At 63.2% G+C, this 51,727-nt stretch carries 48 protein-coding genes and 7 tRNA genes; 10 read left to right on the top strand and 45 right to left on the bottom strand.

Going from position 1 to position 51,727, the window contains the following annotated elements; genetic code table 11:
• Positions 1–241 precede the first annotated feature (241 nt).
• The 5 genes from asd to leuC form a co-directional block, all read right to left on the bottom strand.
• Positions 242–1,354 carry an aspartate-semialdehyde dehydrogenase gene (asd, locus tag ABE456_RS17640; RefSeq protein WP_023660790.1) on the bottom strand — a complete coding sequence of 371 codons (1,113 nt, stop codon included), beginning with the start codon at positions 1,352–1,354 and terminating at the stop codon, positions 242–244.
• 63 nt (positions 1,355–1,417) lie between these two features.
• Positions 1,418–2,500: a 3-isopropylmalate dehydrogenase gene (gene leuB, locus ABE456_RS17635; RefSeq protein WP_019473015.1), complete on the bottom strand. Its 1,083-nt coding sequence runs from the start codon at positions 2,498–2,500 to the stop codon at positions 1,418–1,420.
• A 54-nt stretch (positions 2,501–2,554) separates the two neighbouring features.
• A complete protein-coding gene (locus tag ABE456_RS17630; protein WP_346645048.1) occupies positions 2,555–3,319 on the bottom strand; it encodes a methyltransferase domain-containing protein in 765 nt (254 codons plus the stop codon).
• A gap of 159 nt (positions 3,320–3,478) precedes the next feature.
• Positions 3,479–4,123 carry a 3-isopropylmalate dehydratase small subunit gene (gene leuD, locus ABE456_RS17625; protein WP_346645047.1) on the bottom strand — a complete coding sequence of 215 codons (645 nt, stop codon included), beginning with the start codon at positions 4,121–4,123 and terminating at the stop codon, positions 3,479–3,481.
• Positions 4,120–5,553, bottom strand: coding sequence for a 3-isopropylmalate dehydratase large subunit (gene leuC, locus ABE456_RS17620; protein ID WP_003247191.1), 1,434 nt, complete (start codon positions 5,551–5,553; stop codon positions 4,120–4,122). Before leuC ends, leuD begins: the two co-directional genes overlap by 4 nt.
• Positions 5,554–5,684: 131 nt before the next feature.
• Here leuC and ABE456_RS17615 point away from each other — a divergent pair, with 131 nt between their 5' ends.
• On the top strand, positions 5,685–6,563 hold the full coding sequence (locus ABE456_RS17615; RefSeq protein WP_346645046.1) for a LysR family transcriptional regulator: 879 nt from the start codon (positions 5,685–5,687) through the stop codon (positions 6,561–6,563).
• Positions 6,564–6,625: 62 nt separating this feature from the next.
• The gene (locus ABE456_RS17610) at positions 6,626–9,922 is read left to right on the top strand and encodes a PAS domain S-box protein (protein WP_346645045.1); all 3,297 of its coding nucleotides are present in this window, start codon (positions 6,626–6,628) and stop codon (positions 9,920–9,922) included.
• 97 nt (positions 9,923–10,019) lie between these two features.
• On the opposite strand, the gene ABE456_RS17605 is transcribed toward ABE456_RS17610, so the two are convergent.
• The 12 genes from ABE456_RS17605 to gltX form a co-directional block, all read right to left on the bottom strand.
• The gene (locus tag ABE456_RS17605; RefSeq protein WP_051099848.1) at positions 10,020–10,463 is read right to left on the bottom strand and encodes an Hsp20 family protein; all 444 of its coding nucleotides are present in this window, start codon (positions 10,461–10,463) and stop codon (positions 10,020–10,022) included.
• A 171-nt stretch (positions 10,464–10,634) separates the two neighbouring features.
• A complete protein-coding gene (locus ABE456_RS17600) occupies positions 10,635–11,606 on the bottom strand; it encodes a tRNA-dihydrouridine synthase (protein WP_346645044.1) in 972 nt (323 codons plus the stop codon).
• Between the two features lie 51 nt (positions 11,607–11,657).
• Positions 11,658–12,092 (bottom strand): thioesterase family protein, encoded by a 435-nt coding sequence (locus ABE456_RS17595; RefSeq protein WP_346645043.1) that lies wholly within the window; start codon positions 12,090–12,092, stop codon positions 11,658–11,660.
• Positions 12,093–12,237: 145 nt separating this feature from the next.
• Positions 12,238–13,071 carry an alpha/beta fold hydrolase gene (locus ABE456_RS17590; protein WP_346645042.1) on the bottom strand — a complete coding sequence of 278 codons (834 nt, stop codon included), beginning with the start codon at positions 13,069–13,071 and terminating at the stop codon, positions 12,238–12,240.
• Between the two features lie 15 nt (positions 13,072–13,086).
• Positions 13,087–13,626 carry a TetR/AcrR family transcriptional regulator gene (locus ABE456_RS17585; protein WP_346645041.1) on the bottom strand — a complete coding sequence of 180 codons (540 nt, stop codon included), beginning with the start codon at positions 13,624–13,626 and terminating at the stop codon, positions 13,087–13,089.
• Positions 13,627–13,794: 168 nt separating this feature from the next.
• Positions 13,795–13,870 (bottom strand) — tRNA-Glu (locus ABE456_RS17580).
• A gap of 42 nt (positions 13,871–13,912) precedes the next feature.
• Positions 13,913–13,988, bottom strand: a tRNA-Ala gene (locus tag ABE456_RS17575).
• 62 nt (positions 13,989–14,050) lie between these two features.
• Positions 14,051–14,126 (bottom strand) — tRNA-Glu (locus ABE456_RS17570).
• 42 nt (positions 14,127–14,168) lie between these two features.
• A tRNA-Ala gene (locus tag ABE456_RS17565) sits at positions 14,169–14,244 on the bottom strand.
• A 53-nt stretch (positions 14,245–14,297) separates the two neighbouring features.
• A tRNA-Glu gene (locus ABE456_RS17560) sits at positions 14,298–14,373 on the bottom strand.
• A 72-nt stretch (positions 14,374–14,445) separates the two neighbouring features.
• Positions 14,446–14,521: transfer RNA gene (locus tag ABE456_RS17555), tRNA-Ala, on the bottom strand.
• Positions 14,522–14,869: 348 nt separating this feature from the next.
• Positions 14,870–16,351, bottom strand: a complete 1,482-nt coding sequence (gene gltX / locus ABE456_RS17550) for a glutamate--tRNA ligase (protein WP_346645040.1) — start codon at positions 16,349–16,351, stop codon at positions 14,870–14,872.
• A gap of 143 nt (positions 16,352–16,494) precedes the next feature.
• Here gltX and ABE456_RS17545 point away from each other — a divergent pair, with 143 nt between their 5' ends.
• Positions 16,495–17,550 (top strand): HlyD family secretion protein, encoded by a 1,056-nt coding sequence (locus tag ABE456_RS17545; protein ID WP_346645039.1) that lies wholly within the window; start codon positions 16,495–16,497, stop codon positions 17,548–17,550.
• Positions 17,540–19,090, top strand: a complete 1,551-nt coding sequence (locus ABE456_RS17540) for an MDR family MFS transporter (RefSeq protein ID WP_346645038.1) — start codon at positions 17,540–17,542, stop codon at positions 19,088–19,090. The genes ABE456_RS17545 and ABE456_RS17540 overlap by 11 nt, the downstream gene beginning before the upstream one ends.
• Before the next feature lie 45 nt (positions 19,091–19,135).
• Here ABE456_RS17540 and uvrB read toward each other — a convergent pair whose 3' ends face one another.
• A complete protein-coding gene (uvrB, locus tag ABE456_RS17535) occupies positions 19,136–21,151 on the bottom strand; it encodes an excinuclease ABC subunit UvrB (protein WP_346645037.1) in 2,016 nt (671 codons plus the stop codon).
• 287 nt (positions 21,152–21,438) lie between these two features.
• Between uvrB and ABE456_RS17530 the strand changes: the two genes are divergently transcribed.
• The 3 genes from ABE456_RS17530 (at position 21,439) to ABE456_RS17520 (ending at position 24,153) form a co-directional block, all read left to right on the top strand.
• The gene (locus ABE456_RS17530; RefSeq protein WP_346645036.1) at positions 21,439–22,635 is read left to right on the top strand and encodes an amino acid aminotransferase; all 1,197 of its coding nucleotides are present in this window, start codon (positions 21,439–21,441) and stop codon (positions 22,633–22,635) included.
• A 62-nt stretch (positions 22,636–22,697) separates the two neighbouring features.
• Positions 22,698–22,773: transfer RNA gene (locus tag ABE456_RS17525), tRNA-Asn, on the top strand.
• Between the two features lie 117 nt (positions 22,774–22,890).
• Positions 22,891–24,153: a nucleoside deaminase gene (locus ABE456_RS17520; protein ID WP_346645035.1), complete on the top strand. Its 1,263-nt coding sequence runs from the start codon at positions 22,891–22,893 to the stop codon at positions 24,151–24,153.
• Here ABE456_RS17520 and ABE456_RS17515 read toward each other — a convergent pair.
• The 17 genes from ABE456_RS17515 to ABE456_RS17435 all read right to left on the bottom strand — a co-directional run bounded on the left by ABE456_RS17515 (position 24,143) and on the right by ABE456_RS17435 (position 38,313).
• Positions 24,143–24,559, bottom strand: a complete 417-nt coding sequence (locus ABE456_RS17515; protein WP_346645034.1) for a cupin domain-containing protein — start codon at positions 24,557–24,559, stop codon at positions 24,143–24,145. The genes ABE456_RS17520 and ABE456_RS17515 overlap by 11 nt on opposite strands.
• A gap of 216 nt (positions 24,560–24,775) precedes the next feature.
• A complete protein-coding gene (locus tag ABE456_RS17510) occupies positions 24,776–25,336 on the bottom strand; it encodes a DUF1285 domain-containing protein (protein ID WP_346645033.1) in 561 nt (186 codons plus the stop codon).
• 10 nt (positions 25,337–25,346) lie between these two features.
• Positions 25,347–25,952: a DUF4823 domain-containing protein gene (locus tag ABE456_RS17505; protein ID WP_346645032.1), complete on the bottom strand. Its 606-nt coding sequence runs from the start codon at positions 25,950–25,952 to the stop codon at positions 25,347–25,349.
• A 66-nt stretch (positions 25,953–26,018) separates the two neighbouring features.
• Positions 26,019–26,987 carry a radical SAM protein gene (locus tag ABE456_RS17500; RefSeq protein WP_346645031.1) on the bottom strand — a complete coding sequence of 323 codons (969 nt, stop codon included), beginning with the start codon at positions 26,985–26,987 and terminating at the stop codon, positions 26,019–26,021.
• A gap of 262 nt (positions 26,988–27,249) precedes the next feature.
• Positions 27,250–27,885: a TetR/AcrR family transcriptional regulator gene (locus ABE456_RS17495; RefSeq protein ID WP_346645030.1), complete on the bottom strand. Its 636-nt coding sequence runs from the start codon at positions 27,883–27,885 to the stop codon at positions 27,250–27,252.
• 490 nt (positions 27,886–28,375) lie between these two features.
• Positions 28,376–29,158: a TatD family hydrolase gene (locus ABE456_RS17490; protein ID WP_346645029.1), complete on the bottom strand. Its 783-nt coding sequence runs from the start codon at positions 29,156–29,158 to the stop codon at positions 28,376–28,378.
• 30 nt (positions 29,159–29,188) lie between these two features.
• Positions 29,189–30,175 carry a DNA polymerase III subunit delta' gene (locus ABE456_RS17485; RefSeq protein ID WP_346645028.1) on the bottom strand — a complete coding sequence of 329 codons (987 nt, stop codon included), beginning with the start codon at positions 30,173–30,175 and terminating at the stop codon, positions 29,189–29,191.
• A complete protein-coding gene (gene tmk / locus ABE456_RS17480; protein ID WP_346645027.1) occupies positions 30,168–30,800 on the bottom strand; it encodes a dTMP kinase in 633 nt (210 codons plus the stop codon). Before tmk ends, ABE456_RS17485 begins: the two co-directional genes overlap by 8 nt.
• Before the next feature lie 9 nt (positions 30,801–30,809).
• Complete coding sequence (gene mltG, locus ABE456_RS17475; RefSeq protein ID WP_346645026.1) at positions 30,810–32,018, bottom strand: endolytic transglycosylase MltG; 1,209 nt, start codon at positions 32,016–32,018, stop codon at positions 30,810–30,812.
• Between the two features lie 4 nt (positions 32,019–32,022).
• Positions 32,023–32,838 carry an aminodeoxychorismate lyase gene (gene pabC, locus ABE456_RS17470; RefSeq protein WP_346645025.1) on the bottom strand — a complete coding sequence of 272 codons (816 nt, stop codon included), beginning with the start codon at positions 32,836–32,838 and terminating at the stop codon, positions 32,023–32,025.
• Positions 32,838–34,082, bottom strand: a complete 1,245-nt coding sequence (gene fabF / locus ABE456_RS17465) for a beta-ketoacyl-ACP synthase II (RefSeq protein WP_012271164.1) — start codon at positions 34,080–34,082, stop codon at positions 32,838–32,840. Before fabF ends, pabC begins: the two co-directional genes overlap by 1 nt.
• A gap of 187 nt (positions 34,083–34,269) precedes the next feature.
• Positions 34,270–34,506 (bottom strand): acyl carrier protein, encoded by a 237-nt coding sequence (acpP, locus tag ABE456_RS17460; protein ID WP_063911722.1) that lies wholly within the window; start codon positions 34,504–34,506, stop codon positions 34,270–34,272.
• Positions 34,507–34,709: 203 nt separating this feature from the next.
• Complete coding sequence (gene fabG / locus ABE456_RS17455; protein WP_123083915.1) at positions 34,710–35,450, bottom strand: 3-oxoacyl-ACP reductase FabG; 741 nt, start codon at positions 35,448–35,450, stop codon at positions 34,710–34,712.
• 15 nt (positions 35,451–35,465) lie between these two features.
• Positions 35,466–36,404, bottom strand: a complete 939-nt coding sequence (gene fabD / locus ABE456_RS17450) for an ACP S-malonyltransferase (protein ID WP_346645024.1) — start codon at positions 36,402–36,404, stop codon at positions 35,466–35,468.
• Between the two features lie 171 nt (positions 36,405–36,575).
• Entirely contained in the window at positions 36,576–37,556 is a 981-nt protein-coding gene (gene plsX / locus ABE456_RS17445; RefSeq protein ID WP_346645049.1) for a phosphate acyltransferase PlsX, read from the bottom strand.
• 33 nt (positions 37,557–37,589) lie between these two features.
• Entirely contained in the window at positions 37,590–37,772 is a 183-nt protein-coding gene (rpmF, locus tag ABE456_RS17440; protein WP_003247154.1) for a 50S ribosomal protein L32, read from the bottom strand.
• A 13-nt stretch (positions 37,773–37,785) separates the two neighbouring features.
• Positions 37,786–38,313, bottom strand: coding sequence for a YceD family protein (locus ABE456_RS17435; protein WP_346645023.1), 528 nt, complete (start codon positions 38,311–38,313; stop codon positions 37,786–37,788).
• Between the two features lie 96 nt (positions 38,314–38,409).
• Here ABE456_RS17435 and ABE456_RS17430 point away from each other — a divergent pair, with 96 nt between their 5' ends.
• Positions 38,410–38,988, top strand: a complete 579-nt coding sequence (locus ABE456_RS17430) for a nucleoside triphosphate pyrophosphatase (protein ID WP_346645022.1) — start codon at positions 38,410–38,412, stop codon at positions 38,986–38,988.
• Positions 38,989–39,076: 88 nt separating this feature from the next.
• Here the strand turns inward: ABE456_RS17430 and sppA are convergent, their stop codons facing one another.
• The 3 genes from sppA to rluC are packed head-to-tail and all read right to left on the bottom strand — an operon-like array spanning position 39,077 to position 41,707.
• Positions 39,077–40,066, bottom strand: a complete 990-nt coding sequence (sppA, locus tag ABE456_RS17425) for a signal peptide peptidase SppA (protein ID WP_346645021.1) — start codon at positions 40,064–40,066, stop codon at positions 39,077–39,079.
• 6 nt (positions 40,067–40,072) lie between these two features.
• On the bottom strand, positions 40,073–40,747 hold the full coding sequence (locus tag ABE456_RS17420) for an HAD family hydrolase (RefSeq protein ID WP_346645020.1): 675 nt from the start codon (positions 40,745–40,747) through the stop codon (positions 40,073–40,075).
• 3 nt (positions 40,748–40,750) lie between these two features.
• Positions 40,751–41,707: a 23S rRNA pseudouridine(955/2504/2580) synthase RluC gene (gene rluC / locus ABE456_RS17415; RefSeq protein WP_103449704.1), complete on the bottom strand. Its 957-nt coding sequence runs from the start codon at positions 41,705–41,707 to the stop codon at positions 40,751–40,753.
• An 801-nt stretch (positions 41,708–42,508) separates the two neighbouring features.
• Between rluC and rne the strand changes: the two genes are divergently transcribed.
• Together rne and ABE456_RS17405 are read left to right on the top strand one after the other, a co-directional pair.
• Positions 42,509–45,790 carry a ribonuclease E gene (gene rne / locus ABE456_RS17410; protein WP_346645019.1) on the top strand — a complete coding sequence of 1,094 codons (3,282 nt, stop codon included), beginning with the start codon at positions 42,509–42,511 and terminating at the stop codon, positions 45,788–45,790.
• Between the two features lie 305 nt (positions 45,791–46,095).
• Positions 46,096–46,884, top strand: a complete 789-nt coding sequence (locus ABE456_RS17405) for a hypothetical protein (RefSeq protein WP_346645018.1) — start codon at positions 46,096–46,098, stop codon at positions 46,882–46,884.
• A 135-nt stretch (positions 46,885–47,019) separates the two neighbouring features.
• On the opposite strand, the gene murB is transcribed toward ABE456_RS17405, so the two are convergent.
• The 7 genes from murB to ABE456_RS17370 are packed head-to-tail and all read right to left on the bottom strand — an operon-like array spanning position 47,020 to position 51,558.
• Complete coding sequence (murB, locus tag ABE456_RS17400; protein ID WP_346645017.1) at positions 47,020–48,039, bottom strand: UDP-N-acetylmuramate dehydrogenase; 1,020 nt, start codon at positions 48,037–48,039, stop codon at positions 47,020–47,022.
• Positions 48,036–48,500 carry a low molecular weight protein-tyrosine-phosphatase gene (locus tag ABE456_RS17395; RefSeq protein ID WP_346645016.1) on the bottom strand — a complete coding sequence of 155 codons (465 nt, stop codon included), beginning with the start codon at positions 48,498–48,500 and terminating at the stop codon, positions 48,036–48,038. Before ABE456_RS17395 ends, murB begins: the two co-directional genes overlap by 4 nt.
• Positions 48,500–49,264, bottom strand: a complete 765-nt coding sequence (gene kdsB / locus ABE456_RS17390; RefSeq protein WP_346645015.1) for a 3-deoxy-manno-octulosonate cytidylyltransferase — start codon at positions 49,262–49,264, stop codon at positions 48,500–48,502. Before kdsB ends, ABE456_RS17395 begins: the two co-directional genes overlap by 1 nt.
• Positions 49,261–49,446 (bottom strand): Trm112 family protein, encoded by a 186-nt coding sequence (locus ABE456_RS17385; protein WP_045187141.1) that lies wholly within the window; start codon positions 49,444–49,446, stop codon positions 49,261–49,263. The genes kdsB and ABE456_RS17385 overlap by 4 nt, the downstream gene beginning before the upstream one ends.
• 44 nt (positions 49,447–49,490) lie before the next feature.
• On the bottom strand, positions 49,491–50,492 hold the full coding sequence (gene lpxK / locus ABE456_RS17380; RefSeq protein WP_346645014.1) for a tetraacyldisaccharide 4'-kinase: 1,002 nt from the start codon (positions 50,490–50,492) through the stop codon (positions 49,491–49,493).
• Positions 50,492–50,926 (bottom strand): biopolymer transporter ExbD, encoded by a 435-nt coding sequence (locus ABE456_RS17375; protein ID WP_346645013.1) that lies wholly within the window; start codon positions 50,924–50,926, stop codon positions 50,492–50,494. Before ABE456_RS17375 ends, lpxK begins: the two co-directional genes overlap by 1 nt.
• On the bottom strand, positions 50,923–51,558 hold the full coding sequence (locus ABE456_RS17370; protein ID WP_346645012.1) for a MotA/TolQ/ExbB proton channel family protein: 636 nt from the start codon (positions 51,556–51,558) through the stop codon (positions 50,923–50,925). Before ABE456_RS17370 ends, ABE456_RS17375 begins: the two co-directional genes overlap by 4 nt.
• Positions 51,559–51,727: the final 169 nt, after the last annotated feature.

Here is a 51,727-nt window from a genome sequence, read left to right as displayed (position 1 = left end):
GGGAGTACGCGCTGCAGGCCCCATCCATGGGGCCTCAGCGCTTGACGGGCATCCATGCCCGTCACCTCCCTCCGCAAGCCCTTCGCTCGGCCTCCTGAAGTCGCAATCTGCGGCGCCTGAACTACCGTGCGCTTAGAAGCAAAAGCAAAGGCAAAGGCAAAAGCCGAGCCGAGCCGAGCCGAGCCAGGCATAAAAAAACCCGCGCTGTCGCCAGCGCGGGTTTTCAGTCAAACCAGAACGATCAACGCTCCAGCAGAATCCGCAGCATGCGGCGCAGCGGCTCGGCAGCGCCCCACAGCAGCTGGTCACCCACGGTGAACGCGCCGAGGTACTGCGAACCCATGTTCAGCTTGCGCAGGCGGCCAACCGGGATGTTCAGGGTGCCGGTGACCTTGGTCGGGGTCAGCTCTTGCATGCTGATTTCACGCTGGTTCGGCACCAGTTTCACCCAAGGGTTGTGCTGGCTGATCATGCCTTCGATGTCGGCCAGCGGCACGTCCTTGTTCAGCTTGATGGTCAGCGCCTGGCTGTGGCAACGCATGGCACCAATGCGCACGCAGATGCCGTCGACCGGGATCGGGCTCTTGAAGCGCCCAAGGATCTTGTTGGTCTCGGCCTGGGCCTTCCACTCTTCACGGCTCTGGCCGTTCGGCAGTTCCTTGTCGATCCACGGGATCAGGCTGCCAGCCAGCGGCACACCGAAGTTCTCGGTCGGGAACGCTTCGCTACGCATGGTCTCGGCAACCTTGCGGTCGATGTCGAGAATGGCGCTGGCCGGGTTGGCCAGGTCATCGGCCACGGCCGCGTGGGTGGCACCCATCTGCTTGATCAGCTCGCGCATGTTCTGCGCACCGGCACCCGAGGCCGCCTGGTAGGTCATGGCGCTCATCCACTCGACCAGGCCAGCTTCGAACAGGCCGCCCAGGCCCATCAGCATCAGGCTGACGGTGCAGTTGCCGCCGATGTAGTTCTTGGTACCGGCATCCAGCTGCTGGTCGATGACCTTGCGGTTGACCGGGTCGAGGATGATCACTGCGTCATCCTGCATGCGCAGGGACGAAGCGGCATCGATCCAGTAACCCTGCCAGCCGGCTTCACGCAGCTTGGGGAAGACCTCGTTGGTGTAGTCGCCACCCTGGCAGGTCAGGATCACGTCGAGGGTCTTGAGTTCTTCAATCGAATAAGCGTCCTTGAGCGGCGCTGTATCCTTGCCCACGTTCGGGCCCTGGCCGCCAACATTGGAAGTAGTGAAGAACACCGGCTCGATAAGGTCGAAATCCTGCTCCTCCAGCATCCGCTGCATGAGCACGGAACCGACCATACCGCGCCAACCGATCAGACCTACACGTTTCATCGCAACTACACCTTTGCTAAAAGTGGGCCGCCACCGGAAATTTGGGGTGGCGGGCCAGAGAGATTACAGATTCCGCAGCGCCGCGACTACTGCGTCGCCCATTTCCTGCGTACCCACTTTGCGGCAGCCTTCCGAGAAGATGTCGCCGGTGCGCAGACCCTGGTCCAGAACCAGGCTCACGGCCTTCTCGATCGCCTCGGCGGCAGCCGACTGATTGAAGCTGTAACGCAGCATCATCGATACCGACAGGATGGTCGCCAACGGGTTGGCGATGCCAAGCCCAGCGATGTCCGGCGCCGAGCCGTGGCACGGCTCGTACATGCCCTTGTTGTCGGCATCCAGCGACGCCGAAGGCAGCATGCCGATGGAACCGGTCAGCATGGAAGCTTCATCCGACAGAATGTCACCGAACATGTTGTCGGTCACCATCACGTCGAACTGCTTGGGCGCACGCACCAGCTGCATGGCGGCGTTGTCGACGTACATGTGGCTCAGTTCGACATCCGGGTAGCCCTTGGCCACATCTTCGACCACTTCACGCCACAGCTGGCTGGAGGCCAGGACGTTGGCCTTGTCCACCGAGCACAGCTTCTTGCCACGCACACGGGCCATGTCGAAGCCGACACGGGCAATGCGGCGCACTTCGCTTTCGCTGTACGGCAGGGTGTCGTAGGCCTGGCGCTCGCCGCCTTCCAGCTCACGCTGGCCACGCGGGGCACCGAAGTAGATACCGCCGGTAAGCTCGCGGACGATGAGGATGTCCAGACCGGAAACGATCTCTGGCTTGAGCGACGAGGCATCGGCCAGTTGCGGGTAGAGGATGGCCGGGCGCAGGTTGGCGAACAGGCCCAGCTGCGAACGGATTTTCAGCAGGCCGCGCTCTGGGCGGATGTCACGCTCGATCTTGTCCCACTTCGGCCCACCCACGGCGCCCAGCAGCACGGCATCGGCCTTGCGCGCACGCTCCAGGGTTTCGTCGGCCAGTGGCACGCCGTGCTTGTCGATGGCCGCGCCACCGATCACGTCGTGCTCCAGGCTGAAGCCGAGCTGGAACTTGTCGTTGGCCAGCTCCAGCACTTTCACGGCTTCGGCCATGATTTCCGGGCCGATACCGTCACCTGGGAGAATCAGAATCTGCTTGCTCATGCTTTCCTCTATCCATTCACGCGGTGCGGCCAAACGGGCCCCACCGAAAAGTTCTTAACGCTCGGCCCACAGCACCAGCACATCAGTGCTGAACGAGCCATCGGCTTCAATCTGGTAATACTGCCGTACTTCTTCGCCCATGGCTTGCTGCAATTGGCGGATAGCCACGCGCATCGGCTCTGGGGTGCGCATGCGCTCGACCCAGGTGTTCCACTCCAGGCGCAGCGGCTGGCGGGTATGGCTGCGTACATGCAGGCCGGCTTCGCTGACCTGGCGCTGCCATTCGGCGGCGGAGTAGTCACGCACATGGCTGGTGTCGCGCAACACCTCGACCGTTTGCAGGTAGGTGTCGAGCAACGGGCTGCCCGGCGACATCACGTCGATGAACGCCGCCACGCCACCCGGCTTGAGCACCCGGCGCACCTCGCGCAAGGCCAGGCCCAGGTCGCTCCAGTGGTGAGCCGAGTAGCGGCTGAAGACGAATTCGAACGAAGCATCGGCGAACGGCAAGCGCTCGGCAGCGCCGCGCTCGGTAGTGATATTGGCCAGGCCGCGCTCGGTGGCGGCGCTGGCAACCACGTCGAGCATGGCTTGCGAGAGGTCGTAGGCGACCACTTCGGCAACCAGCGGGGCGACGTGGAAACTGACATGACCGGCACCGCAGCCTAGGTCCAACACGCGGGCAGCGCCCTGCCCCGCCAGCTCGGCCTGCAGCAGGGCAAATTCACTGCCTTGGGCGTGCACGGCGCTGCTGAGGTAGGCATTGGCCTGTTCGCCGAACTGGCGCTGGACCACATCGGTGTGCTGGGTGCTGGTCATGTGTCAATCCTTTAGATTTCGGTTGCCATTACCGGCCTCTTCGCGGGTGAACCCGTTCCCACAGGTGCACCGCCGCCCTCAGGACTTGTGATTTCCCTGTGGGAGCGGGTTTACCCGCGAAGAGGCCAGCACAGCCTGTGCAAATGCCGGCTCTTTCAATCAGGCATCCCGGAACAGCCAAGGCTGCCCGGCGCGGTGCTTGCCTTCGAAGGCCTTGATCGCATCGCTGTCCTGCAGGGTCAGGCCGATATCATCCAGGCCGTTGAGCAGGCAGTGCTTGCGGAATGCATCGATCTCGAAGTGCAGCACCTTGCCATCCGGGCGGGTCACCGCCTGCGCCTGCAGGTCGATGGTCAGCTGGTAGCCCGGGTTGGCTTCAACCTGCTTGAACAACTCGTCCACTTCCTCATCGCTGAGAATGATCGGCAGCAAGCCGTTCTTGAAGCTGTTGTTGAAGAAGATGTCGGCAAAGCTCGGCGCGATCACGCTGCGGAAGCCGTACTCGTCCAGCGCCCACGGGGCGTGCTCACGGCTGGAGCCGCAACCGAAGTTCTCCCGCGCCAGCAACACGCTGGCACCCTGGTAGCGCTGGTGGTTGAGCACGAACTCCTGGTTCAGCGGGCGCTTGCTGTTGTCCTGGTAGGGCTGGCCCACGTCCAGGTAGCGCCACTCGTCGAACAGGTTCGGGCCAAAGCCGGTACGCTTGATCGACTTCAAGAACTGCTTGGGGATGATCTGGTCGGTATCGACGTTGGCACGGTCCAACGGCGCGACGAGGCCAGTGTGCTGGGTAAAGGCTTTCATGCTGCGCTCCCTTGGATCAACTCGCGGACATCGATGAAGTGGCCGGCTACTGCGGCAGCGGCGGCCATGGCCGGGCTGACCAGGTGGGTACGGCCACCGGCGCCCTGACGGCCTTCGAAGTTGCGGTTGGAGGTGGACGCGCAGTGCTCGCCGCTCTCCAGGCGGTCCGGGTTCATCGCCAGGCACATCGAGCAGCCTGGTTCACGCCATTCGAAGCCCGCTTCGAGGAAGATCTTGTCCAGGCCTTCTCGTTCGGCCTGGGCCTTGACCAGGCCCGAACCTGGCACGACGATGGCTTGCTTGACGCTAGCGGCCACCTTGCGGCCCTTGGCGATTTCTGCCGCAGCGCGCAGGTCTTCGATCCGCGAGTTGGTGCACGAACCGATGAACACGCGGTCCAGCTTGATATCGGTGATCGCCTGGTTGGCGGTCAGGCCCATGTACTTCAGGGCACGCTCGATCGAACCACGCTTGACCAGGTCGGCCTCGGCGGCCGGGTCCGGCACGCGCTGGTCGACAGCCAGGACCATCTCGGGCGAGGTGCCCCAGCTGACCTGCGGCTTGATCTGGCTGGCATCCAGCTCGACCACGGTGTCGAACACGGCATCGTCATCCGAGACCAGGTCTTTCCACGACTCGACCGCTTGCTTCCACTGCTCGCCCTTCGGCGCATACGGGCGGCCTTCGACGTAGGCAACGGTGGTGGCGTCGGTAGCCACCAGGCCCACACGGGCACCAGCCTCGATAGACATGTTGCAGATGGTCATGCGGCCTTCCATCGACAATTCGCGGATGGCGCTGCCAGCGAATTCCATGGCGTGGCCATTGCCACCGGCGGTACCGATCTTGCCGATCACGGCCAGCACGATGTCCTTGGCGGTAACGCCGGCCGGCAATTGGCCTTCCACGCGCACCAGCATGTTCTTCATCTTCTTGGCGACCAGGCACTGGGTGGCGAGCACGTGCTCGACCTCGGAGGTGCCGATGCCATGGGCCAAGGCACCAAAGGCGCCGTGAGTGGAGGTGTGCGAGTCACCGCAGACCACGGTCATGCCTGGCAAGGTGGCACCCTGCTCCGGGCTGATCACGTGGACGATGCCCTGGCGCTCGTCGTTCATCTTGAATTCGACGATGCCATATTCGTCACAGTTCTCGTCGAGGGTCTGCACCTGCAGGCGCGACACCTGGTCGACAATGGCCTCGATACCACCCTTGCGCTCTGGCGTGGTCGGCACGTTGTGGTCCGGCGTGGCGATGTTGGCGTCGATGCGCCACGGTTTGCGGTTGGCCAGGCGCAGGCCTTCGAAGGCCTGGGGCGACGTCACTTCGTGGATGATGTGGCGGTCGATGTAGATCAAGGACGAGCCGTCATCACGGCGCTTGACCTCATGGGCTTCCCAGAGTTTGTCGTAGAGCGTTTTGCCAGCCATCAGACTGTTCCTCATCAGCGTCTTTCTATGCCAAAAACCCCTTGGCTTGTACGGACGATGCTATGGGGTTAGATTGAATAACTCAAATTCATAATTTTTATGCTTTGGATAACCCAAAGGAATACAACACCATGGACCTGGCCAACCTCAGCGCCTTCATCGCCATTGCCGAAACCGGCAGCTTTTCCGGGGCGGCGGAGCGCCTGTTCCTGACCCAACCGGCCGTCAGCAAACGCATCGCCGGGCTGGAGCAGCAGCTGGACGTGCGCCTGTTCGACCGCCTGGGCCGCGAGGTAACCCTGACCGAGGCTGGGCGCGCCCTGCTGCCGCGGGCCTATCAGATCCTCAACGTACTCGATGATACTCGACGGGCACTGACCAACCTGACCGGGGCGGTGAGCGGTCGCCTGACCCTGGCCACCAGCCATCACATCGGCCTGCACCGCCTGCCGCCGCTGCTGCGGGCGTTCACCCGCCAGTACCCGGCCGTGGCGCTGGATATTCAGTTCATGGATTCGGAACAGGCCTACGACGAGATTCTGCATGGCCGCGCCGAGATTGCCGTGATTACCCTGGCGCCCGAGCCGCACCACCTGGTCAAGGCCGTGCCGGTGTGGGATGACGCCCTGGACTTCGTCGCCGCCCCCGAACACCCCTTGGCCAACAACCAGGCCGTCAGCCTGGCCGACGTTGCCCGCCACCCGGCGGTGTTCCCCGGAGGCAATACCTTCACCCACCATATTGTCCAGCGCCTGTTCGAAAGCCAGGGCCTGACACCGAACATCGCCATGAGCACCAACTACCTGGAAACCATCAAGATGATGGTGTCGATCGGCTTGGCCTGGAGCGTGCTGCCGCGCACGATGCTCGACGAGCAGGTTGCACCCATCGCCTTGCCCGGCATACAGCTGTCGCGCCAGCTAGGCTACATTCTGCACACGGAGCGTACGCTATCGAACGCAGCCAGGGCATTCATGGCCCTGCTCGACAGCCACGCAGGGTCCGCCTGACCGGCCGTCAGCCCGGCATTTCCAACTCCAAGGACGCGTCATACGCCAAAGGTCTGGTACCGATGCCCAAATCAGCAAACCGCTTTTTGCGCCTGCCGCGAATACCTGCGGCCGACCCGCAGGAATCCGAACAGGCTTGGCAGAACGCCCCACAACTGCTGGCCGCGCTCAACGGCGCGCGTCTGGGGGCCTGGCTATGGGATATCGAAAGCGGCCGGGTCAGCTGGTCGCGGGGTACCCAGGCCCTGTTCGGCTTCGACCCGCAGCGCCCGCTTCCCGCCGATATCGACTACCTCGACCTGCTGCCCGAAGAAGACCGCGCGCGTACGCGCCAGGTGTTCCAGGCGGTGTTCAACGGCGAGCCGGTGGAGCAGGCCATGCGCCACCGCATCCGCTGGCCGGACGGCAGCCTGCACTGGCTGGAGATCAACGGCAGCCTGACCCACGACCAGCATGGCCGGCCACAGATGATCGGGGTGATCCGCGAGATCACCCGCCAACGCGAGCGGGAAACGGCGCTGATCAATTCGGAGAAACGCTTCGCCACCCTGTTCCACCTCAGCCCCAACGCCATTTTGCTGACTCGACGCCATGACGGCATGATTTTCGAGGTCAACCAGCACTTCGAAGACATGTTCGGCTGGCCTGGCAGCCAGGTAATCGGCAAGACCAGCCTGGAGCTGGGCCTGTGGGTCAACCCCGAACAGCGCCTCCAGATAATGGAATCGACCCGCGCCAACAGCGGGCCGCTGATCATTGAGGTGCAGTTCCGCGCCACCAGCGGCAAGATCCATGACGGCATCCTCTGCACCCAGGGTATCGAACTGGAGGGCGTGACCTTCCTCATCAGCACCTTTGTCGACACCACCGAGCGCAAGCGCGCCGAGCAGGCCCTGAAAGACAGCCAGGAGCGCCTGGACCTGGCCCTGGACTCGGCGCAGCTGGGCACCTGGGACTGGCATATCCCCAGCGGCATGCTCTACGGCTCGGCCCGTGCCGCGCAACTGCACGGCCTGCCGCCCATCCCCTTCCACGAATCGTTCGACGCGTTTTTCGAAGGGGTGCCGGAGCAAGAGCGAAACTCCATGCGCCAGGCCTACCGCAGCTTGCGCGAAGGGCCCGCCGGCAACTACCAGATCACCTACCGGGTACAGCTGGAAAACGGCATTTCGCGCTACATCGAAAGCCGCGCCCGACTGTACCGTGACGAGCAGGGCAACCCGCTACGCATGGCCGGCACCCTGCTCGACATCACCGACCAGGTGGAGCGCGAACAGCGCCTTAGCGCCTCGGAAGAGAAGTTCGCCAGCCTGTTCCAGGTCAGCCCCGACCCGATCTGCGTCACTCGCCAGGACAACGGCCAGTTCATTGAGATCAACCCGGCATTCACCCAGACCTTTGGCTGGGGCACCGACCAGGTGATTGGCCGCACCGCCGAGGAAATCGGCCTATGGGCCGAGTCCATCGAGCGCGCGCAACGCATCGAGCGGGTGATCCGCGAACGGGGCCTGAGCAATGTCGCCGTTGTGGTCAACCACCGCAACGGCGCGCCCTTGACCTGCGTGGTTTCCAGCCGCCAGATCACCGTCGACGACCAGCCCTGCAGTGTGACCACCCTGCGCGACATCACCCAGCAGCAATGGGCCGAAGCGGCGCTCAAGTCCAGTGAGGAGAAGTTCGCCAAAGCCTTCCACTCTAGCCCCGATGCCATCACCATCACCGAACGGCACAGCGGCCGCTACCTGGAAATCAACGACGGCTTCTGCCGCCTGACCGGCTACAGCGCCGCCGAAGTCGTCGGCCACACGGTGTACGAGATCGGTATCTGGGCCGACGACAGGCAACGCAGCGCCTTGCTGGCCGAGCTGCGCGAGTATGGCCGGGTGCACCACCGCGAGATGCTCGGGCGCAACAAGCGCGGCGATATCCTTACCGTGGAAGTGTCGGTGGAGCCGATTATCCTCAACGAGGTGGACTGCCTGCTGCTGACGGCCCGCGATGTCAGCCAGCTGAAAAACGCCCAGGCGCAAATTCGCCACCTGGCCTACCACGACCCGCTTACCAACCTGCCTAACCGCGCCCTGCTGATGGACCGCCTGAGCCAGCAGATCGCCCTGCTCAAGCGCCACAACCTGCGCGGCGCCTTGCTGTTCCTTGACCTCGACCACTTCAAGCACATCAACGACTCGCTGGGCCACCCGGTGGGTGACACGGTGCTGAAGATCATCACCGCCCGCCTGGAGGCCAGCGTACGCCTGGAAGACACCGTGGCACGGCTGGGTGGCGACGAGTTCGTGGTGCTGCTCAGCGGCCTGGAGGGCAGCCGTGAGCTGGTGGAGGAAAAGGTCCGCGAACTGGCCGACACGCTCCGTGAGCTGCTGGCCGAGCCGATGTCGCTGGATGGCCAGCGCTTGCAAGTTACGCCCAGCATCGGCGTGGCATTGATCCCCGACCACGGCGCCACCCCGGCCGACTTGCTCAAGCGCGCCGATATCGCCCTTTACCGGGCCAAGGATTCCGGGCGCAACACCACCCAACTGTTCCACACCACCATGCAGAAAGCCGCCAGCGAGCGCCTGCGCATGGAGAACGACCTGCGCCTGGCCCTGGCCCGGGGCGAACTGGCGCTGCACTTCCAGCCCCAGGTGGATGCCCGCGACAACCGCATCGTCGGTGCCGAAGTGCTCTTGCGCTGGCACCACCCGCAACTGGGCCAGCAACCGCCCGCGCAGTTCATCCAGGTACTGGAGGAAAGTGGCCTGATCCTGGAAGTTGGCAGCTGGATCCTCGACGAAGCTTGCGACGCCTGCGCACGCATGCTCGTCGACGGGCTGATCGACGCCGATGATTTCAGCCTGTGCGTGAACATCAGCCCTCGGCAGTTTCGCCAGAACGACTTTGTCGGGCGGGTGCTGCGCAGCCTGGATGACTACCGCCTGCCACGGCATATGCTGAAGCTGGAAATCACCGAAGGCATCGTTATCCAGAACCTGGAAGACACCATCAGCAAGATGCGTGAATTGAAGCGTTATGGGGTGAGTTTTGCCATGGATGATTTTGGCACCGGCTACTCCTCGCTGACTTACCTGAAGCGCTTGCCGGTGGATGCCTTGAAAATCGACCAGACCTTCGTGCGTGATGCCCCGATCGACCCCAACGACGCGGAAATCGTCCGCGCCATCGTCGCCATGGCCCGCAGCCTGGACCTGGCGGTGATTGCCGAAGGCGTGGAGCTGACCGAGCAGCTGGAGTTCCTGGAGCGGCTGGGCTGTCACTTGTACCAGGGGTACCTGCACAGCCGGCCATTGCCGTTGCCGGAGTTTCGGCAGATGTTGCTGGAGGCGCCGGCGGATTACTGACGAGGATGTCCACGGGGCCGCACAACAGATATCTGTAAAGGCCACTGTCAGGCACAAAAAAGGGCACCCGAGGGTGCCCCTTTTCACATCAGCGCGATCAGTTCAGCGCTGGCTTGTCGCCATTGATCGGGATGCGCTTGGCCTTGGCTTCTTCAGGCACGATGCGCAGCAGGTCGATGCTGAGCAGGCCATTGGCCAGGCCGGCGGCCTTGACTTCGATATGGTCGGCCAGGCGGAACGACAGCTTGAAGGCGCGTTGCGCGATACCCTGGTGCAGGTAGGTCACTTCAGCGGCGCCATTGTCGCGTTTGCCACCGGTCACGGTCAGGACGCCTTTCTCAACCTGCAGGTCGAGGTCTTGCTCCTGGAAACCGGCTGCGGCAACCACGATGCGGTAGTGGTCATCGCCATGCTTTTCCACGTTGTAGGGCGGGTAGCTGCTACCGGCCTCGTTACGTGCCGCAGATTCGAACAAGTCGTTGAAACGGTCGAAACCAACGGAATGGCGGAACAGTGGAGCGAGAGAGAAAGCGGTGGTCATGGTCATAAACTCCTGAGATTCAGCAAGTAAGTCATTACGCGACCCGACTTCGGCATCGCGTACTCAAGAGATATGGCCTAGGGAAATGCTTTCAAGGGGGGAGTAGAAAAAATCCGATTTTTGTACTGGATTTAATGGCCTCTTCGCGGGCACGCCCGCGAAAGGGCCGGATCAAGCAACACATGCCTCCAGAGATTGAACCTCAACCCCCAGCAACCGGCTGATCCGCGCACAATCATCCTCCCGGCGTAACTCGGCAAACAGCACCACCGCCTCGGGATAACTACGGGTCAGCATCGCCAACCACTGCTTCATCCGCCCCGGCGCATAGCGCGGCGACAGCTTGGCCTGGGCCTGGCGCCAGAACTCGCGCAGCAAGGGCAGCAGGTCATCCCAGCTCATCGGCTGGTACTCGCGGCCGTCACGCGCTGCGGCAATCTGCAGGCCCAGGTCAGGGCGCGATACCAGCCCACGGCCCAACATGATGTCCTCGGCCCCGCTGACCTCACGGCAACGCCGCCAGTCATCCACGGTCCAGATCTCGCCATTGGCAAACACCGGCACCTTGACCACATCCTGCACCCGCGCCACCCACTCCCAGTGCGCTGGCGGCTTGTAGCCCTCGACCTTGGTCCGCGCATGCACCACCAGGTGCGCCGAGCCGCCTTCGGCCAGCGCGGTGGCGCACTCCAGCGCACCATCGGGGCTGTCGAAGCCCAGGCGCATCTTCGACGTTACAGGGATATCCGCCGGCACTGCGCGGCGCACTTCACGCACGATGGCGTGCAACAGCTCCGGCTCCTTGAGCAGCACCGCACCACCGCGCGACTTGTTCACGGTCTTGGCCGGGCAGCCGAAGTTAAGGTCGATCACTGGCGCGCCCAGCTCACAGGCCAGCGCGGCGTTTTCCGCCAGGCACACCGGGTCCGAACCCAGCAGTTGCACACGCATGGGGACCCCGGCAGACGTCAGCGCGCCCTGACGCAGCTCGGGCGCCAGCTTGTGGAACGAGGCCGGCGGCAACAGGCGGTCGCACACGCGAATGAACTCGGTGACGCACCAGTCGATACCGCCCACGCGGGTCAGCACGTCGCGCAGGATGTTGTCGACCAGCCCCTCCATGGGGGCCAGGGCAATTTGCATGTTGGGGTCTCGGCGGAAAAAGCCGGCAGTCTAGCAAAAATTGCCAGTGTTTCAGGCACCGATCAGCGCCGGGCCGTAACCGTCGAGGAATTCCGCCGGCATGCGTTTAGGCTTGCCGCTGGACAGTTCGATGCAGGCAAAAGTGGTCTGGGCACGCAGCAGGGTCACGCCGTCACTCGGGCGCTTGAGCTGGAAACGCCGAGTCATGCGCAGGCGCTGGTCCCAGTTGATGATCCAGGTCGCCAGTTGCAGCTCGTCGTCCTCATAGGCTGCAGCCAGGTAGTCGATTTCGTGACGCACTACGGCCATCGCCCGGTCCAGCCGGCGGTATTCGGCCAGGTCCAGGCCCAGACGCTGGGAGTGGCGCCAGGCGCAGCGCTCCAGCCAGGTGACGTAGACCGCATTGTTGGCGTGGCCGAGGCCATCGATGTCCTCGCTGCCGACGCGCAGGTCGATGACGAAGGGTGTTGCCAGGTCCCAGCTCATGCACACTCCTGTGAAAATGGCTTATTGGTTTGAAATGGCTGGGGGCGCGTTGCGCCCCTATCGCGACACAAGGCCGCTCCCACAGGGAATGCGTAAGGCCCGGGTTGCGCAGCAGCCCCAGAATCCCAACGAGTGTAACGGATGCTCAGGCGCTTTGCCGCGCTGGCGCAGCAGCTCGGGCTAGCAACTCAAGCACGGCTTCACCCAGCTGCGGGTCGGCCAGCACCCGCTGATGGCCGCCTTCGCCCAACATCAGCAAGCGGCTGTCGAACCAGGCCTTGTGGATAACATTGGCCTCATCGGCAGGCACCAGCGCGTCATCAGCCGCATGCACCACCAGCCCCGGCAGCTCCAACTGGTAACCACTCACATCCAGCCGCGCAATCTGCATACCCAAGTCGCGCTCCACCTGGCGAATGAACGCCGCCCGCGCCCGCGCCGGCAGCCCCAGGCGATGGGCAAAGCCACGCATTACGCCTAGCAGACGCGCTGGGGCTGCAATGCTCACCGCCGCTTCCGCACGCAGGCCCATCTGCAAGGCAAGCAACACACTGGCACCGCCCATCGAATGGCCAATCACCGCACGCAGCGGCGGCAACTCGGCGGCAGCTTCGAGCAGCGCACGGGCGAACAGCACCACATTCGCCTGCTCACCCGGCGAACGGCCATGCCCCGGCCCTTCCAGCGATACCACCGTGTGCCCGGCCTGGACCAGGGTTTCGATCAAGGCGGCAAACTGCGTCGGGCGCCCTTCCCAACCGTGCATCAGCAGCACAGTCGGCCCCTGCCCCCAGCGCAAGGCCGACAAGCCAAAACGCAGGGTAATGCGCTCGGCGCTGGCCAGCATGGGCAGCTCCCAGTGCCGCGGCGGCAGGTTGCGCGGGGTCATGAAAGCACGGCGCATCTTGCCCGCGACGTGCTCGGGGGCCAGGTGGCCCAGGGTGCCATTGACACCACGAATCCAGCTCAGGGTAGTCATCGCCATGCTCCAGGGTTAAAGCACCGCCGATTTGGCGGCGCGCAGAATACGGTCAGACAATTCGCTGGTACCCAAGGCACGCGCCAGCGCCAGGCCGCCAATCATCAGCGCCAGGTCGGCCAAGGCCTTATCGGCATCTTCAGGGCAGTCAACCATCGCGGCAGTCATCAGCTCGATGTGCTCGGCCAACACTTCGCGAAAGGCCTCCGGCAGGCGCTGCATCTCACCCAGCGAGTTAGGCAGCGGGCAGGCGTGCACTTCGGCATCCCGGTGTTTGCGCGACAGGTAGAAGGCACTGGCCAGCGCCCGCCGCCCTGCACCATCAAGGCTGGGGTCGACTTGGGCGAGCAAGGCGCGGCGCTCGCCCAGCAGCTGGCGGAACGCTTCGAGCATCAGCTGGTCCTTACTGTCGAAGTGGGCATAGAAGCCACCAACGGTCAGGCCAGCCGCCCCCATGACCTGGCTCACGCTGGGCTCGGCCGGGCCATGCTGGATCAGCGCACTGCGCGCAGCTTCCAGAATGCGCTCGCGGGTTCTGCTCTTCTTGTCGCTCATCTGGCCACTCACCAAAATATGATGAACGAAATATTATTCCTATCATATTTTTTGGCAAGCAGAATCTGCGGCCACTTGTCGGCAGCAGTTTTTGGGGAAGGGAGAAAAACAAAAGGCTCATTCAATAAGCGAATGAGCCTTCAAAGTCCCGCAAAACGCGGGTAAAAATGGCGTCCCCTAGGGGACTCGAACCCCTGTTACCGCCGTGAAAGGGCGGTGTCCTAGGCCACTAGACGAAGGGGACGTAACCTTCGCAAAGATCCACTTGCGTGAACCCTGGCAGAAATGGTGGAGCTAAGCGGGATCGAACCGCTGACCTCCTGCATGCCATGCAGGCGCTCTCCCAGCTGAGCTATAGCCCCGAAACAAAAAGCTCATCAATAATCGACGAGCCTTTTTAAGCCCTGCAAAACGCAGGAAAAAGTGGCGTCCCCTAGGGGACTCGAACCCCTGTTACCGCCGTGAAAGGGCGGTGTCCTAGGCCACTAGACGAAGGGGACGTAACCTTCGTGCCGGCTCACTTACATGAACCGCGGCAAAATTGGTGGAGCTAAGCGGGATCGAACCGCTGACCTCCTGCATGCCATGCAGGCGCTCTCCCAGCTGAGCTATAGCCCCGGATTTCTAGCCTCGCGGCCCAGCGACATAATGAAACATCGCTTGTGTAAAACTGGCGTCCCCTAGGGGACTCGAACCCCTGTTACCGCCGTGAAAGGGCGGTGTCCTAGGCCACTAGACGAAGGGGACGAACCTTCTTACCTTCAAGACCCGGTTGCTGGACCCGGTCTTGCTTATCAGCCTTGGCTGCTAAGCGGAATTTGGTGGAGCTAAGCGGGATCGAACCGCTGACCTCCTGCATGCCATGCAGGCGCTCTCCCAGCTGAGCTATAGCCCCACAATGTCGCTTTGAACTGAATCGCTGGCTGGGTGCCTGGCGTTTCGTTTTCGTTCATCGCTGTGGACGGGGCGCATATTAAGATCGGATTGCAGGGCTGTCAAACGAATTTTTCAAAATAATCAAAAAATTTTTCACAGATAACAATCACTTACCGCCCTGCCCTACTGAAACCGGAACAATGCGCCCTGCAGGAACGGCTTGTGGGAGCGGCCTTGTGTCGCGATAGGGCCGCAAAGCGGCCCCGGCGATATTTGCGTTGAAGCCGAAATCGCGGGACCGCGTTGCGGTCCCATCGCGACGCAAGGCCGCTCCCACAGGTGTTCTACACAGGCCTTCTGGGTAGCGTCAGGCAATCGAGGCCAGCAGCTTTTCCCACTCTTTGTTTTCTTTCTTCGACACACCACCCAGCAGGTCGAGGGCCTGGCGCAGGCGGTAGCGGGTCAGGTCGGGGCCGAGGATTTCCATGGCGTCCAGCACCGACACCGAGCTGGCCTGGCCAGTGATGGCAGCAAACATCAGCGGCATGGCGTCACGCAGCTTCAGCTCCAGCGCCTCGACCACGGCCTGGATGCAACCGGTGATGCGCTCTTTTTCCCACTGACGCAGGCTTTCGAGCTTCCACAGGATCAGCTGGATCACCTGGCGGACCTGGTCGGCCGACAGTTTCTTGCTTTCGAACAGCTTGGCATCCAGCTTCAGCGCGCCCTCGAAGAAGAACCCGCCCAACGGCGCAACCTGGCTGAAGGTTTCCACCCGGCCCTGCACGTGCGGGGCAATCTTCATCATATAGTCGCTGTTGAACGCCCACTTCTGCAGGCGCGTGGCGAACTCCTCGACCGGCAACTCGCGCAGCCACTGGCCGTTGAGCCAGGACAGCTTCTCGATGTCGAAGATCGGGCCACCCAGCGAGATACGCGACAGGTCGAAGTGCTCGACCATCTCGGCCAGCGAGAACTTCTCGCGCTCGTCCGGCATCGACCAGCCCATGCGGCCCAGGTAGTTGAGCATCGCCTCGGGCATGAAGCCCATGCGCTCGTAGAAGGTGACCGAGGTCGGGTTCTTGCGCTTGGACAGCTTGGACTTGTCCGGGTTACGCAGCAGCGGCATGTAGCACAGCTTGGGCTGCTCCCAGCCGAAGTATTCGTAAAGTTTGATCAGCTTGGGTGCCGACGGCAGCCACTCTTCGCCGCGCAGCACGTGGGTGATGCCCATCAGGTGGTCGTCGACCACGTTGGCCAGGAAGTACGTCGGCAGGCCGTCGTTCTTCATCAGCACCTGCATGTCCATGCGGTCCCACGGGATCTCGACATCGCCACGCAGCATGTCCGGCACCACGCAGACGCCTTCGCTCGGCACCTTCATGCGGATCACGTGCGGCTCGCCAGCGTCCAGGCGGCGCTGTACTTCTTCGGCGCTCAGCAACAGGGCGCGGCCGTCGTAGCGTGGGGTTTCGCCACGGGCTTGCTGTTCGGCGCGCATCTGCTCCAGCTCTTCGGCGGTGCAGAAGCAGTAGAAGGCGTGGCCGGCGTCAACCAGCTCCTTGGCGTACTTGGCGTAGATCTCGCCGCGTTCGCTCTGCCGGTACGGGCCGTGCGGGCCGCCGACGTCCGGGCCTTCGTTCCATTCAATGCCAAGCCAGCGCAGGGCGTCGAAGATTTGCTGTTCCGACTCGCGCGTGGAGCGCAGCTGGTCGGTGTCTTCGATGCGCAGGATGAACTCACCGCCGTGCTGCTTGGCAAAGCAGTAGTTGAACAGGGCGATGTAGGCAGTGCCGACATGGGGGTCGCCGGTAGGCGATGGCGCGATACGCGTGCGTACGGTGGTCATGGAGAGTCTCGAACGAAAGATGAAACAAAGGCGGGATGTTAGCAGGAGGCAGGCACCGGGCTCCAGCAATGGCGCTAACGTCACTTGTCGACTGGCCCTTTGCCGCTGTTAAATTTCTTTACATTTCTGGAACGATAGTACTCATGCCCGCCCAACTCAAACGCCGCCTGCTGGTCTTCTTCACCCTGGTGGCCATCATCGCCCTCGCCTTCCTGGCCCACTGGTACTTCAAGGGCCGCTTCTACGAGAGCACCGACAACGCCTATGTGCAGGGCGAGATCACCCGCATCTCCAGCCAACTGGGGGCACGCATCGACGCGGTGCCGGTTGAGGACAACCAGCACGTCAACAAAGGCGACCTGCTGGTGCGCCTGGAGGCCGCCGACTTCGAGCTGGCAATTGACCGCGCCCGCGCCGCCCTGGCCACCCGTGAAGCCGAATACGCACAGGCGCAAAGCCGCCTGACCCAACAGGGCAGCCTGATTGCCGCCGGCCAGGCCCAGGTGGCGGCCAACCAGGCCACCTTCGACCGCTCACGCCTGGACCTGAGCCGCGCGGAAAAACTGCGCAAGCCGGGGTTCGTGTCCGAAGAGCGGGTCACCACCCTGTCGGCGGATAGCCATGTCGCCGGCTCCCAGGTCGACAAGGCCCGCGCCGACCTGCAAAGCCAGCGCCAGCAGGTCAACGCCTTGAACGCCGAACTCAAACGCCTCGATGCGCAAATCGCCAATGCCCGCGCCGACCTTGCCCAGGCCGAACTGAACCTTACCCGCTGCGAAATCCGCGCGCCCATCAGCGGTACCATTGGCCAGCGCAACGCGCGCAATGGCCAGGTGGTGCAAGCTGGCGCCTACCTGTTGTCGATCGTGCCGGACGAAGACATCTGGGTGCAGGCCAACTTCAAGGAAACCCAGATCGGCCGCATGCAGCCCGGCCAGCGCGCCGAACTGCTGTTCGACAGCTACCCGGACACCCCCATCGAAGGCCGCGTCGACAGCCTGTTCGCCGCCTCGGGTGCGCAGTTCAGCCTGCTGCCGCCCGACAACGCCACCGGCAACTTCACCAAGGTGGTGCAACGCATCCCGGTGAAACTGACCTTCAGCGCCGGCAACCCACTGCACGGGCGTATTCGCCCCGGCATGTCGGTAACCGCTACCGTCGACTTGCGCAACGAAAACGAAGGCCACAATGGCCGGTGACCAGCTGTTGCGACCTACCGCCGAGCCCAGCCGGCGCGACTGGATCGCGGTAATGAGCGTAATGCTCGGCGCGTTCATGGCGGTGCTGGACATCCAGATCACCAACTCGTCGCTGAAGGACATCCAGGGCGCGCTGTCAGCAACCCTGGAAGAAGGCTCGTGGATTTCCACCTCGTACCTGGTAGCGGAAATCATCATGATCCCGCTGACCGCCTGGCTGGTGCAGCTGCTGTCGGCGCGGCGCCTGGCGGTGTGGGTATCCAGCGGTTTCCTGCTGTCGTCCTTGCTTTGCTCGATGGCCTGGAACCTGGAGAGCATGATCCTGTTCCGTGCCTTGCAGGGCTTTACCGGCGGCGCGCTGATCCCGCTGGCTTTTACCCTGACCCTGATCAAGCTGCCCGAGCGCCATCGCGCCAAGGGCATGGCCATGTTCGCCATGACCGCCACTTTCGCCCCCTCCATCGGCCCGACCCTGGGCGGCTGGCTGACCGAAAACTGGGGCTGGGAATACATCTTCTACATCAATATCCCGCCTGGCCTGGTGATGATCGCCGGCCTGCTGTACGGGCTGGAAAAGAAAGAGGCGCACTGGGAACTGCTGAAAAGCACCGATTACGCCGGCATCGTCACCCTGGGCGTAGGTTTGGGCTGCCTACAGGTGTTTCTTGAAGAAGGCCACCGCAAGGACTGGCTAGAGTCGCACCTGATCGTCGGCCTGGGCAGCGTCGCCCTGGTCAGCCTGATCACCTTCGTCATCGTGCAGTTTTCCAAGCCACACCCGCTGATCAACCTGCGCATCCTCGGCAACCGTAATTTCGGCCTGTCGAGCATCGCCAGCCTGGGCATGGGCGTGGGCCTGTACGGCTCGATCTACCTGTTGCCGCTGTACCTTGCGCAGGTGCAAGGCTACAACGCCTTGCAGATTGGCGAGGTGATCATGTGGATGGGCGTTCCGCAGCTGTTCCTGATCCCGCTGGTGCCGCAGCTGATGAAGGTGATATCGCCCAAGGTGCTGTGCGCCTTGGGGTTTTGCCTGTTCGGCGCTGCCAGTTTCGGTTCAGGCGTGCTCAACCCGGACTTTGCCGGGCCGCAGTTCAACCATATCCAGATCATCCGTGCGCTTGGCCAGCCGATGATCATGGTGACCATTTCGCTGATTGCCACGGCGTACATCCAGCCGCAGGATGCCGGGTCGGCGTCGAGCCTGTTCAATATCCTGCGTAACCTGGGCGGGGCAATCGGTATTGCCCTGCTGGCCACCCTGCTGGATGCACGGACCAAGGTGTATTTCGATTACCTGCGCGAATCGGTGGTACCGAACAACCCGCAGGTGGCGGAACGCCTGGCGCAACTGGCGGAACGGCTGGGCAATGACAATGCGGCGCTGGGCAAGCTGAGCGAGATTGCCCACCAGCAGGCGTTGATCATGGCTTACAACGATGCCTTCCACTTTGTCGGGATTGGTTTGGCGGTGAGCATGGTGGCGGTGTTGTTCACCCGCAAGTTGCCGGCGGGGTTGAAGGCTGGGGAGGCCCATTGAGCCAGTTACAGATGCTGCGCGGTCCCTGTGGGACCGCGCCAGGCTTCAGCTGGTAATCAACCGCTCGCGCAACTGGGCAATTTCGTCGCGCAACTGCGCCGCGGCTTCGAACTCCAGGTCGCGGGCGAACTGCATCATCTTCTCTTCCAGCTGCTTGATGCGCCTGGTGATCTCGCCCGGCGTACGCAGCTCGGCCTCGTAGCGGGCGCTTTCCTCCGCCGCCTTGGCCATGCCCTTGCGCTTCTTGCTGCGCGCACCGGGCACGGTGGCGCCTTCCATGATGTCGGTGATGTCCTTGACCACGCCCTTGGGCACGATGCCGTTGGCTTCGTTGAACGCGATCTGCTTCTCGCGGCGGCGCTCGGTTTCACCAATCGCCCGCTGCATCGAGCCGGTGACATTGTCGGCGTACAAAATAGCCCGACCATTGAGGTTACGCGCGGCACGACCAATGGTCTGGATCAGCGAGCGCTCGGAACGCAGGAAGCCTTCCTTGTCAGCATCGAGAATCGCCACCAGCGACACTTCAGGCATGTCCAGGCCTTCACGCAGCAGGTTGATGCCCACCAGCACGTCGAAGGTACCCAGGCGCAGGTCACGGATGATTTCCACCCGCTCCACGGTGTCGATGTCCGAGTGCAGGTAACGTACCCGCACGTCGTGGTCGGCCAGGTAGTCGGTAAGGTCCTCGGCCATGCGCTTGGTCAGCGTGGTGGCCAGCACCCGCTCGCCCTGCACCACACGCTTGCGGATTTCCGACAGCAGGTCATCGACCTGGGTGAGCGCCGGGCGCACCTCGACCTGCGGGTCGACCAGGCCGGTCGGGCGCACCACCTGCTCCACCACACGCCCGGCGTGCTCGCCCTCGTAGGGGCCCGGGGTGGCGGAAACGAAAATGGTCTGCGGGCTGACATCCTCCCACTCGTCGAAGCGCATGGGCCGGTTGTCCAGTGCCGAGGGCAGGCGGAAGCCGTACTCGACCAGGGTTTCCTTGCGCGAGCGGTCGCCCTTGTACATGGCGCCGACCTGCGGAACGCTGACGTGGGACTCGTCAATTACCAGCAGGGCGTCGGGCGGCAGGTAATCGTACAGGGTAGGCGGCGGCGCCCCGGCCGGGCGCCCGGACAGGTAGCGCGAGTAGTTTTCGATACCGTTGCAGTAGCCCAGTTCGAGGATCATCTCCAGGTCGAAGCGGGTGCGCTGCTCCAGGCGCTGGGCCTCGACCAGCTTGTTGGCCTTGTGCAGGTACTCAAGGCGCTCCTTCAGTTCTTCCTTTATGCCCTCCACCGCTTCCAGCAGGGTTTCCCGCGGGGTGACGTAGTGGCTCTTGGGGTAGAAGGTAAAACGCGGCAGCTTGCGGAAGACCTCACCGGTCAGCGGGTCGAAAGCGGCGATGTTCTCCACTTCGTCATCGAACAGCTCGATACGGATGGCTTCCAGGTCGGATTCGGCCGGGAAGATATCGATCACGTCGCCGCGAACGCGGAAGGTGGCGCGGGCGAAGTCCATTTCGTTGCGGGTGTACTGCAGGTCGGCCAGGCGGCGCAGCAGCGCGCGCTGGTCGAGCTTGTCGCCACGGTCCACGTGCAGGACCATTTTCAGGTAGGTCTCGGGGCTGCCCAGGCCATAGATGCACGACACGGTGGTGACGATGATCGCGTCGCGCCGTTCCAGCAGCGCCTTGGTCGCCGACAGGCGCATCTGCTCGATATGGTCGTTGATCGAGGCGTCCTTCTCGATGAAGGTGTCCGACGAGGGTACGTAGGCTTCCGGCTGGTAGTAGTCGTAATAGGATACGAAGTACTCCACCGCGTTGTTGGGGAAGAATGCCTTGAATTCGCCGTACAGCTGCGCAGCCAGGGTCTTGTTCGGCGCCAGTACCAGCGTCGGGCGCTGCACCTGCTGGATGACATTGGCGATGCTGAAGGTCTTGCCCGAGCCAGTCACCCCGAGCAGCGTCTGGTGCGACAGCCCCGCCTCGATGCCTTCGACCATCTGGCGGATGGCCTCGGGCTGGTCGCCGGCCGGCTGAAAACGGGTGACGAGCTGGAACTCGGACATGACGGACCTCGCGGTGCTGCAGCAACTGTAAATTTAGCCAGTAGTCTATACCCAAATGCGCCCGCCGGGGGGCGCTTTCAAGGCACAGCTGTGAGCGCGTGTAACGGTGGACCCGGCAATTAGACCAATGGTCGAAAAATATTTGCGCAAATAGCCGGAAAAGCTGCGCCAGAGTGTCGCGGTGACCGGTCGGTATCACTATACTGACTCCCCGTTTGTGCACCGCTTCAGTGCATTCGGCTGGAGCGTGTACGCCCTATCACTCTCCAATCAGAGCCGAAGTAACAATGAGCCTGTTTTCCGCTGTCGAGCTGGCACCCCGCGACCCTATCCTGGGCCTCAACGAAGCATTCAACGCCGACCCACGTACCGACAAGGTCAACCTGGGCGTGGGCGTGTACTGCAATGAGGAAGGCCGCATTCCGCTGCTGCGCGCCGTGATCGAAGCCGAAACCCAGCGTGCCGCCCAGCACGCCTCGCGCGGCTACCTGCCGATCGACGGCATCGCCACCTACGACCAGGCTGTGCAGAAGCTGCTGTTCGGCGCCGAGTCGCCACTGCTGGCCGCTGGCCGCGTGGTCACCGTGCAGGCCGTCGGCGGTACCGGCGCGCTGAAGATCGGTGCCGACTTCCTCAAGCGTATCTCGCCAAACGCCGTGGTTGCCATCAGCGACCCGAGCTGGGAAAACCACCGCGCGCTGTTCGAATCGGCCGGCTTCCCGGTGCAAACCTACCGCTACTACGACGCGCCGACCAACGACGTCAACCGCGCCGGCATGCTCGAAGACCTGAACGCCCTGCCATCCGGCTCGATCGTGGTACTGCACGCCTGCTGCCACAACCCGACCGGCGTCGACCTGAGCCTGGACGACTGGAAAAACGTCCTGGAAGTGGTCAAGGCCAAAGGCCACGTGCCGTTCCTCGACATGGCCTACCAGGGCTTTGGTGACGGCATCGCCGAAGACGCCTTCGCTGTGCGCCTGTTCGCCGAGTCGGGCCTGGAGTTCTTCGTTTCCAGCTCGTTCTCCAAGTCGTTCTCGCTGTACGGCGAGCGCGTCGGTGCGCTGTCGGTCGTCACCGCCTCCAAAGACGAGAGCACTCGCGTGCTGTCGCAGGTCAAGCGCGTGATCCGCACCACCTACTCCAACCCGCCAACCCACGGCGCAACCATCGTTGCCACCGTGCTGAACAGCGCCGAACTGCGCCAGATGTGGGAAACCGAACTGGCCGAGATGCGCGACCGCATCCACGGCATGCGCAAGCAGATGGTTTCGCTGCTGGCCGAGTATGGCGCCAACCGCGACTTCAGCTTCGTTGGCCGCCAGGTCGGCATGTTCTCCTACTCGGGCCTGACCGTTGAGCAGGTCGCCCGCCTGAAGAACGACTTCGGCATCTACGCCCTGGACACCGGCCGTATCGCCGTGGCCGCGCTGAACCAGAGCAACATCCACGTGGTCACCAAGGCTATCGTGGAAGTGCTGTAACTTATTGTTTTGCCTGGGGGTAGCTTGACTTCCTCCAGGCAATCGGTAAGATACGCGCAGATTCCGCGATAGCTCAGTCGGTAGAGCAAATGACTGTTAATCATTGGGTCCCTGGTTCGAGTCCAGGTCGCGGAGCCAAACATTGAAAACCTCCAGTTGCGCAAGCACTGGAGGTTTTTTTGTTGCACTTCCCTACTTAATAAGGCGCACGGCTGCTGTATCGTTCGGGCTCTGAACCGACGAACGCAGGCCATCATGACTGCCGACAACCTCACGCATAATGCCCAGCAAGCGGTAGCACTGGCCGCCAGCCAGGCCCTGCTGGCCAGCCAGCAAGCCACCTTCGCCGTGGGCGGCTGCATCATCGAGAATGCCACGGGCAAAGTACTGATCGCATTGCACAATCGCGTGCTCGAAGCAGTGCCAGGTAGCCAGGCACAACCGGCATTCCGCCTTCGCGACCCGACGGCTCACGGCGAACGGCAACTGGTGGACTGGTATTTCGAAAACCGGCAGCGCCTGGCACTGCCACCCACCCGCGAGCTAACCGTAGTCACTACGCTCGACCCCTGCGCCATGTGCGCGGGCGCCCTGTTGATGGCGGGGTTCAACGTAGCCGTCAGCGCCCTCGACACCTTCGCCGGCATCAACCATAACGGCCATTTCGACTTCCCCGGGCTGCCGGCAGCCCCACGCCAGTTGGCACAGGCCACCTGGGGTTACTACGCCGTCAGCCCCCCTTTTGCGCGCGAGTATGCCGGCGCCCTGCAAGGGCCGGTTTATGCCGGGCAGGCCCTGGATGCCGCAACGCTGGGCCTGACCAGCTCGTTGTTCGAGGTCAGCGTCAACCTGATTCACGACGAAAGCAGCAACACCGGCCTGCCACCCTCGGCATTGCAGGACCCAGCCAGCCTGCCTTCATCCAGCGAAGTACGCCAGGCGTTGGCGAGCTTGAGCCCATGGAGCCTGCGGGTCAGAAGCGAGCACCCGCGCATTCCCGGCCCCGAACTTGCTCAACCGCTGATTGAAGCCGCTACCGAAGGCGACGGGGACAATGCCGTGGCCTTGCTCGACCCGTTCGGCAATGTGCTGGCTTGCCTGGGTGGCGCGGAAAACGGCTCGCCCGTCCGCACAGCATTCATGGAGACTACCCGCGCTTATGCCGCATTGCGCTGGGCCTTGATGAACCATGCGCAGGCACAGGTACGCCGCGAAGCCCAGCAGTACCTGACCCATCCGCGGCACTGCACCTTCGTGCTGCTGCGCTTTCCAGACCCGACTGGCAGTGAAGCGGTCATGACCCTGGGCGCGCATGGCTCAACGGTGGAGCGGCACACAGTGCCCTCATTCCCTTCCAGCCTGCAGTACGTTTTGCTGCCGCCTGGCAGGTCGAACAAGGAGGTGGCGCTGTTGGCGCAACACCTGCCGCCGTTCTACACCCAGAACGTTCAGGTCGCACCCTGCCAGGTGCTTGATGACGCGCTGGTACAGGCTGTCACGCACCAGCTCAGTGCGTAGCACCTGACGCCGAATAGGGCAGTGTGACTTCACTGCCCTCGTCCACCAGGCTCCAGACCAGCAGTTTGGCTGGCTGGGTCTTGCTGGCGTTGCGCGACACGCGGTGCACGGTACCTGGGGCTTCGTACCAATATTCACCGACCTTGTAGATTTTCTCCGATTCGTCGTTCAGCTTCGACGCCACCGCCCCTTCCAAGACGTAGGCCATGACTGCGCCTGGGTGCTGATGCGCGGGTGATGCTTCACCCGGTGCGTAGCTGACGGTGAGCATGACGGCGGTTTTGCCGGGGGCGTTGGAGGGTTGCTGTTGTTGCAGGACCTTGACCTGGTCGGCAACGTCGCCGTGGGCCCAGGCGGGGGTTTGAGCGACAAGCAGGGCGAAAAGGATGATGGACAGGGGTTTCATGGGCTAATTCCTGGAGGGCAGATTCCTGCAGGTTAGGCCCTGACCGGCTGAAGACAAATGGCCAATTCGGGGGAAAAGCAGGGGGCCGATTTTTCCTGTGCCGGCCTCTTCGCGGGCTCGCCCGCACCCACAGGTACGGTGGCGCTCTCAAGGCCTGTGGAGTATCTGTGGGAGCTGGCTTGCCGGCGATTGGGCTGCACAGCAGCCCCAGAAATCTCAGCAATTACGCCCGATCGGGTAGAACTCCCCCCCACTCCAAACCCCAAGCCACTCTTCACCCTCGATCTCCCGCGGCACCGCCAGCTCCACCAACTGGTAGAACACATTGCGATGGATCAGCGCCTCAAGGTTGCTGCGCATCAGCACATACGGCGATGGCTCCTGCGTTACCGGGTCGATCACCACGCGCAGCGGGTTGGCCGGCCCGGCCTCGACCTGGTCCTCGACATTGCTGGTAAAGCGCAGCACCTGCTGCTCACCCTCCCCTTGCACCTCCAGCGCCACGGCCACAAACGGCGCGTCGTCGACGCGAATGCCGACCTTCTCCACCGGGGTAATCAGGAAATAGTCATCGCCATCGCGGCGAATGATGGTGGAGAACAGCCGCACCATCGGCTTGCGCCCGATCGGCGTGCCCAGGTAGTACCAGGTGCCATCGCGGGCGATGCGCATGTCGATATCGCCACAGAAGTCCGGGTTCCACAGATGCACCGGCGGCAGGCCCTTGGCCTTGGGAATCTGCGCCAGAAGATCATTGGCCTTGCCGGTATCGCTCATCACGCTTGCCTCATTCACTCATGCCCAGAAGGCTACGAGCGTACTCGCGCATCGGCGCACCAAGCAAATCCTCCGGGGTATTGTCGTGAAACGTCAACAAACCGCCACGGCTCTTGATACGTGCGGTGTCGATCAGGTAACGGGTGTTGGTTTCGATCAGCATCACCTGCACCACGCCGCTGTCCCAACCCAGGCGGTCTACGGCCTGTTCGTCATACCACTCGTCGCCATTGCCGATACGGTCGTCGGTGCGGGCGAAACGGGTGTACAGCACATAGTCGGCGCCCAGCGAACGCGCCTGGGCAATGGCCTCTTCCAGGCCCAACGGGCCTTGGGCGCGGCGCACCAGCGGGAAATACTCGACAAAGCTCTTGAAGGCTTCCTCGGCCACCGCGTTCTGCCGTGGCACCGGGCCTTTGCCTGGCGGCATGAACGCGCCCTGGCCGATGAAGATGAACGAGTCGGGTTGCAGGCGGATCGACAGGGAGCGCCGGGTTTCGCTGTGGTCCAGCAGACCGGCATCGCTCATGTGATAGCGCACGCCCTCGCCCATATCGCTGACATTCATGCAGCCGCCCAGCGCCATCAGCGCCAGCAGCAAGACCAGGCTACGCATCTTTCCTCCAATGGCCGGCGACGAAAAACCGGCGAATAGCCGGCGGATGCAGCTTTTGCGCCAGCTTCAGCCACCGATCACTTTCATCACCGTCACGCCGCCGGAAAACGTCAGGTCCTGCTTGTCGGCCAAGGCCTTGACCAGCAAGCGCTGCAGGGCCGGCAGGGCCTGATGGCGCGGCTTTTCCAGCAGGTCGCCGACAAAGTGGCGGTTGCCCGAGGACAGGCAACCATGCAGCCAGCCCGTGGAGGACAGGCGCAGCCGCGAACAGGTACGGCAAAACGGTACGCTTTCGTTGGCGATCACCCCGAAGTGGCCTTTGCCGGGTACTTGATAGCGCAGGGCGGTGGCGTCCAGTGGCGCGTCGACCTGGGCATAGGCATGCTGGCCACCGATCAGCGCCAACAGTTGCTCAAGGCTGACGAACTGTTGCAGGAAGGCGTTGCGGTCACGGGCCAGGTGGCCCATGCGCATGAGTTCGATGAAGCGCAGCTCATAACCGCGCTCAAGGCAGTAATCCAGCAGCGGCAGCACCTGATCGAGGTTTTGCCCGCGCATCGGCACCATGTTTACCTTCAACTGCATGCCCAAGGCACTGGCCTGCTGCATCCCCGCCAACACGCTGGCCAGGTCACCACCCCTGGCGATACGGCGAAAGGCCACGGGGTCGAGGGTGTCGAGGGAAACATTCAGGCGGCGGATACCAGCCGCCTGCAACTGGGGCAACTTGCGCGCCAGCAGCTGGCCATTGGTAGTCAGCGAGATATCGTCGAGGCCGAGCTTGGCCACGGCAACCAGGAAGGCATCCAGGCGCGGGCTGACCAACGGTTCGCCGCCAGTAATGCGCAAGCGCTCGATGCCGGCGGCTTCAATCAGGTAGGCCACGCCACGGGCCAGGGCATCCGCCGACAGTTCGTCCTGCGCAGCCACCAGGCGTTTGCCGTCTGGTACGCAGTAGGTACAGGCATAGTTGCAGGCAGCCGTCAGGCTGACGCGCAGGTTGCGAAAACGCCTGCCTTGACGATCGACGATCATGAATGACTCCGGCATGGGTGATGGGGCTGGCAAAAGCTGACTCATAAATCAGGTTTTTGCAAGCCCTACACACATTGCCGGTGTTCGTATCAGTATCAAGCCGCCACAATATCTGTAGGAGCGGCCTTGCGTCGCGAACGGGCTGCGAAGCAGCCCCAGGGTTTCAGCACAAATGTACAAATTGCCGGGGCTGCTTTGCAGCCCTTTCGCGACACAAGGCCGCTCCTACACAGGTCCTGTGCATGCATTAAGGCAGCGAATATCAGTTCGACGGTTCCGGGTCGCGCTTGCGCTTGTTGCCCATGCGCACACCAATGTCCATCAGGAACTGGAAGAAGCCTTCCTGGTCTTCCAGCACATTGCTCCAGAATGGCGAGTGATACAGTGCCACGGCGCCGTGCACCAGCGCCCAGGCAGCGCAGTAGTGGAAATACGGCGGCACGTCTTCGAGCTTGCCTTCGCTGATGCGGCCCTTGATCAGCTGGGTCAGGCGGTCGAAGTTGGAGGCACGGATACTGTGCAGCTGCTCGACCATTTCCGGTACCTGGTTGCCCTTGACCACCTTTTCTTCCAGGCGGTCGAACAGCCGGTAGCGTTGCGGGTCACGCATGCGGAACTCGAAGTAGGCGCGCGACAGGGCTTCCTTGTCGCGGTCGACGTCGGCCGAATGCAACAGCTCGTTCAGGTCGCGCTCGTAGTCGAGCATCAGGCGCAGGTAGATCTCCGCCTTGGACTTGAAGTGCTTGTAGATCGTGCCTTTGCCGATGCCCACGGCGTCAGCGATCATCTCGACGGTAACGCTGTCTTCACCCTGTTCAAGAAACAGTTTGAGCGAGGTGTCGAGGATTTCCTGTTCGCGACGGCGAAACTCACGGACCTTACGAGGTTCTTTCTGCATAGGAAGGACTGGATGACAATCGAAGCGGTTTATTATGCCTAACTTGCGGGAAATTGCACGGATCATCCAAGCATGTCTGTGTTTCACGATGCTTACGGCCATGCGCTGCGGGAGGAATGGAACGTCGACGTATTCCAAATCTGTTTAAAAAACGACCAAGAGGCACTGGCACTGCGCCAAACCTGACCAATACTTGAAGTGTTGGCGCGGCGCATCCCCCCCAAGTGGCGCGCCGATAAAGGTGCTCAGGGACCGCGTACCTTTGTTTTACTCCTAATGGTCTTAACCCGGATTCCCCCCCCAGAACCCGGGTTTTTTTTGGGTGTTTACAAGGGGCGCGCGCCAATGGCACAGGCGGGACTGGCCCGAAACAGATGTGGGAGCGGCCTTGCGTCGCGATGCGCCGCGCGGGCGGCGCTCGATCTCATAGGCGCTGAAATTGTTGTGGCAGGCACCTGGTGGCCATCACACAATCTTCAACCCCGGTGATTCAAGCCACCCGCGCCAGCGGGAACAACCGCTTGAAGTTGGCCGTGGTCTGCTCCGCAAGCTGCTCATAACTGGCCCCGCGCAACGAAGCCACATACTCCGCCACCTCCCGCACATACTGCGGCAAATTAGGCTTGCCACGGTGCGGTATCGGCGCCAGGTACGGCGAATCGGTCTCCACCAGCAACCGATCGACCGGCACCTGCCGCGCCACTTCGCGCAGGGCATCGGCATTGCGGAAGGTAACGATGCCCGACAGCGAAATGTAATACCCCAGGTCCAGCGCCGCCTTGGCCATCTCCCAGTCCTCGGTAAAGCAATGCAGCACGCCAGCCTGCGGCAAGCTGGCCTCACGCAGCAGCGCCAGGGTGTCGGCACGCGCCGCCCGGGTATGCACGATCACCGGTTTGCCAGTCTGCCGCGAGGCCTCCAGGTGCAGGCGGAACGAAGCCTGCTGCAACTCGGCAGCCTCAGGCTCGTAGTGGTAATCCAGCCCGGTCTCACCAATCGCCACTGCATGCGGGTGGCTCAGTTCGCGCAGCAGCCATTCCAGCGCCGGGGTTTCACCCGGCGCCAGGTCCAGCGGGTGCACGCCCACCGAGCAATCGACATCGGCGTATTGCTCACTCAGCGCCTTCACCGCGCCGGCGTTCTCGGCACTTACGCCAATGCACAGGAAATGCCCGACCCCGCGCTCACGCGCCGCCTGCAGGGCAGCATCGAGCGAGCCCTGGTGGGCGCTGAGGTCAAGACGGTCGAGGTGGCAATGGGAATCTACGAGCATGGGATAACAGCACACATGAAAAATGGGAAATCAGCGGGCGCCCGGCAATTGCAGCCAGTGGGCCAGCAGCGATTCAAGCAGCAGGGCGCGGTTGAGGTTGGCCTTGCCCAGCACCTTCTGGCGCTGCTCCAGAATCCACGCCTGCACCTCCAGCACCTTGGCCTGGCGGCTCTTCTGCGCCAGGTATTGCACTACCTTGCGCATATCAGCCAAGCCTAACCCCTCCTCGTCCTGGGTCAACTGGTAGCGCAGGATCAGGTGCGCCCAATCGCAGAACCAGTCGAACAGCAGCAACAGCGGCACACCGTTCCAGGCATCGGCCAACTGGCTGGGTGACTGCTGCTGCTTGAGCAGCTTCTTCACCCCTTCAGTGACCAGCGCACGCTGCTCGCGCACGCCTTGCGCCTGCAGGCTGACCGCCATCAGCGGTGAGCCGGCAGCCAGGGCCAACAACTCGTCGCGCTCGGCCTCGTCACTTTCGGGTAGCGCACCAGCCAGCCAGGCCCGGCTCTGGGCCAGCCTGGGCTGCGGGCAGGCAACCTGCTGGCAGCGGCTTTTGATGGTCGGCAGCAGGCGGCTGGGCTGGTGCGTAACCAACAGCAGCACAGTATCGCCAGAAGGCTCTTCGAGGCTTTTGAGCAGTGCATTGGAGGCGTTGACGTTCATCGCCTCCACCGGCTCGATCAACACCACCTTGCGCCCACCCAACTGAGCCGTCTGCACCACGAAGGCCACCAGCTCGCGCACCTGGTCGACCTTGATCGGCTTGTCGGCCTCCTCAGGCTCAAGGACGTAGTTGTCCGGGTGGCTACCGGCCTTGAGCAGCAGGCAGGATTTACACCCGCCGCAGGCGTCCAGCCCATGGGGCTGCTGGCAAAGCAGGCGAGCCATCAGGCGCTCGGCCAGGGCCCGCTTGCCGATACCTTGCGGCCCGTGCAGCAGGTAGGCGTGGGCGTGCTGGCTGCGGCCGGCGAGTTGCTGCCAGAGGGCCTGCTGCCAGGGGTAGGCCTCAGCCACGGCAACGTTCCAGAATACCCGGCAGCAGCGCATCGATATCGCGTTGCACAGCCTCCAGGGGCTGGGCAGCATCGAGCAGGCTGTAGCGCTGCGGCTCACGCTGGGCGCGCTGCAGGTAAGCCTGGCGTACCGCTTCAAAGAACGCCTGGCCTTCCTGTTCGAAGCGGTCCAGGCGACCGCGGGCAGCGGCGCGGGCCAAGCCTACTTCGACCGGCAGGTCGAAGACCAGGGTCAGGCCTGGGCGCAGGTCGCCCTGGACGAATTGCTCCAGGGTGGCGATACGCTCAACCGACAAACCGCGGCCTGCGCCCTGATAGGCATAGGTGGCATCGGTGAAGCGGTCACACAACACCACAGCCCCACGGGCCAGTGCCGGGCGGATCACCTGTGCCAGGTGCTGGGCGCGGGCGGCGAACACCAGCAGCAGCTCGGTGTCGGCTGCCATGCTCTCCTCGCTGGGGGCCAACAGCAGCTCACGCACCTTCTCGGCCAACGGCGTGCCGCCAGGCTCGCGGGTCAGAACCACATCCAGGCCCTGCTCGCGCAGGCGTGCAGCCAGGTAGTCGCGGTTGGTGCTCTTGCCCGCGCCTTCGGGGCCTTCCAAAGTAATAAACAAGCCGCTCACAGGCAGTCCTTAATGTTGATCGTCAGGCGTCGGCCGTTCGGCCGCTTGCGCGCCGCCAGCAGGGGCGCCCTGCACGGGTGCCTCGTCGGGCGCTGGCTGCGCTGCCGGCTCATCCGCCGGGGGCTGCGCGTCGTCGTCGCTCGGCGGCTGCTCGGTATCATCGCTACCTGGCTTTGCCTCTTGCTGCGGTGCGGGGCTGGAGCGGTAGTCCGCCCGGCGCTTCAGCTGGAACTCGCGCACCGCCGAGTTGTGGTCGTCCAGGTCGTCGGAGAACACATGGCTGCCATCGCCACGGGCGACGAAGTACAGGCTGGTGCCATCGGACGGGTTGAGCGCCGCGTGTATCGCCTCGCGGCCAACCATGGCGATGGGCGTCGGCGGCAGCCCCGTCATGGTGTAGGTGTTGTAGGGCGTCGGCTCGCGCAGGTCGGCGCGGGTGATCTTGCCGTTGTAGCGCTCACCCATGCCGTAGATCACCGTCGGGTCGGTCTGCAGCATCATGCCCAGGCGCAAGCGCCGTACGAAAACGCCAGCGATCTGCCCGCGCTCCTGGGGGATACCGGTTTCCTTCTCCACCAACGAGGCCATGATCAGCGCCTGGTACGGGTCGCGGTATGGCAGGTCGGTAGTGCGCTCCGCCCATTCCTTGGCCAGCACTTCGTCCAGGCGCATGTAGGCTTGCTGCAACAACTCGACGTCGCTCATGCCGCGCACGAAGCGGTAGGTGTCCGGGAAGAAGCGGCCCTCGGGGAACACGCCGGTATGGCCGAGCTTGTCCATCACTTCGGAATCCGACAGGCCATCGAGGGTGTGCTTGATCTTTTCATGCTTGGCCACGGCCGAGCGCACCTGGCGGAAGGTCCAGCCTTCGACCAGGGTCAGGTTGTACTGCACCACGTCGGCCCGACGCCAGGCGTCGAACAGCTGCTCGACGGTCATGCCGGGGGTGAGGCGATATTCGCCGGTGTGCAAGGGGGTACCGGCCATGTTGAAGCGCCAGTACAAGCGCAACCAGACCGCGTCGTCGAGCAACCCTTCGCTCTGCATGCGATAGAACATGCGGTTGGGGTTGGTGCCATTGGGCACGTCGAGCAAGCGCTCTTGCGTAACATGCAAGGGCTGCTCCAGGACCGAATTGACCTTCCAGGCCGACCAGCCCAAGGCCAGGCCGGCGAGGATCAAGCCCATTTCCAGCAGCAGCAGGAATTTACGTCTCACGAATTCAGGTTTCCAGTAACGTACGGGCAACGGCCTGCAGTTTACGGGTGAGCGGGCCCGGCGACCAGTTTAGCGCGGCAATGCCAAGCACGGGCCAGATGCCGTAGACGCTATTGCAAACAAATACTTCATCTGCCTGCTCCAGCATGTCGAACGGCAGGTCGCGGACCTGCGCCGGAATGCCCAGCAGCTGTGCCTGTTCCAGCAACGCGGCACGCATCACTCCGGCGACGCCGCAGCGGCTGAGGTCGGCCGTAAGCAACACGCCATCGCGCACCAGGAACAGATTGCTGTACACCCCTTCGATCACCCTGCCCTGCCCGTCACGCATCAGGCCTTCGGCATGTTCGCTGTCCTGCCATTCGGCACGGGCCAGCACCTGCTCCAGGCGGTTGAGGTGTTTGAGGCCAGCCAGCAACGGTTGTTCCCCAAGCCGGGTCTGGCATGGGAACAAACGCACGCCCTGCTCGGCATGTTCGACAGGATAGCTGGGCAACGGGCTGCCCTGCAGGATTCGCCGCGGTGCGGCACCGGCAACTGGCGCATAGCCACGCTGGCTGTCGCCCCGGGTAAGGATAAGTTTGGCTACACCATCACCGAGCTGGCTGGCATAGCGCAACAGTTCGTCGCGCACCAGCGCCAGGTCGGCGCTGATCGCCAGGCGCTGGCAACCCAGCGCCAGGCGTGCGAGGTGGCCGTCCAGCAAGCTGGGCCGGCCGCCGCGCACGGCAATGGTCTCGAACAGGCCATCGCCGTAGGCCAGGCCGCGGTTCTGCAGGTTGACTGCAGCCGCCGGCTGGCCATCGACCCAGCTGTGCATCAACCGGCGAACCGGCGGAATACCAGCGAACCGTTGGTGCCGCCAAAGCCGAACGAGTTGGACAGCACCACGTCGATTGGCATGCTGCGCGCCTGGTGCGGCACGAAGTCAAGGTCACAGCCTTCGTCCGGCTCGTCAAGGTTGATGGTGGGCGGTGCCATCTGGCTGTTGATCGCCAGCACGCTGAAGATGGCCTCTACAGCACCAGCGGCGCCCAGCAGGTGGCCGGTCATCGACTTGGTCGAGCTGACCGCCAGCTTGTAGGCATGCTCGCCGAACACGCGCTTGATCGCAGCCACTTCGGCCACATCGCCCGCAGGGGTCGAGGTGCCGTGGGCGTTGATGTAGCTGACCTCTTCCGGCTGGATACCAGCATCGCGCAGGGCGTTGGCCATGCAGCGGGCAGCACCTTCGCCGGTGTCGGGTGGCGAGGTCATGTGGTAGGCGTCGCCGCTCATGCCGAAACCAACCAGCTCGGCATAGATGGTCGCACCACGGGCCTTGGCGTGTTCCAGTTCTTCGAGCACCAGGGCACCGGCACCGTCGGACAGCACGAAGCCATCACGGCCCTTGTCCCACGGGCGGCTGGCCCGGCTTGGCTCGTCGTTGCGGGTAGACAGCGCACGCGAGGCACCGAAACCGCCCATGCCCAGGCCGCAAGCGGCCATTTCGGCGCCGCCGGCGATCATCACATCAGCCTCACCGTAGGCGATATTGCGTGCGGCCATGCCGATGCAATGGGTGCCGGTGGTGCAGGCGGTGGCAATGGCGTAGTTCGGCCCTTGCAAACCCAGGTGGATCGACAGGAACCCGGAGATCATGTTGATGATCGAGCCCGGCACGAAGAACGGCGAAATACGGCGCGGCCCCGAATCGTGCAGGGTGCGGCTGGTTTCTTCGATGTTGGTCAGGCCGCCGATACCCGAGCCCATGGCCACGCCAATACGCTCGCGGTTGGCGTCGGTGACTTCCAGGCCGGCATTACGCACTGCCTGGAAACCGGCCGCCAGGCCGTACTGGATGAACAGGTCGAGCTTGCGGGCCTCTTTGGCCGACAGGTATTGCTCAACCTCGAAGCCTTTCACCGAGCCGCCAAAACGGGTGGAGTAGGCAGACAGGTCCGTGTGTTCGATCGGACCAATGCCACTGCGGCCAGCCAGAATGCCCTGCCAGGTGCTCGGTACATCGGTACCCAGTGGCGACAGCATACCCATACCGGTGACCACGACGCGTCTACGCGACACAGTACTCTCCTTTTCTAATAACAGAGTCTCTTGCCATTGCATTCAAGCGCTGGAATGAAATGGCAACAGGCTCTTGGTGCGCGGTGAACGAAGCGGCCTGGAAAATGCGGGGCGCTCGCAAAGAAAAAACCGCACGCCGGCAAAGGCAGTGCGGTTTTCCCCGACAAGAAGCGTCGACTAAAGCGTCTTAGGCCTGGTGGCTTTTGACGTAGTCTACGGCAGCTTGAACGGTAGTGATCTTCTCGGCTTCTTCGTCAGGGATTTCGGTCTCGAATTCCTCTTCCAGAGCCATCACCAGCTCAACGGTGTCAAGCGAATCGGCACCCAGGTCATCGACGAAGGACTTCTCGAGAGTCACTTCTTCTTCCTTGACGCCCAGTTGCTCGGCGACGATTTTCTTGACGCGTTCTTCGATGGTGCTCATACCTAGTTTTCACTCCTAATGGACATATGTCAGGCAGCTGGCCGGTGGCTAATTTTATAGAAAGACGATCGCTTTTCAAGCGAAACGCACCTTCAGGCTAGTCACCACACCCGCTGCCTGGAATCTGGTTGCAGCTTTATAACGGATTTTAGGCTCGCAGTATGACTCTTTTTTTACGAAATCCGTCACATTGAGTTGCAGTGTTACATGTACATCCCGCCGTTGACCGGCACGGTAGCGCCGGTTACGTAGGCTGCACCGTCGGACGCCAGGAACGAAACCACCTTGGCAATTTCGTCGGCCTGGCCCAGGCGGCCCAGCGGAATCTGGGTCTGCAGGGCTTCGCGCTGCGCTTCTGGCAGCTCGCGGGTCATGTCGGTGTCGATGAAGCCCGGGGTCACCGAGTTGACGGTGATGCCACGCGAGCCCACTTCACGCGCCAGGGCGCGGCTGAAGCCTTCCAGGCCCGCCTTGGCGGCCGCGTAGTTGGCCTGGCCAGCGTTGCCCATGGCACCGACGACCGAGCCGATGCTGATGATACGGCCCCAACGGGCCTTGGTCATGCCGCGCAGCACGCCCTTGGACAGACGGTAGAGGCTGTTCAGGTTGGTTTCGATCACGTCGAACCACTCGTCGTCCTTCATGCGCAGCATGAGGTTGTCGCGGGTGATACCGGCGTTGTTGACCAGGATGGCCGGTGCGCCGAACTGCTCGCCGATGGCGGCCAGTACTGCTTCAACCGATTCGGCGCTGGTCACGTTCAGCTCCATGCCGGTGCCGGTGATGCCGTGCTCTTTCAGGGTGGCGGCGATGCGCTCGGCGCCGGACGCCGAAGTGGCGGTGCCGATCACGGTCGCGCCCTGGCGGCCCAGTTCGAGGGCAATGGCCTGGCCAATGCCACGGCTGGCGCCAGTGACCAATGCAACTTTACCTTGCAGGCTCATGCAAGCTTCTCCAAATCAGGCCAGTGCCGCGCGGGTGGCGGCAACGGCGTCAGGGGTGTTGAGGTTGTAGGTGGTCACGCCGTCGGCGCAACGCTTGTTCAGGCCAGCCAGGACTTTGCCCGGGCCGCACTCGACCAGGTTGACCGCGCCGTTTGCAGCCAGCGTCTGTACGCACTCCACCCAGCGTACCGGCTGATACAGCTGTGCCAGCAGGTCGTGCTTGAGGGCATCGAGGTCGGCAGCGACGGCGGCAGTGACGTTCTGCACCACCGGGATCTGCGGGGCCTTCCATTCGATGGCGTTGACGAATTCGGCAAAGCGCTCGGCGGCCGGCTTCATCAGGGCGCAGTGCGACGGCACGCTGACCGCCAGCGGCAGGGCGCGCTTGGCACCCTTGGCCTTGCATAGCTCCATGGCGCGGTCTACCGCAGCCTTGTTGCCGGCGATTACCACCTGGCCTGGCGAGTTGAAGTTGACGGCGCTGACCACCTGGTCTTCAGCCGCTTCGGCGCAAATCTCAACGACTACAGCGTCGTCCAGGCCGAGAATGGCAGCCATGGCGCCATGACCTGCCGGCACCGCCTCCTGCATCAGCTGACCACGGCGCTCGACCAGGCGAACGGCGTCCTTCAGGCTGATGCTACCCGCGGCAACCAGGGCGCTGTATTCACCCAGGCTGTGACCGGAAACGAAGGCCGGCTTGGCGCCGCCCTCCTCCAGCCACAGGCGCCACAGCGCGATGGACGCGGTGAGGATGGCCGGCTGGGTCTTGTCGGTCTGGTTGAGTTGTTCTTCCGGGCCTTCCTGAACCAGCTTCCACAGGTCGTAACCGAGCGCTGCGGAGGCTTCCTTGAAGGTTTCGATGATCACTGGCTTCTCAGCGCCGAGCTCGGCGAGCATGCCCAGCGACTGGGAACCTTGACCGGGAAAGACGAATGCGAGAGATGCAGACATTGAACAAGCCCTTATGATCTTGTCGTCGGATAGGGTGCACCGGGCTTTGGGCCAGGCGCGGAATCTGAAAGTTTGGATGAAGACGGAACCTAAGCGGTCACATTTAAGCACTTCATCGGCGATATGCCTAAGTTCTTTGTTTGCCTGTACCGGCCCTATCGCCGGCACAAGCTAAAGCAACAGGTCCTCCAACCGCCCATGCAAACGCTGCGGCAGGTTTTCCTGGATCTCGATCAACGCCCGCTGTATGGCACTCTGGAAGCCCTGCACCCCCGCCGAGCCATGGCTCTTGATGACGATGCCCTGCAACCCCAGAAAGCTCGCCCCGTTGTGCCGAGCCGGCGCCAGGTCGGCCTGCAGGCGCTTGAGCAACGGCATGGCCAGCGCCCCGGCAGCCCGCGACAACACGCCACCCTTGAACAACTGCTCGATGCGCGCACCGATCATGGTCGCCAGGCCTTCGCTGGACTTGAGCAGGATATTGCCGACAAACCCGTCGCACACCACCACGTCGGCCTCACCACGGTACAACCCGTCACCCTCGACGAAGCCGATGTAATTGAGCCCACGGGCATTCTGCAACAGGCTGGCAGCCAGCTTGACCTGCTGGTTACCCTTGATGTCCTCGGTACCGATGTTCAGCAACGCCACGCGCGGCCGATGCACGCCCAAAGCCTGGGTAGCCACCGAGCCCATCACGGCGAACTGGTAGAGGTTTTCGGCACTGCAATCGACATTCGCGCCCAGGTCGAGCAGCTGGCAGTAGCCGGCCTGGGTCGGGATCGCCGCCACCATGGCTGGCCGGTCGATACCGGGCAGAGTCTTGAGCACAAAGCGGGACAGCGCCATCAGCGCCCCGGTGTTGCCGGCACTGACGCAGGCCTGGGCCTTGCCGTCGCGCACCAGTTCGAGGGCGATGCGCATCGACGAGTCCGGCTTGCCGCGCAACGCCTGGGATGGCCGCTCATCCATGCCAACCACCTCACTGGCGGCGACAATCTGCAGGCGCGCGCGATCCGCAGCCGCAAGGCCGCTGACAAGATCTTCCAGGAGGGAGGGTTGACCGACGAGGGTCAGGTGCAGCGAGGGGGTAGCGGAAAGGCAGGCAATGCTAGCCTGAACAATGCTGCGGGGACCGAAGTCCCCGCCCATTGCGTCGATCGCGATGATCTGAGCGGACAAGGATTACTCGTCAGCGCCCTTGTCGACCACTTTGCGACCACGGTATACGCCTTCTGGCGAAACGTGGTGACGCAGGTGTACTTCACCGGTGGTTTTCTCTACCGACAGCGCGTTTTCCGACAGGGCGTCGTGCGAACGGCGCATGTCACGGGCAGAGCGGGATTTTTTGTTCTGCTGAACAGCCATAATTGATTAACTCCTAAACGTTTGGGTCACGCTTTAACTGCGCCAAAACACTGAACGGGTTGGACCGCGATACCTCGTCCTTGCTCGAATCGGGCTCGTCTGCGCCCGCCGGCTGCTGGCATTCTTCCGGATGATGAGCAGGCACAATTGGCAAGGCGAGCAAAAGCTCCTCCTCGATCAATGCCTGCAGATCCAAAGGATCTTCGCCCAGTTCCAGCACGTCATAGCCTTTCGGCAACGACTGGGTATTCGCACCCTCCTTCACCACGGCGTAAGTACATTCGCTGTGGATCGGCAGGGTGACCAGCTCAAGACAACGCTGGCAAACCATCTTGACCTCGACGTCAAGCTCGCTGTGGACAACCACCACGTGCTGTTCATCTCGTTCAAAATCGAACTTCGCCTGCACCGTACCGACATTGTCGGAAAGCGGGTCGCAGAGTCTTTCCAAATCAGCGAGTTGCAGCGAACCGTTAAGGGTTACGCCACGATCGGCTAATTTGCGCGGGTCAACGTGAGGTGGAATCGGGTCATTCAACATAGGCGCAGCATTCTAGGGATGCCCCCCGCCCCTGTCAAAGGAAATTAGGCGGCATCGTGCGTGATAGAATTTGTTCAACTGATTCAGGAGTCTACCATGCTTCCTCTGCTACTGGCTTCCAGCTCTACCTATCGCCGCGAACTGCTCGCACGCCTGCGCCTGCCCTTCACCTGGGCAAGCCCCGACATAGACGAGCGGCGCCTGGATGACGAACCGGCCGTGGAGCTGGTGCGACGGCTGGCAAGGCAAAAGGCCGAGGCCCTGGCAAGCAGCCACCCCGGGCACCTGATCATCGGTTCGGACCAGGTTGCCGTGCTGGGCGAACAGGTGCTGGGCAAGCCGCATTCGTTCGAACGAGCCTGTGAGCAGCTGCTGGAGTGCAGCGGCCAACAGGTGAGCTTCCTGACCGGGCTGGCACTGCTGAACAGCGCCACCGGGCAGTGCCAGGTGGATTGCGTGCCGTTTACCGTGACCATGCGCGAGCTGAGCCGGGAGCGGGTGGAGCGCTATGTGACGGCGGAGCAGCCGCTGGATTGCGCCGGCAGCTTCAAGGCGGAGGGGCTGGGGGTGAGTTTGTTCCAGAGCACCCATGGCTGCGATGCCACCAGCCTGATCGGGCTGCCGCTGATTCGGCTGGTGGATATGCTGACCAAGGAAGGGGTGGTTATTCCATAGCTCGGCTCGAGATCTTCGGCGCAGGTGAGATCGAGCGCCGCGCGGGCGGCGCTCGATCTCACAAACACCACAAATTGCGTGACGAACCTCAGCGCAACTGTGGCCCCTGGAACCCCATCCACATCGCCAGGTGCTCAGCCACGCTGGCCCCCACGCGCTTGGAGAAGCGGTCGAACGGCGATTCCTGCACGGTGAAGTCCACCAACTCCTTCTCGCCTACAATCTCGCGCGCCACGTAGCTGGCACTGCCCAGCCCATCCACCAGGCCCAGCGCCTTGGCCTGCTCACCCGACCACACCAGGCCGCTGAACAGCTCTGGGTGTTCCTTGTCCTTCAGGCGCTCTCCCCGCCCCTGCTTGACCATGGCAATGAACTGCTGGTGCGTGGTGTTCAGCACACCCTGCCAGAACTCGGTCTCTTCCGGCTTTTGCGGCGAGAACGGGTCCAGGAAGGCCTTGTGCTCGCCGGCGGTGTAGGTACGCCGCTCCACCCCCAGCTTCTCCATGGTGCCAACAAAGCCGTAACCGGCCGCCGTCACACCAATCGAACCCACCAGGCTGGCCTTGTCGGCATAGATCTCGTCCGCCGCGCTGGCGATGTAGTAAGCCCCGGAAGCACCGAGGTCGGCGATCACCGCGTACAGCTTGATGGCCGGGTATTCGGCACGCAGACGGCGGATTTCGTCATACACGTACCCCGACTGCACCGGGCTGCCACCCGGGCTGTTGATGCGCATCACCACAGCCTTGGTCTTACTGTCCTTGAACGCGTCGCGCAGGCTCTTGACGATATTGTCGGCGCTGGCAGCCTCCTGGTCGGCAATCACCCCGCGCACCTCGACCAGCGCGGTATGGCTGGCACTGCGCGATGCCGCCTTGTCCATATCCATCAGTGGCGAGAACAACGCCAGGATGCCGAACAGGTAGACGAAGGTCAGCAGCTTGAAGAAAATCCCCCAGCGCCGCGACCGGCGCTGCTCCTGCACGCTCGCCAGCAAGGTCTTTTCCAGCAGCTTCCAGCTCTTGCGTTCTTCACGCTCCTCGGGCTCGGCCTCAGGGGCTTTCCATTCGTCTGCCATGCTTACCTACCTTGGAAGTGAAATTGCAGAACCGCCCAGCCACTCGCGCAACTGGGCAAAGTGATCGATGCATACCTGCGGGCCGAATTCGGCCAGCGCCTGCAGCGACATGGCGCCATAGCCCACAGCCACCGAATGCATGCCGGCATTACTGGCCATCTGCAAGTCGAATGCCGAATCGCCGACCATCAGCGCACGCCCTGGTTCGACACCGCAATGGCCGAGGATTTCCTCGAGCATCAGCGGATGCGGCTTGCCACGGGTCTCGTCAGCGGCACGAGTGATGTCGAAGAACTGCTCCCAGCCATTGGCCTTGAGCACCCGGTCCAGCCCGCGGCGAGCCTTGCCGGTGGCCACCGCCAGGCGATAACCCTCGGCACGGAAGGCATCCAGCGACTCGACCACACCGTCAAACAGCGGCGAGGGCTGCTGATCCAGCTCCATGTAGATATCGGCGTAGTGCTGGCGGAAGCTTTCGACCTGCGCAGGCGCCAGGTGCGGGTACAGGGTATGGATCGCTTCACCCAGAGCCAGGCCGATGATGCCCTTAACCGCGTCGTCGCTGCTTTGCGCTTCACCAGCACGCTCGGCGGCAGCGTTCATGGCCTCGACGATACGCCCGATGGAATCGGCCAGGGTGCCGTCCCAGTCGAAGATCAGTAGCTCATAGCCTTTTTTCATAGGTCAGGACGCACTCAAACGTTCAACGGTTTTCGCCCAGACTTCATCCACAGGCGCTTCGAGCTTCAGCTCACCACCGTCCGGCAGCGGCACGGTCAGCGCATAGGCATGCAGGAACAGGCGCTTGCCACCCAGCTCACGAATTTCGCGGCTGAAGTCTTCGTCGCCGTACTTGCTGTCGCCGGCAATCATGTGCCCGGCATGCAGGGTGTGCACGCGGATCTGGTGGGTACGGCCGGTGATCGGGCGCGCCTCGACAATGGTGGCGAACTCGCCAAAGCGGCGCAGCACGCGGAACAGGGTCAGCGCCTCCTTGCCCTCGTCGTTCACTTCGACCATGCGCTCACCAGAGCGCAGGTTGCTCTTGAGCAGTGGCGCGTTGACCTGCTTCTTCGAGGTTGGCCAGTGCCCACGCACCAACGCCATGTAGCGTTTGTCGACGCCATCACCGCGCAGGGCGGCGTGCAGGTGGCGCAGCATGCTGCGCTTCTTGGCGATCATCAGCAGGCCGGAGGTGTCGCGGTCCAGGCGGTGCACCAGCTCCAGTTCCTTGGCGTCCGGGCGCAGCTGGCGCAACGCCTCGATCACGCCAAAGCTCAGGCCACTACCGCCATGCACGGCGATGCCGGCTGGCTTGTTCATCACGATCAGCGCCTTGTCTTCATAGACAATGGCGGCCTCAAGGCGCTGCAGCAGGCCCTGGGCCACCGGTGCCGGCTCGTCACGCTCCGGCAGGCGGACGGGCGGTACCCGCACGATGTCGCCGGCCTGGATCTTGTATTCCGGCTTCACGCGGCCCTTGTTGACCCGTACCTCACCCTTGCGCAGGATGCGGTAGACCAAGGTCTTGGGCACGCCCTTGAGCGCCGTGATAAGGAAATTGTCGATGCGTTGGCCGGCAAGCTCCGGCGCGACTTCGATCAGCTGAACGCCGGAAGTCGGAGGGGTATTGGTCGTCATGGCGGGAATCATAACAATTTTTTATGGAATTGAAGCACTTAATCATTGCTGCTATAGTCGCGAACGCCGCCAAAAGCGGCAGGCCAGTGAAACCAGGCCCTTGGCCGGTTCATGACCTACGCAATTCTCCAGGACGCGAGGCCGTCCTACGGGGTTTTCGCCAGTTTACCGAATTGCCTGGAATCGCCACCAGCGCTGTGTAGAGAAGACCGAAAAAAAACGACAAGTGTGGTTTTTCACCTGCTTACCCGATTCTTTTCGCTGCACCTCTGCCCGCCCCGTCGCTTCCACGCAACGCAAGGCGAATACTTCGGAAATACCTGCCTTGGATATGTAATGGCGTCAGCTTCCCATTTGAAGCTGGCGAAAAATGCAACCCGTTGCGGATTCAGCGCGCGGCAGCACCCGAATTATCAGGGATACGTGCAGGGTGGAGATGCACAGCCCTCGGACCGTGTAGCACCGCGTCCGGCCACCAGCCCACTGAACGGCTGGCGAGCGGATAAGGTCCTGAACAGATGCCCCCGGGCGTCCACGGCTGAAGGTTGATTCCTCCTCCTGACTGAGTGCACAAGGCCCGCTTGGTTGATTCGGATACCCATTCGAAGCCACCGGGGCCTTGTTGGCACCGCAGCAAACAGGACGCGTCGTCGCGACAACGGCAGGCTGGGTGACCGGCTGGTGCCGAACGTTGCTCGACACGGGGGTGGCCCGGCCACCCTTTGCGCACCTTGGCACCGACCATGAGACGTCGTGTGTGCCGAACGCCGTTTCCGGCAGCCCGGAAACCGACGGTACAACATGAAAAGAATGCTGATTAACGCGACTCAACCCGAAGAGTTGCGTGTAGCCCTGGTGGACGGCCAACGTCTCTACGACCTGGATATCGAGTCCGGCGCGCGTGAGCAGAAGAAGGCCAACATCTACAAAGGCAAGATCACCCGCATCGAACCCAGCCTCGAAGCCGCCTTCGTCGACTTCGGTTCCGAACGTCACGGCTTCCTGCCGCTGAAAGAAATCTCCCGCGAATACTTCAAGAAAGCCCCTGAAGGCCGGGTCAACATCAAGGAAGTGCTCAGCGAAGGCCAGGAAGTCATCGTCCAGGTCGAGAAGGAAGAGCGCGGCAACAAAGGCGCCGCCCTCACCACCTTCATCAGCCTGGCCGGCCGCTACCTGGTACTGATGCCGAACAACCCGCGTGCCGGTGGCATCTCCCGCCGCATCGAAGGCGAAGAGCGCAACGAACTGCGCGAAGCCCTGAACGGCCTGACCGTGCCGGGTGACATGGGCCTGATCGTGCGCACTGCCGGCCTGGGCCGCAGCAGCGAAGAAATGCAGTGGGACCTCGACTACCTGCTGCAACTGTGGACCGCCATCAAGGAAGCGTCCCTGGACCGCGCCGCGCCATTCCTGATCTACCAGGAAAGCAACGTCATCATCCGCGCCATCCGCGACTACCTGCGCCAGGACATTGGCGAAGTGCTGATCGACAGCATCGATGCCCAGGAAGAAGCCCTGACCTTCATCCGCCAGGTGATGCCGCAGTACGCCAGCAAGGTCAAGTTGTACGAAGACAGCGTGCCGCTGTTCAACCGTTTCCAGATCGAAAGCCAGATCGAAACCGCCTTCCAGCGCGTGGTCGACCTGCCGTCCGGCGGCTCGATCGTGATCGACCCGACTGAAGCCCTGGTGTCCATCGACATCAACTCGGCACGCGCCACCAAAGGCAGCGACATCGAAGAAACCGCCCTGCAGACCAACCTGGAAGCGGCCGAGGAAATCGCCCGCCAGCTGCGCCTGCGTGACATCGGCGGCCTGATCGTCATCGACTTCATCGACATGACCCCGGCGAAGAACCAGCGCGCCGTGGAAGAACGTGTGCGTGAATGCCTGGAAGCCGACCGCGCCCGCGTGCAGGTTGGCCGCATCTCGCGTTTCGGCCTGCTGGAAATGTCCCGTCAGCGCCTGCGCCCGTCGCTGGGTGAAAGCAGCGGCATCGTCTGCCCACGCTGCTCGGGCACCGGCATCATCCGTGATGTCGAGTCGCTGTCGCTGGCCATCCTGCGCCTGATCGAAGAAGAAGCCCTGAAGGACCGCACCGCCGAAGTACGTGCCCAGGTGCCGATCCCGGTGGCCGCGTTCCTGCTCAACGAGAAGCGCAACTCGATCACCAAGATCGAACTGCGTACCCGTGCACGCATCATCATCCTGCCGAACGATCACCTGGAAACCCCGCACTTCGAAGTCCAGCGCCTGCGCGACGACAACCCGGAAGTGCTGAACAACCAGTCCAGCTACGAAATCGCCGCCGCCGAAGCCGAAGAAGCACCGCAGCCAACCGCCACCCGCACTCTGGTTCGCCAGGAGGCTGCGGTCAAGACCGCCCCGGCTCGCGCCAATGCACCGGTACCGGCCGCCGAAGAAGAGCCGCAGCCTGCCGCGCCAGTCGCCCCTGCCCCGAGCGCCCCGGAGCCAAGCCTGTTCAAGGGCTTGGTGAAGTCGCTGGTCAGCCTGTTCGCCGGCAAGGAAGAACCTGTTGCCGCTCCAGTCGTCACCGCCGCCGAGAAACCGGCCGCCGAGCGCAGCCCGCGTAACGAAGAGCGCCGCACCGGTCGCCAGCAAAGCCGCAACCGCAACGGCCGCCGCGACGAAGATCGCAAGCCGCGCGAAGAGCGTGCCGAGCGCGCCCCACGCGAAGAGCGCCAGCCACGCGAGGAACGCGCACCGCGCGAAGAGCGTGCGCCACGTGAAGAACGTGCACCACGCGAAGAGCGTGCACCGCGTGAAGAACGTGCACCACGCCAGCCACGCGAAGACCGCCGCGGCAACCGAGGCGAAGAGCGCGTGCGCGAACTGCGCGAGCCGCTGGACGCCACCCCACCCGCCGAACGCGAAGAGCGCCAGCCACGCGAAGAGCGCGTAGCCCGTGAAGAGCGTGCACCGCGCGAAGAACGTGCTCCACGCGAAGAGCGTGCTCCACGTGAAGAGCGCGCCCCTCGTGAAGAGCGTGCGCCACGCGAAGAACGCGCCCCTCGTGAAGAGCGTGCGCCACGCGAAGAACGTGCCCCTCGTGAAGAGCGCGCTCCACGCGAAGAACGCGCCCCTCGTGAAGAGCGTGCCCCACGCCCACCACGCGAAGAGCGTCAGCCACGCGCTGCTGAAGAAGCGGCCGAACAGGCTGCCGAGCTGGCCGAAGAGCAACTGCCGAACGAAGAGCTGCTGCAGGACGAGCAGGAAGGCGCCGATGGCGAGCGTCCGCGCCGCCGTTCGCGTGGCCAGCGTCGCCGCAGCAACCGTCGTGAGCGCCAGCGCAACGCCAATGGCGAGTTGATCGACGGCGAAGAAGAAGGCAGCGAAGAGCAGCCACAACAGCACCAGGCCACCGAGCTGGGTGCCGAACTGGCCGCTGGCCTGGCCGTGACTGCTGCCGTCGCCAGCAGCAACATCAGCGCCGACGCCGAAGCCCAGGCCAACCAGCAGGCCGAGTTGGCTACCGCCGAAGTTGCTGCAGTTGCAGTAACCGACAACAGTGAAGCCGCCCAGCCGGTTGAGCAGGTCGAAGCCGTCGCCAAGGCTGAAGAAGTTGCCGTGGCCCCAGTGGTCGAGCAGCCGGTCAGCGAGCCTGTGGCTGTGGTCGAGGCAACTGCCGAGCCTGTGGTCGAAGTCGCTGCACAGCCTGTGGTCGAAGAGGCACCTGCTGCCGAACCGGCCGTGATTGCAGAAGCGGTGGTTAGCGAAGCGCCGGTAGCAGCGCCTGCCGTCGAAGCCGGCGAGATCGAACAGGCCCCGGCCGTGGTCGAGGTCGCTGCGGTTGCCGAGCAGCCTGCACCGGTTGTCGAAGCCCAGCCAGAAGTGGTGGCTGAGCCTGCACCCGTGGTGGTCGAGCCCGCACCGGTCGAAGCCCCTGCTGCGGTAGAACCTGCCACTGTCATGCTGGCCAACGGCCGCGCACCGAACGACCCGCGTGAAGTGCGCCGCCGCAAGCGTGAGGCCGAGGCTGCTGCCAAAGCCGCACAGGAAGCTGCCGCTAGCGAGGAGCCAGCCCTGGAAGCCGCCGATGAGCACAAGCCTCATCACGGTTGATAGCCAAGGCTGAATGAAAAAGCCCCGCCAGTGCGAACTGGCGGGGCTTTTTCTTGGCCCATTACTTCAGATCAGCGCCGGTTCCACCCTTTGTAGGAGCGGCTTTAGCCGCGAACACCGGCGCAGCCGGTGCCATCCACCGCGCTGGATTCTTCGCGGGCACGCCCGCCCCCACAGGTAGAGCACCAACTCGAACCCTCAATGTGGCGAGCCACACATACCTCGCAGACCTGCCAGCAGTCACTGCGCCGCTCCGCTGATAGCGTTGAGCTGCATTCGCACTCAATCATTCACCGGAGAAACAAATGAACCATCAACCAGGCATCATGGCGTGCTACTTCCGCTCCTGGCGTGACATCGCAACTGGCAACCCGGACAACAAGGTATCCATGCGCGAACTGCCCGACGAAGTGGACATCGCCTTTGTCTTCCCGGATGGCAACGAACCTGCCGAATACTGGAAACAACTCGAGTCAGATATCATCCCCGCACTGCACCAGAAACAGATCAAGGTAGTCCGCACGGTGGCCATCGATGAACTGATCAAGCCAGGCGCGACAGCAAAGGCTATTTTTCAGCGCTTCTTCAGCTCAACCAATGGCCTGGATGGCCTCGATATCGATATCGAGCACACCCTGAGCGAAAGCGAACGCAAGCAGGCCGAAAGGATTTCACTAGAGCTGAAAGCACTGCTGGGCCAAGGCCGCCTGTTCATCTACGACACCAACGAGAGGGGTGACGTCAACTTGCTTCGCTCGCTGGAGCAGCAACTGGACTACGTGCTTTTCCAGGCATACGGCCAGAGCCCAAGCCGCGTGCAGGGGCATTTTGACCGGATGTTCAAGGATTTTCTTGCCCCATCGAAGTTTCTGGTTGGCTTCTCGTTCTATGAAGAGCGAGGCTATAAATGGGGTGATGTGCGCGATCCGTTTGAAACCAGCACTGCCCACGCCTACGCCAGCTGGCACCCAAGCCAAGGCACCAAGGGCGGAATCTTCTCGTATGCCGTAGACCGTGACGGCGTGAAGGAAGGTGATGATGCGTTGCAGCCCACTACCTTCGAGTGGACCCGTAAATTGAAGAAGCTGCTGTAACAGTTGGAGGGTATGGCACCGGCCACGCCGGTGTTCGCGGCTAAAGCCGCTCCTACAGGTACCGCGCAAAACCGAAACCTGCGCGGTAGATGTAGGAGCGGCTTTAGCCGCGAAAGGGACGGTACAGGCAATGAATCAGTACAGGTTCGGCTCCATTTCCAGCTCAACCCCAAACCGCTCTAGGATATCCGCCTGGATCTGCCGCGCCAGCGCATGCATCTGTGCACCGCTCGCCTGGCCATAGTTGACCAGCACCAGCGACTGCAAGCGATGCACACCGGCATCACCTTCGCGATGGCCTTTCCAGCCCGCCTGCTCGATCAACCAGCCCGCCGCCAGCTTCACCTGGCCATCGGCCTGGGGATATGCAACCACGCCCGGATACTGCGCACGGATACACTCGACCTGTTCAGCCGAAACCACCGGGTTCTTGAAGAAGCTCCCGGCATTGCCAAGCTCTGCCGGGTCTGGCAGCTTTTCGCGGCGAATGCTGCAAATTGCCTCGCTGATCGCCTGCGCCGTCGGCTCGGTCACGCCCTGCTCCGCCAGGCGCTGGCGCACCGGGCCGTAGTCCAGGTGCGCCTGCAGGGTGCGGTTCAAGGTAAAGCGCACGCGCAGGATCAACCAGCGCCCAGGGTTGCGCTTGAACAGGCTGTCGCGATAACCAAAGGCACATTCCGCCAAACCGAAGTCACGCAGTGCACCGGTCTCACGGTCCAGGGCGGTGAGGCCGGCGAACACGTCCTTGATCTCTACCCCATAGGCGCCCACGTTCTGCATCGGCGCGGCGCCCACGGTGCCGGGGATCAGGCTGAGGTTCTCCAGCCCGCAGAAGCCTTGAGCCAGCGTCCACTGCACGAACGGGTGCCAAGGTTCACCAGCCTCGGCCTCGATCACGACACGCTCGCCATCGTCGCTGAGCACGCGCCGGCCACGGCTGGCCATGTGCAGCACCCATGCATCGATATCACGGGTCAGCAGCAGGTTGCTGCCGCCGCCGATCACCAGCACCGGCAGGCCACGTTGCTGCGCCTGGCCCAATACCTGGCGCACTTCCTGGTCATCATGCGCCTGGCTGAAATACCGCGCCTTCACGTCGATGCCGAAGGTGTTATAAGGCTTGAGCGATACCTGCTCCTGCCACTGCACTGTCATAGCCGCCCCTTGATTTCCAGTACCAGCGCCTGGCACGCCGCTTCGACCAGGTCGAGCACCTGCTCGAAGCCGTCGGCACCGCCGTAGTACGGGTCTGGCACTTCATCCAGCGCTGCACCATAGCGGCGCAAGAACAGGTCAAGCTCGCCTGCCGCCGTGTGCGGGCGCAAGGCACGCAGATCGCGCAGGTTGCTCTCGTCCATGGCCAGGATCAGGTCGTACTCGGCAAAATGCGCCGCCTTGACCTGCTGGGCGCGCTGCTGCGACAGGTCATACCCACGCGCCAGCGCCGCCTTGCAGGTGCGGCTGTCTGGCGCCTTGCCAACATGCCAGTCGCCGGTGCCGGCAGAAGCCACCTGCACCTTGTCGGCAAGCCCGGCAGCCTGCAATTGCTGGCGCAGCACGCCTTCGGCGGTGGGCGAACGGCAGATGTTGCCCAGGCAGACGAACAGGACGCGCATCAAGCCTCCAGCAAGCGCCTTACGCGCTCCAGGTCTTCAGGGGTATCCACGCCCACGGCGGGCGCCTCGATGGCGTCCTCTACGTGAATGCGCACACCGTGCCACAGGGCACGCAGCTGCTCCAGCGCCTCGGTCTGCTCGAGCCAGCATGGGCCCCAGCTGACGAAGTCCTGCAGGAAACCGACGCGGTAGGCGTACATGCCGATGTGGCGGCGGTAAGGCACACCCGCCGGCAGCTGGTTGCGGTCCTTGGCAAAGGCATCGCGAGCCCAGGGCAGCGGCGCACGGCTGAAGGTCAGGGCCAGGCCGTTGTTGTCGCTGACAACCTTGACCGCATTGGGATTGAACACGGTTTCCGGGTCGAGGATCGGCTCGGCCAGGGTGGCGATACCGGCTTCCGGATGCGCAGCCAGGTTGGCCGCCACCTGGTCGATGATGACTGGCGGGATCAGCGGCTCGTCGCCCTGTACGTTGACCACAATGGCGTCAGCCGGCAGGCCGAGATGCGCAGCCACTTCGGCCAGGCGGTCGGTGCCCGACTCATGGTCGGCACGGGTCATCAGCACTTCGGCACCAAAGGCCTGGCAGGCTTCGAAGATGCTGGCGTCGTCGGTGGCGACCACCACCCGGCCGGCGCCGCTCTTGCGCGCCTGTTCCCACACATGTTGCACCATCGGTTTGCCGGCGATCGGCAACAATGGCTTGCCCGGTAGGCGCGTGGAGCGTAACCGGGCGGGGATGACCACGGTGAAGTTCAGGCTCATTTGTCCAGGCGCTCGTCGTCGCTCAGGGTGCGCGCCTCGCTTTCCAGCATGACCGGGATACCATCGCGGATCGGGTAGGCAAGGCCTGCGCCCTTGCTGATCAACTCGGTCTTGTCGGCGCTGAGCTTGAGCGGGCCCTTGGTGATCGGGCAGGCCAGGATATCGAGCAGTTTGGTGTCCATTGGAGGCTTCCTTTAGGCCAGGTGGCCGGAAATTGAAAACGGGCTCAGGGCTTGCGCAGCAGGCGTTGCAACTGGTTGTCGAACCAGCTGCTGAAAGCCTGTGTGGGCTGCGCCTCGACGGCCAGGTACCACCAGTCGTCGGCGGCGAAGGCCCGGCATTTCACCGCGTCCTTCTCGGTCATGACCAGCGGCAGCGACGGGCTGAAGGCCAGGCTCTGGGCGCTGAACTGCGCATGGTCGGCGAAAGGATGCGGCACCGGCTGCCAGTTTAGCCCCAGCAAGGTATTGAAGAAACGTTGCGGGTTGCCGATACCGGCCACCGCGTGCAGGCGCTGGCCTGCGGGGAAATGGTCGAGCGAGCGGCGCTCGCCGCTGCGCAAGTTGACCAGGGCGGACGGCTGCAGGCAGAAGCCAAAGCCATCGGCACGGTCTGCGCTGGCGCCGTTGAACAGCACCGCGTCGGCACCCTGGAGGCGCTCGGCGGGCTCACGCAGGGGGCCGGCGGGCAGGCAGCGGCCATTGCCCAGGCCACGGGCGGCATCGATCAGCACCAGCTCCAGGTCACGGGCCAGGCGGTAGTGCTGCATGCCGTCGTCACACAGGACCAGGTCGAGCGGTTCGCTGGCCAGCAATGCCTGCACGGCGCGAGAGCGGTCGGGGTCGATCATCAGCGGCACGCCAGTACGCTGCACGATCAGCAGCGGCTCGTCGCCGGCCTGGTCGGCAGCTTGATCAGCCTGCACGCGCCAGGGCAGCTGCGGCGGCTTGGCGCCATAGCCACGGCTGACCACGCCAACCTTCAGCCCCTGCTGGCGGCAGTGCTCGATCAGCCAGAGGATCATCGGTGTCTTGCCGGTGCCACCGACGGTGATGTTGCCTACCACGATGACCGGCACCGGGGCCCGGTAGCTGGCGCTTTCGCCACTGAGAAAACGCGCCCGCTTGCGCGTGACCACGCGGCGGTACAACGCCTCCAGCGGGCGCAGCAGCGCCAGCGCCGGGTGCCCGGTGTACCAGGCGGCGAGCAAACGGTCGGCGAAGGCCATCAAGGCGTGCCCTGGGCCGCCTCGACGGTGGTCATGCGCAACTGGCTGAAACCGAGCTTGCCGGCGGCATCCATTGCGGTGACCACGGCCTGGTGCGGGGTCTTGCCGTCGGCGCTGATGGCCAATGGCAGCTTGTTGTCGCCGCCCGACTCACGCTCGATCGCTTCGCTGAGGGTGGCAAGGTCGCTCTTGGGCAGCAGGTGGTTGTTCACCGAGTACACGCCTTCGGCGCTGATGGTGATTTCCACCAACTTGCCCTCGTCGGCCGGTGCCTGTTCGGCGCTGGCGGCCTCGGGCAGCTCCACGCGCAGCTGGGTTTCGCGGGTGAAGGTGGTGGTGACCACGAAGAACAGCAGCAGGACGAACACCACGTCGATCAGCGACGCCAGGTTGATGTCGACGTTCTCCCGCTGGCGATTGCGCCGGAACTTCACGCCTTGCCTCCGGCCACTTCCACTTCACGGTCGCCCTGCAGCACCTCCACCAGCTTGATCGCCTCCTGCTCCATGCCCACCACCAGCTCATCGATGCGGCGCAGCAGGAAGCGGTGGAAGAACACCGCCGGGATACCGACCATCAGGCCGGCCGCCGTGGTGACCAGGGCCTTGGAGATACCACCGGCCAGCACCGCAGCGTTGGCGGTCATCTGCGAACCCATAAAGGCGCTGAAGATGTCGATCATGCCCAGCACGGTACCCAGCAGGCCCAGCAGCGGAGCCATGGCGGCGATGGTGCCGAGGGTGCTGATGTAGCGCTCCATCTCGTGGATGACACGCGAGGCGGCCTCCTCGATGCACTCTTTCATGATTTCGCGGCCATGGCGCGAGTTGGCCAGGCCTGCGGCAAGGATTTCGCCCAGTGGCGAATCGGCGCGCAGGGCCTTGAGTTTGTCACTGGTCAGTTGCTTGTCCTTGATCCACATCCATACCTGGCCCAGCAGGTGCGGCGGGGTCACGCGACTGGCGCGCAGGGTCCACAGGCGCTCGACGACAATAGCCATGGCAGCGATGGAACTCAGAATGATCGGCAGCATCATCCAACCACCGGACTTGACCAATTCCCACACAGTAAACGCCCCTTCGGAAAAAGGCCGCCACTCTACCATAGGCGCGCCGAGGGCTCATCTGCCGGAGGTCAGGGAATTGGCCGGGCCAGTTTCAAGCTTGGGCTTTGGGGGGCTGGTCTGGCCTCTTCGCGGGTAAACCCGCTCCCACAAGTATTGCACTGAACCTGTG

It is taken from the genome of Pseudomonas sp. TWI929 (genome assembly GCF_039673335.1).
GTDB lineage: Bacteria > Pseudomonadota > Gammaproteobacteria > Pseudomonadales > Pseudomonadaceae > Aquipseudomonas.
Note: the sequence above shows the minus strand (reverse complement) of the source record. Positions and strands in the feature narration are given on the sequence as shown.

What these genes read in the sequence shown, in the direction of transcription:
- pabC (WP_346645025.1), bottom strand. Translation starts at nt 32,838, where the DNA reads ATGCACAGCTGGGTCGATGGCCAGCCGGCGGCTGCAGTCAACCTGCAG.
- ABE456_RS17605 (WP_051099848.1), bottom strand. Translation starts at nt 10,463, where the DNA reads ATGACCACCGCTTTCTCTCTCGCTCCACTGTTCCGCCATTCCGTTGGT.
- ABE456_RS17520 (WP_346645035.1), top strand. Translation starts at nt 22,891, where the DNA reads ATGACTGCCGACAACCTCACGCATAATGCCCAGCAAGCGGTAGCACTG.
- ABE456_RS17395 (WP_346645016.1), bottom strand. Translation starts at nt 48,500, where the DNA reads ATGCGCGTCCTGTTCGTCTGCCTGGGCAACATCTGCCGTTCGCCCACC.
- rpmF (WP_003247154.1), bottom strand. Translation starts at nt 37,772, where the DNA reads ATGGCTGTTCAGCAGAACAAAAAATCCCGCTCTGCCCGTGACATGCGC.
- plsX (WP_346645049.1), bottom strand. Translation starts at nt 37,556, where the DNA reads ATGGGCGGGGACTTCGGTCCCCGCAGCATTGTTCAGGCTAGCATTGCC.
- ABE456_RS17430 (WP_346645022.1), top strand. Translation starts at nt 38,410, where the DNA reads ATGCTTCCTCTGCTACTGGCTTCCAGCTCTACCTATCGCCGCGAACTG.
- rluC (WP_103449704.1), bottom strand. Translation starts at nt 41,707, where the DNA reads ATGACGACCAATACCCCTCCGACTTCCGGCGTTCAGCTGATCGAAGTC.
- acpP (WP_063911722.1), bottom strand. Translation starts at nt 34,506, where the DNA reads ATGAGCACCATCGAAGAACGCGTCAAGAAAATCGTCGCCGAGCAACTG.
- fabG (WP_123083915.1), bottom strand. Translation starts at nt 35,450, where the DNA reads ATGAGCCTGCAAGGTAAAGTTGCATTGGTCACTGGCGCCAGCCGTGGC.
- ABE456_RS17585 (WP_346645041.1), bottom strand. Translation starts at nt 13,626, where the DNA reads ATGAGCGACAAGAAGAGCAGAACCCGCGAGCGCATTCTGGAAGCTGCG.
- asd (WP_023660790.1), bottom strand. Translation starts at nt 1,354, where the DNA reads ATGAAACGTGTAGGTCTGATCGGTTGGCGCGGTATGGTCGGTTCCGTG.
- leuD (WP_346645047.1), bottom strand. Translation starts at nt 4,123, where the DNA reads ATGAAAGCCTTTACCCAGCACACTGGCCTCGTCGCGCCGTTGGACCGT.
- ABE456_RS17505 (WP_346645032.1), bottom strand. Translation starts at nt 25,952, where the DNA reads ATGCGTAGCCTGGTCTTGCTGCTGGCGCTGATGGCGCTGGGCGGCTGC.
- ABE456_RS17595 (WP_346645043.1), bottom strand. Translation starts at nt 12,092, where the DNA reads ATGAGCTGGGACCTGGCAACACCCTTCGTCATCGACCTGCGCGTCGGC.
- ABE456_RS17515 (WP_346645034.1), bottom strand. Translation starts at nt 24,559, where the DNA reads ATGAAACCCCTGTCCATCATCCTTTTCGCCCTGCTTGTCGCTCAAACC.
- lpxK (WP_346645014.1), bottom strand. Translation starts at nt 50,492, where the DNA reads ATGGCCTTCGCCGACCGTTTGCTCGCCGCCTGGTACACCGGGCACCCG.
- kdsB (WP_346645015.1), bottom strand. Translation starts at nt 49,264, where the DNA reads ATGAGCCTGAACTTCACCGTGGTCATCCCCGCCCGGTTACGCTCCACG.
- ABE456_RS17490 (WP_346645029.1), bottom strand. Translation starts at nt 29,158, where the DNA reads ATGCTCGTAGATTCCCATTGCCACCTCGACCGTCTTGACCTCAGCGCC.
- ABE456_RS17420 (WP_346645020.1), bottom strand. Translation starts at nt 40,747, where the DNA reads ATGAAAAAAGGCTATGAGCTACTGATCTTCGACTGGGACGGCACCCTG.
- leuC (WP_003247191.1), bottom strand. Translation starts at nt 5,553, where the DNA reads ATGGCTGGCAAAACGCTCTACGACAAACTCTGGGAAGCCCATGAGGTC.
- ABE456_RS17545 (WP_346645039.1), top strand. Translation starts at nt 16,495, where the DNA reads ATGCCCGCCCAACTCAAACGCCGCCTGCTGGTCTTCTTCACCCTGGTG.
- ABE456_RS17590 (WP_346645042.1), bottom strand. Translation starts at nt 13,071, where the DNA reads ATGACTACCCTGAGCTGGATTCGTGGTGTCAATGGCACCCTGGGCCAC.
- ABE456_RS17435 (WP_346645023.1), bottom strand. Translation starts at nt 38,313, where the DNA reads ATGTTGAATGACCCGATTCCACCTCACGTTGACCCGCGCAAATTAGCC.
- ABE456_RS17615 (WP_346645046.1), top strand. Translation starts at nt 5,685, where the DNA reads ATGGACCTGGCCAACCTCAGCGCCTTCATCGCCATTGCCGAAACCGGC.
- ABE456_RS17630 (WP_346645048.1), bottom strand. Translation starts at nt 3,319, where the DNA reads ATGACCAGCACCCAGCACACCGATGTGGTCCAGCGCCAGTTCGGCGAA.
- murB (WP_346645017.1), bottom strand. Translation starts at nt 48,039, where the DNA reads ATGACAGTGCAGTGGCAGGAGCAGGTATCGCTCAAGCCTTATAACACC.
- ABE456_RS17530 (WP_346645036.1), top strand. Translation starts at nt 21,439, where the DNA reads ATGAGCCTGTTTTCCGCTGTCGAGCTGGCACCCCGCGACCCTATCCTG.
- fabD (WP_346645024.1), bottom strand. Translation starts at nt 36,404, where the DNA reads ATGTCTGCATCTCTCGCATTCGTCTTTCCCGGTCAAGGTTCCCAGTCG.
- rne (WP_346645019.1), top strand. Translation starts at nt 42,509, where the DNA reads ATGAAAAGAATGCTGATTAACGCGACTCAACCCGAAGAGTTGCGTGTA.
- ABE456_RS17600 (WP_346645044.1), bottom strand. Translation starts at nt 11,606, where the DNA reads ATGCAAATTGCCCTGGCCCCCATGGAGGGGCTGGTCGACAACATCCTG.
- ABE456_RS17510 (WP_346645033.1), bottom strand. Translation starts at nt 25,336, where the DNA reads ATGAGCGATACCGGCAAGGCCAATGATCTTCTGGCGCAGATTCCCAAG.
- sppA (WP_346645021.1), bottom strand. Translation starts at nt 40,066, where the DNA reads ATGGCAGACGAATGGAAAGCCCCTGAGGCCGAGCCCGAGGAGCGTGAA.
- ABE456_RS17500 (WP_346645031.1), bottom strand. Translation starts at nt 26,987, where the DNA reads ATGATCGTCGATCGTCAAGGCAGGCGTTTTCGCAACCTGCGCGTCAGC.
- gltX (WP_346645040.1), bottom strand. Translation starts at nt 16,351, where the DNA reads ATGACCACCGTACGCACGCGTATCGCGCCATCGCCTACCGGCGACCCC.
- ABE456_RS17540 (WP_346645038.1), top strand. Translation starts at nt 17,540, where the DNA reads ATGGCCGGTGACCAGCTGTTGCGACCTACCGCCGAGCCCAGCCGGCGC.
- leuB (WP_019473015.1), bottom strand. Translation starts at nt 2,500, where the DNA reads ATGAGCAAGCAGATTCTGATTCTCCCAGGTGACGGTATCGGCCCGGAA.
- uvrB (WP_346645037.1), bottom strand. Translation starts at nt 21,151, where the DNA reads ATGTCCGAGTTCCAGCTCGTCACCCGTTTTCAGCCGGCCGGCGACCAG.
- ABE456_RS17610 (WP_346645045.1), top strand. Translation starts at nt 6,626, where the DNA reads ATGCCCAAATCAGCAAACCGCTTTTTGCGCCTGCCGCGAATACCTGCG.
- ABE456_RS17495 (WP_346645030.1), bottom strand. Translation starts at nt 27,885, where the DNA reads ATGCAGAAAGAACCTCGTAAGGTCCGTGAGTTTCGCCGTCGCGAACAG.
- ABE456_RS17405 (WP_346645018.1), top strand. Translation starts at nt 46,096, where the DNA reads ATGAACCATCAACCAGGCATCATGGCGTGCTACTTCCGCTCCTGGCGT.
- ABE456_RS17385 (WP_045187141.1), bottom strand. Translation starts at nt 49,446, where the DNA reads ATGGACACCAAACTGCTCGATATCCTGGCCTGCCCGATCACCAAGGGC.